Annotated in this window: 54 protein-coding genes and 1 pseudogene (2 of these 55 cut by a window edge); 47 read left to right on the top strand and 8 right to left on the bottom strand. The window is 43.4% G+C overall.

Annotated features, from left to right (window positions below):
* The 13 genes from sigI to CZ379_RS26260 all read left to right on the top strand — a co-directional run.
* Positions 1-613, top strand: the 3' portion of a protein-coding gene (gene sigI / locus CZ379_RS16420) for an RNA polymerase sigma-I factor (protein WP_110932606.1). The gene continues 110 nt to the left of window position 1, outside the view; only the last 613 of its 723 coding nucleotides appear in the window; the start codon falls outside the window, past its left edge; the stop codon is at positions 611-613.
* Between the two features lie 2 nt (positions 614-615).
* On the top strand, positions 616-2,253 hold the full coding sequence (locus CZ379_RS16425; protein ID WP_199925637.1) for an anti-sigma-I factor RsgI family protein: 1,638 nt from the start codon (positions 616-618) through the stop codon (positions 2,251-2,253).
* A gap of 84 nt (positions 2,254-2,337) precedes the next feature.
* A complete protein-coding gene (locus CZ379_RS16430; protein WP_110932608.1) occupies positions 2,338-2,544 on the top strand; it encodes a hypothetical protein in 207 nt (68 codons plus the stop codon).
* 63 nt (positions 2,545-2,607) lie between these two features.
* Positions 2,608-4,002: an S-layer homology domain-containing protein gene (locus CZ379_RS16435; RefSeq protein WP_199925638.1), complete on the top strand. Its 1,395-nt coding sequence runs from the start codon at positions 2,608-2,610 to the stop codon at positions 4,000-4,002.
* Between the two features lie 161 nt (positions 4,003-4,163).
* Positions 4,164-5,156, top strand: a complete 993-nt coding sequence (locus CZ379_RS16440) for an HD-GYP domain-containing protein (protein ID WP_110932610.1) — start codon at positions 4,164-4,166, stop codon at positions 5,154-5,156.
* Positions 5,157-5,244: 88 nt separating this feature from the next.
* A complete protein-coding gene (locus tag CZ379_RS16445) occupies positions 5,245-5,781 on the top strand; it encodes a cupin domain-containing protein (protein WP_110932611.1) in 537 nt (178 codons plus the stop codon).
* A gap of 247 nt (positions 5,782-6,028) precedes the next feature.
* Positions 6,029-7,126, top strand: coding sequence for a GIY-YIG nuclease family protein (locus tag CZ379_RS16450; RefSeq protein ID WP_110932612.1), 1,098 nt, complete (start codon positions 6,029-6,031; stop codon positions 7,124-7,126).
* A 484-nt stretch (positions 7,127-7,610) separates the two neighbouring features.
* Positions 7,611-8,444 (top strand): lytic polysaccharide monooxygenase, encoded by an 834-nt coding sequence (locus CZ379_RS16455; RefSeq protein WP_110932613.1) that lies wholly within the window; start codon positions 7,611-7,613, stop codon positions 8,442-8,444.
* A 308-nt stretch (positions 8,445-8,752) separates the two neighbouring features.
* A complete protein-coding gene (locus tag CZ379_RS16460) occupies positions 8,753-8,956 on the top strand; it encodes a cold-shock protein (protein WP_019639749.1) in 204 nt (67 codons plus the stop codon).
* A 102-nt stretch (positions 8,957-9,058) separates the two neighbouring features.
* On the top strand, positions 9,059-9,373 hold the full coding sequence (locus tag CZ379_RS16465) for a hypothetical protein (protein WP_110932614.1): 315 nt from the start codon (positions 9,059-9,061) through the stop codon (positions 9,371-9,373).
* Between the two features lie 137 nt (positions 9,374-9,510).
* Positions 9,511-9,774, top strand: a complete 264-nt coding sequence (locus CZ379_RS16470; protein WP_110932615.1) for a transcriptional regulator SplA domain-containing protein — start codon at positions 9,511-9,513, stop codon at positions 9,772-9,774.
* Positions 9,771-10,799: a spore photoproduct lyase gene (gene splB, locus CZ379_RS16475; RefSeq protein ID WP_110932616.1), complete on the top strand. Its 1,029-nt coding sequence runs from the start codon at positions 9,771-9,773 to the stop codon at positions 10,797-10,799. The genes CZ379_RS16470 and splB overlap by 4 nt, the downstream gene beginning before the upstream one ends.
* An 84-nt stretch (positions 10,800-10,883) precedes the next feature.
* Positions 10,884-11,060 (top strand): hypothetical protein, encoded by a 177-nt coding sequence (locus CZ379_RS26260; RefSeq protein WP_199925639.1) that lies wholly within the window; start codon positions 10,884-10,886, stop codon positions 11,058-11,060.
* A 41-nt stretch (positions 11,061-11,101) separates the two neighbouring features.
* Here the strand turns inward: CZ379_RS26260 and CZ379_RS16480 are convergent, their stop codons facing one another.
* Positions 11,102-11,974 (bottom strand): AraC family transcriptional regulator, encoded by an 873-nt coding sequence (locus tag CZ379_RS16480; protein ID WP_110932617.1) that lies wholly within the window; start codon positions 11,972-11,974, stop codon positions 11,102-11,104.
* A 237-nt stretch (positions 11,975-12,211) separates the two neighbouring features.
* On the opposite strand from CZ379_RS16480, the gene CZ379_RS16485 reads away from it, so the two are divergent.
* The 13 genes from CZ379_RS16485 (at position 12,212) to CZ379_RS16550 (ending at position 27,958) form a co-directional block, all read left to right on the top strand.
* On the top strand, positions 12,212-13,375 hold the full coding sequence (locus tag CZ379_RS16485) for a nucleotide disphospho-sugar-binding domain-containing protein (RefSeq protein ID WP_110932618.1): 1,164 nt from the start codon (positions 12,212-12,214) through the stop codon (positions 13,373-13,375).
* Between the two features lie 322 nt (positions 13,376-13,697).
* Positions 13,698-15,566 carry an SLOG domain-containing protein gene (locus CZ379_RS16490; RefSeq protein ID WP_110932619.1) on the top strand — a complete coding sequence of 623 codons (1,869 nt, stop codon included), beginning with the start codon at positions 13,698-13,700 and terminating at the stop codon, positions 15,564-15,566.
* 93 nt (positions 15,567-15,659) lie between these two features.
* Positions 15,660-17,075, top strand: coding sequence for a hypothetical protein (locus CZ379_RS16495; RefSeq protein WP_110932620.1), 1,416 nt, complete (start codon positions 15,660-15,662; stop codon positions 17,073-17,075).
* 8 nt (positions 17,076-17,083) lie between these two features.
* Entirely contained in the window at positions 17,084-17,635 is a 552-nt protein-coding gene (locus CZ379_RS16500; RefSeq protein ID WP_110932621.1) for a toll/interleukin-1 receptor domain-containing protein, read from the top strand.
* A gap of 222 nt (positions 17,636-17,857) precedes the next feature.
* Positions 17,858-19,345 carry a protein adenylyltransferase SelO gene (locus CZ379_RS16505; protein ID WP_110932622.1) on the top strand — a complete coding sequence of 496 codons (1,488 nt, stop codon included), beginning with the start codon at positions 17,858-17,860 and terminating at the stop codon, positions 19,343-19,345.
* 818 nt (positions 19,346-20,163) lie between these two features.
* Positions 20,164-20,346 carry a hypothetical protein gene (locus CZ379_RS16515; protein ID WP_110932623.1) on the top strand — a complete coding sequence of 61 codons (183 nt, stop codon included), beginning with the start codon at positions 20,164-20,166 and terminating at the stop codon, positions 20,344-20,346.
* A 326-nt stretch (positions 20,347-20,672) separates the two neighbouring features.
* Positions 20,673-21,800, top strand: coding sequence for a sensor histidine kinase (locus CZ379_RS16520; protein ID WP_110932624.1), 1,128 nt, complete (start codon positions 20,673-20,675; stop codon positions 21,798-21,800).
* 22 nt (positions 21,801-21,822) lie between these two features.
* A complete protein-coding gene (locus tag CZ379_RS16525; RefSeq protein WP_110934419.1) occupies positions 21,823-22,461 on the top strand; it encodes a response regulator in 639 nt (212 codons plus the stop codon).
* A 158-nt stretch (positions 22,462-22,619) separates the two neighbouring features.
* Positions 22,620-23,552 carry an ABC transporter ATP-binding protein gene (locus CZ379_RS16530; protein WP_110932625.1) on the top strand — a complete coding sequence of 311 codons (933 nt, stop codon included), beginning with the start codon at positions 22,620-22,622 and terminating at the stop codon, positions 23,550-23,552.
* Between the two features lie 12 nt (positions 23,553-23,564).
* A complete protein-coding gene (locus CZ379_RS26700; RefSeq protein ID WP_234404931.1) occupies positions 23,565-24,818 on the top strand; it encodes an ABC transporter permease in 1,254 nt (417 codons plus the stop codon).
* A 50-nt stretch (positions 24,819-24,868) separates the two neighbouring features.
* A complete protein-coding gene (locus tag CZ379_RS16540) occupies positions 24,869-25,921 on the top strand; it encodes an ABC transporter permease (protein WP_267890520.1) in 1,053 nt (350 codons plus the stop codon).
* A gap of 185 nt (positions 25,922-26,106) precedes the next feature.
* On the top strand, positions 26,107-26,919 hold the full coding sequence (locus CZ379_RS16545; RefSeq protein WP_110932628.1) for a DUF368 domain-containing protein: 813 nt from the start codon (positions 26,107-26,109) through the stop codon (positions 26,917-26,919).
* Positions 26,920-27,067: 148 nt separating this feature from the next.
* On the top strand, positions 27,068-27,958 hold the full coding sequence (locus CZ379_RS16550) for a GNAT family N-acetyltransferase (RefSeq protein ID WP_110932629.1): 891 nt from the start codon (positions 27,068-27,070) through the stop codon (positions 27,956-27,958).
* 126 nt (positions 27,959-28,084) lie between these two features.
* On the opposite strand, the gene CZ379_RS16555 is transcribed toward CZ379_RS16550, so the two are convergent.
* Positions 28,085-28,378: a hypothetical protein gene (locus CZ379_RS16555; protein ID WP_110932630.1), complete on the bottom strand. Its 294-nt coding sequence runs from the start codon at positions 28,376-28,378 to the stop codon at positions 28,085-28,087.
* A 245-nt stretch (positions 28,379-28,623) separates the two neighbouring features.
* On the opposite strand from CZ379_RS16555, the gene CZ379_RS16560 reads away from it, so the two are divergent.
* Both CZ379_RS16560 and CZ379_RS27065 read left to right on the top strand, forming a co-directional pair.
* Positions 28,624-29,031: a hypothetical protein gene (locus CZ379_RS16560; RefSeq protein WP_110932631.1), complete on the top strand. Its 408-nt coding sequence runs from the start codon at positions 28,624-28,626 to the stop codon at positions 29,029-29,031.
* Between the two features lie 247 nt (positions 29,032-29,278).
* Entirely contained in the window at positions 29,279-29,833 is a 555-nt protein-coding gene (locus tag CZ379_RS27065) for a hypothetical protein (RefSeq protein WP_324616457.1), read from the top strand.
* On the opposite strand, the gene CZ379_RS27070 is transcribed toward CZ379_RS27065, so the two are convergent.
* A complete protein-coding gene (locus tag CZ379_RS27070) occupies positions 29,818-30,132 on the bottom strand; it encodes a hypothetical protein (protein WP_324616458.1) in 315 nt (104 codons plus the stop codon). The genes CZ379_RS27065 and CZ379_RS27070 overlap by 16 nt on opposite strands.
* Positions 30,133-30,651: 519 nt before the next feature.
* Here CZ379_RS27070 and CZ379_RS16570 point away from each other — a divergent pair.
* The 4 genes from CZ379_RS16570 to CZ379_RS16585 all read left to right on the top strand — a co-directional run bounded on the left by CZ379_RS16570 (position 30,652) and on the right by CZ379_RS16585 (position 34,213).
* Entirely contained in the window at positions 30,652-31,176 is a 525-nt protein-coding gene (locus tag CZ379_RS16570; protein ID WP_110932632.1) for a hypothetical protein, read from the top strand.
* 172 nt (positions 31,177-31,348) lie between these two features.
* Entirely contained in the window at positions 31,349-32,353 is a 1,005-nt protein-coding gene (locus tag CZ379_RS16575) for an ABC transporter permease (protein WP_110932633.1), read from the top strand.
* Between the two features lie 17 nt (positions 32,354-32,370).
* Positions 32,371-33,549, top strand: a complete 1,179-nt coding sequence (locus CZ379_RS16580; protein WP_110932634.1) for a hypothetical protein — start codon at positions 32,371-32,373, stop codon at positions 33,547-33,549.
* The gene (locus CZ379_RS16585) at positions 33,542-34,213 is read left to right on the top strand and encodes an ABC transporter ATP-binding protein (protein WP_199925641.1); all 672 of its coding nucleotides are present in this window, start codon (positions 33,542-33,544) and stop codon (positions 34,211-34,213) included. Before CZ379_RS16580 ends, CZ379_RS16585 begins: the two co-directional genes overlap by 8 nt.
* Positions 34,214-34,918: 705 nt before the next feature.
* On the opposite strand, the gene CZ379_RS26265 is transcribed toward CZ379_RS16585, so the two are convergent.
* Positions 34,919-35,095 (bottom strand): hypothetical protein, encoded by a 177-nt coding sequence (locus CZ379_RS26265; protein WP_234404932.1) that lies wholly within the window; start codon positions 35,093-35,095, stop codon positions 34,919-34,921.
* 419 nt (positions 35,096-35,514) lie between these two features.
* On the opposite strand from CZ379_RS26265, the gene CZ379_RS16595 reads away from it, so the two are divergent.
* From CZ379_RS16595 to CZ379_RS16605, 3 genes are read left to right on the top strand one after another with little or no spacing between them, the layout of a single operon-like run.
* Complete coding sequence (locus tag CZ379_RS16595; protein WP_199925643.1) at positions 35,515-37,635, top strand: ATP-binding protein; 2,121 nt, start codon at positions 35,515-35,517, stop codon at positions 37,633-37,635.
* Positions 37,636-37,637: 2 nt separating this feature from the next.
* The gene (locus CZ379_RS16600) at positions 37,638-39,155 is read left to right on the top strand and encodes a hypothetical protein (RefSeq protein ID WP_110932638.1); all 1,518 of its coding nucleotides are present in this window, start codon (positions 37,638-37,640) and stop codon (positions 39,153-39,155) included.
* A 57-nt stretch (positions 39,156-39,212) separates the two neighbouring features.
* Entirely contained in the window at positions 39,213-40,484 is a 1,272-nt protein-coding gene (locus CZ379_RS16605; protein WP_110932639.1) for a DNA cytosine methyltransferase, read from the top strand.
* Positions 40,485-41,343: 859 nt separating this feature from the next.
* Here the strand turns inward: CZ379_RS16605 and CZ379_RS16610 are convergent.
* Positions 41,344-41,553 (bottom strand): helix-turn-helix domain-containing protein, encoded by a 210-nt coding sequence (locus CZ379_RS16610; protein WP_110932640.1) that lies wholly within the window; start codon positions 41,551-41,553, stop codon positions 41,344-41,346.
* Positions 41,554-41,692: 139 nt separating this feature from the next.
* On the opposite strand from CZ379_RS16610, the gene CZ379_RS16615 reads away from it, so the two are divergent.
* The 4 genes from CZ379_RS16615 to CZ379_RS16630 all read left to right on the top strand — a co-directional run bounded on the left by CZ379_RS16615 (position 41,693) and on the right by CZ379_RS16630 (position 45,463).
* The gene (locus tag CZ379_RS16615; RefSeq protein ID WP_110932641.1) at positions 41,693-41,971 is read left to right on the top strand and encodes a DUF6809 family protein; all 279 of its coding nucleotides are present in this window, start codon (positions 41,693-41,695) and stop codon (positions 41,969-41,971) included.
* A 206-nt stretch (positions 41,972-42,177) separates the two neighbouring features.
* Entirely contained in the window at positions 42,178-44,292 is a 2,115-nt protein-coding gene (locus tag CZ379_RS16620) for a TNT domain-containing protein (RefSeq protein ID WP_199925644.1), read from the top strand.
* On the top strand, positions 44,292-44,528 hold the full coding sequence (locus tag CZ379_RS16625; RefSeq protein WP_110932643.1) for a hypothetical protein: 237 nt from the start codon (positions 44,292-44,294) through the stop codon (positions 44,526-44,528). Before CZ379_RS16620 ends, CZ379_RS16625 begins: the two co-directional genes overlap by 1 nt.
* Positions 44,529-44,926: 398 nt before the next feature.
* Positions 44,927-45,463, top strand: coding sequence for a GNAT family N-acetyltransferase (locus CZ379_RS16630; RefSeq protein ID WP_110932644.1), 537 nt, complete (start codon positions 44,927-44,929; stop codon positions 45,461-45,463).
* Between the two features lie 22 nt (positions 45,464-45,485).
* Here CZ379_RS16630 and CZ379_RS16635 read toward each other — a convergent pair.
* From CZ379_RS16635 to CZ379_RS16645, 3 genes and pseudogenes are all read right to left on the bottom strand, one after another.
* Positions 45,486-45,671: pseudogene (locus CZ379_RS16635) on the bottom strand (EamA family transporter); the annotation flags it as partial.
* A gap of 192 nt (positions 45,672-45,863) precedes the next feature.
* Positions 45,864-46,259, bottom strand: a complete 396-nt coding sequence (locus CZ379_RS16640; RefSeq protein ID WP_110932645.1) for a DUF2871 domain-containing protein — start codon at positions 46,257-46,259, stop codon at positions 45,864-45,866.
* Between the two features lie 228 nt (positions 46,260-46,487).
* Positions 46,488-47,063 (bottom strand): beta-class carbonic anhydrase, encoded by a 576-nt coding sequence (locus CZ379_RS16645; protein WP_110932646.1) that lies wholly within the window; start codon positions 47,061-47,063, stop codon positions 46,488-46,490.
* Positions 47,064-47,344: 281 nt separating this feature from the next.
* On the opposite strand from CZ379_RS16645, the gene CZ379_RS16650 reads away from it, so the two are divergent.
* The 8 genes from CZ379_RS16650 to mutS form a co-directional block, all read left to right on the top strand.
* A complete protein-coding gene (locus CZ379_RS16650; protein WP_110932647.1) occupies positions 47,345-48,865 on the top strand; it encodes a carboxypeptidase M32 in 1,521 nt (506 codons plus the stop codon).
* Positions 48,866-49,057: 192 nt separating this feature from the next.
* Positions 49,058-50,071 carry an ABC transporter substrate-binding protein gene (locus CZ379_RS16655; protein WP_110932648.1) on the top strand — a complete coding sequence of 338 codons (1,014 nt, stop codon included), beginning with the start codon at positions 49,058-49,060 and terminating at the stop codon, positions 50,069-50,071.
* Between the two features lie 21 nt (positions 50,072-50,092).
* Positions 50,093-50,875 carry an ABC transporter ATP-binding protein gene (locus CZ379_RS16660; protein WP_110932649.1) on the top strand — a complete coding sequence of 261 codons (783 nt, stop codon included), beginning with the start codon at positions 50,093-50,095 and terminating at the stop codon, positions 50,873-50,875.
* Positions 50,875-51,738, top strand: coding sequence for an ABC transporter permease (locus tag CZ379_RS16665; protein ID WP_110932650.1), 864 nt, complete (start codon positions 50,875-50,877; stop codon positions 51,736-51,738). The genes CZ379_RS16660 and CZ379_RS16665 overlap by 1 nt, the downstream gene beginning before the upstream one ends.
* 226 nt (positions 51,739-51,964) lie before the next feature.
* Entirely contained in the window at positions 51,965-52,921 is a 957-nt protein-coding gene (locus tag CZ379_RS16670) for an aromatic acid exporter family protein (protein WP_110932651.1), read from the top strand.
* Between the two features lie 92 nt (positions 52,922-53,013).
* A complete protein-coding gene (cotE, locus tag CZ379_RS16675; protein ID WP_110932652.1) occupies positions 53,014-53,559 on the top strand; it encodes an outer spore coat protein CotE in 546 nt (181 codons plus the stop codon).
* 142 nt (positions 53,560-53,701) lie between these two features.
* Positions 53,702-55,222 (top strand): putative amidoligase domain-containing protein, encoded by a 1,521-nt coding sequence (locus tag CZ379_RS16680; protein ID WP_234404933.1) that lies wholly within the window; start codon positions 53,702-53,704, stop codon positions 55,220-55,222.
* 261 nt (positions 55,223-55,483) lie between these two features.
* Positions 55,484-57,671, top strand: partial view of a DNA mismatch repair protein MutS gene (gene mutS, locus CZ379_RS16685; RefSeq protein WP_110932654.1) — the 5' portion only. 698 nt of this gene lie beyond the right edge of the window; only the first 2,188 of its 2,886 coding nucleotides appear in the window; it begins with the start codon at positions 55,484-55,486; its stop codon lies beyond the right edge, outside the window.

Raw genomic sequence — 57,671 nt, forward strand, 5'->3', positions numbered from 1 at the left:
TCATGTATGCAAGCGGCAAATCGGATGGGATCATGATGAATCCAGCATAGGATTGATCGCTTTTAACGAAGCCATTGACCGTTATAACGAAACGATGGGGAAATCATTTGACAACTTCGCTTTTATGTTGATTCGAAATCGGTTGGTGGATGAGTTTCGCAGGCAAGGGAGAATACTGCGAGCTGAAAGCGTCGTATATGACGATATTCGCGATGAATTTGAGCAGACCGCAACGGAAGTCGCCAGCTCCATGGAAGCTTATGAACGGGAGCAGACGGCGTTGGAGCTGGCTCAGGAGCTTCTGCTCTATGATGAAACATTGCAGGAATATGGTGTATCCCTAGAGGAATTGGAGAGTATTTCTCCCAAGCATCGGGATACTCGCAAGCAATTCATCCAAATGGCCAAGCATTTTAGCGGGCACAGGAATTGGATTGATATTTTACATAAAACAAAACGTCTGCCGATGAAGGAGATGTTGGATTTATTTAAGGTAAGCCGTAAAACATTAGAAAGAAACCGCAAGTATTTGATTGCGCTCGTTCTGATATATTCTAACGATGAGTTTGGGCGAATTCGCAGTACTGTCTCGTTTGCGGATGTGGGAGAGTGATGATGATGCAGGGCACAGTGATGAAAATAACAGAACGTTGTATCGTTGTCCTCTGTGAGGATGGGACATTCCGTAATTTGCCGCTTCCGTCGGTCATGCCGCGCTTAGGGGACAAAATCTCCATACCTGAGCCGGTACAGAGGCAGAGGTATATGCGGTATTTGAAGAAGCAATGGATGTATGCAGCTTCTATAGTGCTGCTGCTAGGCGTTGTTTTTTTCTATAATTATTTGCAGCAGCCAAAGCAGTCAGCGACCCTGGTGGCGATTGATATTAACCCGGGTATTGAACTGGTCGTGAATCAGCAGGGCATGATCGATCAGGTTAATCTGCTAAATGAGGAGGCCAAGCTGCTATTATCCGGGAAGGAACTGGTCAACCAGCAATTCTATCAAGCCGTGCAGTGGATTATTGACCAAGCGGAAGAGCATGGATACTTAGATGCAGATACGGAGAAAAAATGGGTTTGGTTATCGATCGTGGATCTTGGCAATGGAGCCCAATCTATTGATCCAAAGCAAATTTCCGCTCAAGCCAAGCGCTATAATGTCGAGGTTTTTGCGGCGAATAAGCAGCAGTTGGAGCAAGCGAAGGATGCCGAGCTGACGCTGAATAAATACATCGTACTAGAGCTGGCAGCAGAGAAGGGAATTGAATTAACCCCTGAGCAGCTGCGGAGCCAATCGATTTTGAGCTCGCTTCAACAGGCAGGGGTTGATCCCGAGGCTCTATTTGCCAAGCCGCTTCAACTATCCGGCAAGGTTCAGTCTCCGAACGAATCCTTGAATTCCAGTCCAAGCAGAGCCGAGCCGCAGAACAGTATCCAGGACGTGGATGCCGAGATAGCAGATCATCGAAATGAGGAAGGGGCATTTGCATCAAGTCAAGGTGAGCAGGTGGGAGCAGGCAGCCTAGTCGATAACAGCAGCGTTAATGAATCAAACGGCACGGAATTGCCTACGCTGAAACCGATCGATTCATCCAATGCCGAGGTTCGGGAACAGCTAGAAGCCGATAAAGCGGAGATAATGCCGAAGGCGAATTCAAAGACGGAAATTCAAAAGCTGAATCTGCAGGTGAAGCTGGTGGATGACGGGGAAATCAAGGTCGAATATAAGCAGAAAGATGGCAGGATCGAGGCCAAGGTAGAGAGGAAAACCAAGCAAAAAGAAGACAAGCAGCAGGGTCAGCAGGCTGTCACCTTTGCCGAGAACGTCATTAAGCATTTGAATCTTCAGGATAGAAGCGATAGGAAGGTTGTAGTGAGCCGAATTATATCGTCTTTAAATGTGAAGCAAAATGAGTGGCATGAAATCGAGTTTGAGGTTAAATTCTCGAATGGCAGCGAGCTTGAGTTCGAGGCTGTAAATCCGTTGAAAGCTGAGGAAGAAGCCCAGGCGAAGAAGAAGGAGCAGCAGCAGAAGGAACAAAAGCAGAAGGAACTGAAGAAGAAAGCAGAACAAGAGAAGAAAGATCAAGAGAAAGCAAATAAGAAAGAAAAAGAAATCGAAAAAGAGAAAGAAAACGCGCTGGAGAAAGCCAAGAAGAAGGAAGCAGAACAGAAAAAGGAGCAGGCGAAAAAGGCCGCAAAGAAAAACAATAAAGACGAAAATGATGATGATGACGACGAGGATGATTAGGTTAATTTTTAGCGGCCCCCACAAAAACATTCTATCTTGCGTAATAACAGATGTACGGAAAATGGTTGGATAGGGGGGTTGTGAATGGCGCTGATCAATTGCGATAAATGCGGAGCATTGATGATTTGGAAACCTACCCATTTATGCAGCGAGTGTCTGAGGTTTCAGCTTGAGGAAGTCAACAAGGTGAAAGACTATCTTGCCGAGCACCCTCAGGCCAGCATCATGGAGGTGGAGCGGAATACGAAGGTCTCTCTTAGAACAATTCAAGAGATGGCTTCAAAATCATAGACGCAACACCATATGTAGAATATGGGTGGTTCAATATTGTTGCTTGAAGAGAGGGAGGATATCATGAAGAAATTAAGAGGATTGCTTAGCTTGCTGCTTGCCAGCATTCTCACCATCGGCTTCTCTGTACAAATTATCGCGGCGAAGGATGTGAAGACGAAGGGGGTGGAGAATGGGCGCGCGCAACTTGTATTGGAATTTGACGATATTCAGGAAGCGGAATGGGCAGCGGGGTACATAACAAAAATGCAATCGAAAAAAGTATTGCAGGGCTTTGAGGATGGCACTTTTCGCCCGAATCAGCCAGTGACCCGCGTTGAGGCGATCGTTACTGCGGTTCGCCTGATGGGGCTGGAAAGCGAAGCCAAATCACAATCCATGGATACCCAGCTTCATTTCAAGGATGCGGATCAGTTGGACAAGCGGTTCCCATGGGCGAAAGGATACGTCATCGTAGCGCTGGAACACGGTTTATTCGATGCGGCAGAGGACAAAATCATTCCGGACAAGCCAGCAAGCCGCGTATGGGTGTCGAGCTTGCTAGTTAAGTCCTTGGGGCTTCAAGACGAAGCGCTTCGCCAAATGACGAAGATTCCAGATTTTAATGATGCAAAGGCTATTCCAGCGGGTGCAATTGGTTATGTTAATGTGGCGGTGTCGCAAGGAATCGTCAGCGGTTATCCCGACGGCACCTTCAAACCGAACAAGAATGTGACGCGCGCAGAGATGGCTGCGCTTTTGGATCGCACGAATGATGGCCTGCTTCAAAATCAAGGAGCCGTGTCCATTAGCGGTACCGTAAAGGAGATTCAATTCACCACAGATGCTGCAGACAATTTCAATAACCAAAGCAACGGTCAAATAAAAATTGAAACCTGGAATAAAGAGCTGCTGTCTTACGGTATTTCTTCCAAATTGCCTGTAAAGCACAATAAAAAATTCATTCTGGCCGATCAAATTGCTGTCAATAATCCAATGAGATTGATCGTTAAAGACGGTCAAGTTGTGGAAGCAGAGCTGCTCAGTACTAAAGAAGTGAGCAAGGATGGAACATCTAAGAAGGAGCCGAATCAAGAGAAAAAACCGAATCAGGAGCAAAAGGCCGGCGCAATTGCTGAGTTTGACTTTGAAGTTGAATTAGCTGGCAAGGAGAAAATTAAGCTGGAGTATAAAAACAAGAAGGGAACAGCTCAGGCTCAGGTAGAAAAAGAATCCAAAAAGGATAAGGAAAAGCTGAAGGGCAATCAGGCTGTTCAATATATGGAGGAGCTTATCGCTAAAGCGGGTTTGACCGACAGCATGAGCGGCAACGAAGCCGTAGATAAGCTTATGGCAGCTCTTAACATCGACAAAGGTCAAGTGAAAGAGCTGGAGCTAGAGGTTAAATTTTCTAGCGGGAAGCAAATGAAAATCGAATTCGAAAATGATGATGATCACGACGATGACGATGAGGATTAATTAGATAAGATGCCTGTGAGGCCGGTATTCGTGTTATGCGATGCCGGTCTTTTTTATATTTTTTAAAATAGGACTAAAGAACCCCCATAAAACAAATAGTCATTTCGTATTAGATAGTTAGCGCCATTAGATATATAGATAAGTTGTAGGGAGGCAATATATTGAGGCTAATTAAACTAACAGAGTATGATGATCAGACCATGCAACTGGCAAAGGCGATTTATGATGGGCAGGGCCGAATTCTTCTAGCTGCAAATCATACGATTCATCCAAAAATCGTGGACAGATTGATTCGCATGGGAATTTCTCAGGTTGTCGTAGAGGATGCGGATTCTAAAGGAATTACTTTGGATGAGATGCTTGACCCGCCAACCTGGCTGGATATTATTCATATTGTGAGGGAGGCATATGCCGCCGCTGGGAAGAAGCCCCTGCCCTTACGGCCTATTCTTAAAGGAGTAGATCAGCTGATTGACGAGATTAAGCGTCGTCCCGTCATCGTGCTCATTCCGGCGACAACTATCGCGGAAGAGCTGCATCTGTCTGCCCATTGCGTAAATGTTGCGCTGTTATCTCTGCAGATCGCTAAGCAAATGGGTTATAACGAACTGCAACTAAGAGATTTGGCGGTTGGCTGTTTAATGCATGACATTGGCAAAGCCGTAACGGAAGATAAGCGTAAACACCCGGAGGCGGGATTTAATATTTTGCGTCAAATTCGTGAAATTAGTTTGTTATCCTCGCATGTCGCTTTTCAGCATCATGAGAAATACGATGGAACTGGATATCCTAGAGCGATTTCCGGCAAAGATATTCACGAATATGCACAGATTTGCGCTACGGCCAATACGTATGAAAATGCGCTGTCACAAGAGAGAATGTCTCCCCATGAAGCCGTAGAAGTCATCATGGCTTTGAACGGCACGTCGTTCAAGACGGCAATCGTTGATGCGTTCGTGAAATCCATTGCTCCGTATCCGCCGGGTACGAAGGTCGTTCTAAGTAATGGTAAACAAGCCATTGTAACTAAAATTATCTCGCATATGCAGCGCCCCGTCGTTCGTATTCTCGCTACCGAGCAGGAGGTTTCGCTGGCTGATCACCCTTCGCTGATGATTACGGGAGAGCTCTCTTTAAGCGCGGCTCCGTCTTAATAGACCGTTACAGCTATAATAATGTGTCAAATACATGCCCACAGGAATACCTTAAATAGACGTTTACCTATTTAAGGAGGATATTGACATGATCGATCCAGTCCTGCAATCTCCAGATCTTCGGCTGGCGGCTGATTCCAACCAGGTGCTTAACTATCGCCGCGATCCGCACAATTATATTACTCAAGTATTTGGCGCACAGCTTCCCGCGATAAAAACTGGCTTCTTCAATATTTATTTAACCAAAGGCATTATCGTCCAGCCGCATTGGCATACCAATGTCAACGAGATGGTATATGTTATTAGCGGAGAGGTGATTACTTCCGTTTTTGATCCATTTACTCAAAGGCTGATGACTTATTATTTGAAGCCGGGGCAGATTTCTCTGTTCCCTAAAGGCTGGTTTCACTGGATTATCGCGGAAAGCAAGCATGCGCATCTTCTAACGATTTTTGATCAGCCTACACCCGATATCGTATATGGCTCGGATTTTCTGCGTTCGGTTCCAAAGGAAGTGATGCAGCGGGCATATTGTGTAGATGAAGAGGATTATGCTAGAGCGGTAGCGCCGATCAGGGAGTCTGTCATTTTGGGGCCTCCGGTTTGGTGCGGCTGTGGCAGCTGATTTTGAATACGATGGTTCTTCTTGCGAAGATGAACAAGTGGTATAATTACTTTGATTACATCGGATACGAAACCAATGTTAGAAGGAGTCGAATAATGAGCAGCTATCCGCCAGCCATAGCAATTTTTCATCGAACCCTATTAAAACTGAAAGGCATCGTGGAAACCTTAGAGCCGGCGTTTCAAGTTATTGATAATCTGAATCGCTCGCTAGAGTTAGCCTTGAAGCTCGATCAGATACCCATAAAATGAAGGAAAAGATACAGGAATTACCGTCGTCTCCAGGAGTATACCTAATGAAGGATGCCCAGGGTGGAATCATATATGTGGGAAAATCCAAAAGTCTCAAAAAAAGAGTGCAATCCTATTTTTACAATAATAAGTCTCACTCCCCGAAGATTAAGAAGCTGGTACAGCATGTTAAAGACCTGGAGCATATCGTGACCGACACCGAATTTGAAGCCTTTATGCTGGAATGCAAGCTCATTCAGGACATCAAGCCGATGTATAATCGGAAGATGAAAAATCCGCTAGGCTACACTTATATTGTATTACGACAAAAGGATGGCTTTCGTCGACTTGAAATAACGAGCGCCTTGGAGGAGAACGGTACAGACAAGCCTATCTACTTTGGGCCCTATACAGCAGGCAGGAATACGGTTGAAAATGCGGTGCAGCGCATTCAGGAATGCTGCAGGATAGCATGCAGCATTCCTTTTACAGCCTTAGCCGCGAACACGCCCTGTTTGAACCATTCGCTCGGACTATGTCTGGGAAGGTGCCTCGGCGGAGAAGCGGCCCAGCGATATGACTCGATTATGGATCGATTCATCGGCCTGCTCAAAGGAACTGATCGGAGTCTGTGCGAAGAGATGGAGCGCTCCATGCTGGAGGCAGCAGAGCAATTTGATTTTGAAAGTGCGGCGAAATATAGGGACTGTATCGAAGCGGCAAATCTGCTGCTAAATAAAAAGCAAGTGATTGAGTTCACCGCGGGGAACCATAGCATCGTCGTCTATGAATACTTAGACCGAGATACAATTAAGCTGTTTCTGATTAAGCGAAACGAAGTACTGTATAGCGAAAAATATGGTCTGGCATTAAACTCAGAGATTGAGGCACTGCCCGCGAGAGCTAAAGATTTGATTCTAAGCTATTTTCATAGAGAAAAGAACGGACAAAACGTTGCCGATGTTGCCAGAGATGAAATCGATGCGGCACAAATTATTTACAGCTATCTGCAGAGCAGTGCTTGCCATCATCTGCTTATACCTGAGAAGTGGATGGAAGCGAAAGGACATCATGAGATGGAGGGCGCGCTGCGGGAGTTTTTAAGCTTGGGTTAGGGGGCTCGAATTGTGCAGAGCCCTCTTTCTAATGTTCCGCATTCCCGCATTCAAGAATAGTTGAATCCGAACGCTTCTTTTACGGTTGTCAACAACTCATAAAAGAGGTGTTTTTTGCGCTGATCGTCCAGCATCTCTTATTTTGTCACAAAATTGACAAAAATGGTATTTTAATATAATATATAACAAACCCATAATATTCCATTTATTTCATCGTTTCTATATCCAACAATTATCGCACTAATCATCGATTTCGCTGGTTCTTATCTCTGTCATCAATTCCTGAACTAGTCTTCTAGGAATTCGACTTCTCTCTTCAGGATTTGATAATAACCATGAAGAAAGGAGGAAGGCCGCTTATTGCAGTTGATCGTCGCATTGTTCAACAATAATTTACTAGGAAGAGGTGATTATACAAGCTAGTAGCATCATAGAGTTGCTCGTAAAACAATCTGACCCTATTCAAAATAAGGAGGATGATGGAATGACAGCTCAGGTTATGATGGATCGTAAATATTCGAAAGTAAAAATGTTTTTGGTAACGGCGGGTACTCTACTCGTTATACTGGCTTGTTCGGCGATATTTGCTGACAGCGCTTCCGCGCATGGGCATGTGATCGACAGCCGCGCCGATCTTTGCGCCAGAGGGGAGAATGTCAACTGCGGCAGAGTCATCTATGAGCCGTTTAGTGTAGAGGGACGCGGGGATTTCCCTGAGTTCGGCGTGCCTGACGGACAAATCGCCAGTGCCGGCATATTCACGGAGTTAGACGAGCAGACATCTACTCGGTGGAAAAAAGTAAATTTGACAGGTGGAGAGTATACGTTCCACTGGGAAATTGTCGCTAACCATAGCACGAATACTTGGGATTATTATATTACAAAGAAAGGCTGGGATCCGAATACGCCGCTTAAGCGGGCCGATCTAGAGCTGTTCTGCAGATATATTGATGACGGAGCTATCCCACCGGATGATGTATATCATGATTGTTACATTCCGAATGATCGTGAAGGCTATTATGTAATTGTTGCTGTTTGGGATATCGATGATACGCCTAACGCTTTCTATCAAGTCATTGATGCCAACTTGAGTATTAATCCGTCCGCGCCTACGACTCCGGAGCCTGGCTTCCCCGGTGATCCGAACCGTTTCGGAGAATACTTGATCTGGAATGCCATCCGCATCTACGATACAGGGGATATTGTCATTCATAACGGACAGTTCTGGGAAGCCCTGTGGTGGACGCAAAATCAGGAACCCGGAACGACAGGCCAGTGGGGGCCATGGAAGTTGATCGGCGACGCTCCGCCTCAGTAAGGCTTCTAAACGCAAATCCTGCATAATAACTAGTTTATAGGATGTTCTTAAACAAAGAGGTGTCCAAATGATTGTAATTTGGACACCTTTTTAAATTCGGCCTATATAATCGAACGCATGTCGTGAAATTTTTTATATTATAAAAGCCTTGATTTTCAAAGATCACTGTGCTATTATTAGAAGTGTCGAAATTGAAACGAATTCACATGTTGAAGAGAGTCTCATTTTATGATGGAACTTTGCTCAATGTGTGAATTTTTTTGTTTGTGGGAAAATGATCATATTAAATCATATTTGGAGGTAATGACATGCAAACAGGTACAGTTAAATGGTTTAACGCAGAGAAAGGCTTTGGCTTTATCGAAATCGAGGACGGAAATGACGTATTCGTTCATTTCAGCGCGATCGAGGGCGAAGGCTTCAAAACTTTGGACGAAGGTCAACGCGTTCAGTTCAACGTGACCCAAGGCAACCGCGGCCCTCAAGCCGAGAACGTAACTAAAATTTATTAATTCCAAGACAAGGCTGCCCCTGCATATTTAAAGGGGCAGCTTTTCTTCTTTGAAGCGGAGCAGACCTATCTCTAAAATTCATAAGAAATGGGGAATGCATTAGTGAAAGTTAACTTGATTTTTACGAACAAAGGGCAAGTTGCGATTGATAATTTCGAGAATGACGAGTTGATTGAAATATTTACAAGATACATGAGAACATTAACGAAACAATTTGCCATTGAAACCACTGTGCCAATGGAAGTCAATAAGAACATTATTGATGAAGGCGTTCTGCGAGTATCCTTGGCTAGCGTTAACTGTGACGTAAATATGTTCTTTAAGGAACTCGGGAAAGATATTAAGGTTCCTTTGAGGAAGAGGCTCAATAAAGACGGGAAACTGGACAACGTATTTAAAATAGAAGTGATGGAATAACCGGAAAAAACCACTTATGATGCAAGTGGTTTTTTTTGTGCTCGGGGATTTCCATAAACAGGAAACATACATCTTGGCGCTTTAGGAAATAATTGTGATGAACTAGAGCCATTTATACACACAGAGAAGGTGACCGTATGGAATTACATCACAATAGCAGCACCTATAAGCCTGGAGATATCGTCTACGTTTTTTACCGTAATCCGCATACCCAGGATGTAGCTCATATTCAGCAGGCAGCCGTTGTAAACAACCCGGAAAATCCGCAGGAACTGGCGATGTTCCTTTATGAAACGTATTATCCGCTGTCCCATGAAATGGCGGTGTATACGACCAAGGAAGAGGCCGAACAAGCCTACCAGTATTATTTCGGAACGGCGTTTGACGGGAGCTTCGAATGATTAGCGCATTTACACCGAAGCTGGTCTATTTTGAACCGGGTGCTTTGGAATATCCATTGGGAAAAGAGCTGTACGACAAATTTTCAAAAATGGATCTCGAAATCCGCTACACCACTTCGCATAACCAAGTCAGGAATCTGCCTGGAGACAATGACTTTCAAAGATACCGGGTGGCCAAGTCTACGCTAGTTGTCGGCATACGAAAAACATTGAAATTCGATACGTCCAAACCTTCCGCGGAGTATGCGATTCCCTTTGCGACGGGCTGTATGGGGCACTGCCATTATTGTTATTTGCAGACAACGATGGGGAGCAAGCCCTATATTCGTACGTATGTCAACGTGGAGGAAATATTGGAAGCAGCGGATAAATACATAGAGGAACGGTCGCCCGAGCCGACCCGATTCGAGGCCTCATGTACTTCGGATATTGTGGGGATTGATCATCTTACGCATACGTTAAAAAGAGCCATTGAGCATTTCGGTCAATCCGAATTCGGAAAACTAAGGTTTGTTACGAAATTTCACCACGTGGATCACCTGCTTGACGCTAAGCATAATGGCAAAACGCGATTTCGCTTCAGCGTGAATGCCGACTATGTCATTCGGAATTTTGAACCGGGGACTTCGCCTTTAGCCCAGCGAATCGAGGCGGCTGGCAAGGTGGCAAGAGCCGGATACCCTCTAGGATTTATCGTAGCTCCCATTTATCTGCATGAAGGGTGGGAGGAGGGATATTATCATCTGTTTGAGCGTCTGGATGCTGAACTTCCGGAGGATGTACGGGAGGACATTACGTTTGAATTCATTCAGCATCGGTTTACCAAGCCGGCAAAGCGGGTAATTGAGAAAAATTATCCGATGACCAAGCTGGAATTGGACGAGGAGAAGCGAAGATACAAATGGGGAAAATATGGTATTGGAAAATATATTTATCCTAAAGAAGAGGAAGAGGATTTAAAAAGTCATCTATACGGCTATATGGAAAAATTTTTTCCTAAGGCTAAGCTGGAGTATTTCACCTGATTGAACGGATTATGACTTTTGTGATATTTTCCATAGCATCATGCTTCCTATTTTGTTATTCCTACTATAGGAGGTGGATTACGCATGAAAGTCAGTTATCCCATAAAAGATGCAGCTGAATTAAAAGAAATCAAAGAGTCCCTTAAGCCCTTTGGCGGTCGTTGCGCCAAAATTGTGGAAGGAACCCTGGAGTATCAAATCAAAGACGAGAACGAGAGCGCAGCATATGAGGCCTTGAAGAATAAAGGGTATATCGAGTAAAAGTCAGGAGCGATCCTGACTTTTTCTTATGCTTTATTACATTATTTTTTCAAGACGGGAATCCATATCTCGCTTTTAAAAGTGGGTGAACTGACATCTTTACTCTCATTCCAGAGGATTTCCGGCCCTGCCGTCTGCTCATAGTTGGAGGATGGGAACCATTCAGCGTAAATGCGTCCCCATACATTTTGCAGCGTATCCGGAAACGGCCCAACCGCTTCGAATACCGCCCATGCTTGGGCCGGGACATCAAGCCTTGCCAGATGATCCGGGCAATCTTTAGTAGTAGCTACACCGATATAATGATCCAGCTCTCCTCTTTCCTCCATTCTTCCCTCGGAAAAGTTCGTCGATGCACTAAGCAGTCCTCTTGGTTCTACATTAGAAAGTGACTTAAGTTCCTGGATCGATTCTTCGTTCAAGCTGGCCCACATCGCAGCGATTTCCGGATTAACACCATGGAAAATAATCGGGACACGTTTCATTAGGCCGACAATGCAAAAAGCTTGCTTCTCCTCTATTCGGTAGTTCATTTCGCTTCCTCCTTGAATAGATAATTGGAAGGTCATCCGCGGATACGCTTTAAGGGAATGGCCGTTATGCTTCGCTTCGGACGGCGTGATGCCATGCAGGCATTGAAAAGCGCGGGCAAAAGCATCCGGTGAGCTATAACCATATTTCAAGGCGATATCAATGACTTTGGCAGGGCTGTCTTTAAGTTCGAAAGCTGCGGCCGTAAGCCGTCTGCGGCGGATGTACTCCGATAACGGAACACCTGCAAGGAAAGAGAACATTCTTTTGAAATGATATTCTGAACAAGCAGCCAGCCTTGCAACTTCTTTATAGTCGATAGTGCTTGTAAGATTAACTTCAATATACCCCATTGCTTCATTCATGTTCTTAAGCAAATCCACGCGGGTGACCTCCTTTATCTACACTATAGCAGCAGCAATATGCTCTTTTCCCGACATTTCGTGCACAGCTTTGCAGGATGACTCCGTAGAGAAAACATAATTTAGAACCTGGGATGATGTAAGAAGTTGAAAATGAAAAAACCAATCAAAGGTAATTTTGAAGTAAAAACCCAACCTCTCCCGCATACAATCTGTATATAGAGATAAAAGCTATTTTGGAGAGGAGAAGGATCAGAAATGAAGCTGCTGTTTTTTATGCTACCATATTACGGCCATATTAACCCTACTTTATCCGTTGCAGAGGAGCTTGTTCGCCGCGGCGAGCAAGTCGTGTACTACACGACAGAGGCGTTTGCAGGAAAGATTGACAGCACCGGGGCAGAGATTCGCATCCTCGGTGAGGAATTCGGATTTCGAATGGAGGAAGTTGTGGATGGGCGGCTGACAGTTGCCCTTCGATCAGGTGATTTCTATGTGGAGAATCTGAGGCGCCATGTTGATAAAGCCTCCGAGCTGCTGGAGCGAGTGCGCGAGGAGAAGGCGGACGGTGTCGTATGCGATCCGATGTGCTTATGGGGACGAACGGTTGCCGAACGGCTTGAGCTGCCGCGAGCCCTATTCTTCTCAGGGATTGCCGTAACCGCGGACTCTCCCGTGTTCGACTACTTCTCCAAGTTGTTTGATGGAGATATTCCCCAAATCGTGACGGATATGTTCCTAAAGTCAGAGCCGCTCATGCTCGCCCCGATCCCGCGGGAGTTTCAGCCGGATTCGGAGCTCTTGGCGGATACCTTTGAATTTATCGGCCCAACGATCGTGGACAGGGGGAGTGAGACGGATTTCCCGTTCGGGGAAATTGACGGCCATCCCACGATACTGATTTCACTTGGCAGCGTTCTTCATAATCCTCAGTTTTATGACCTTTGCGTCGAAGCCTTCGCGGATACGCGCTGGAAGGTCGTGATGGTCTCTAAAACGTCTCCAGAGAAGGTTCCAGCCAACTTCCTCATTTATCCCTTTGTTCCGCAATTGAACATTTTGCAGCATGCGAAGCTCTTCATATCGCATGGCGGGGTGAATTCAGTGATGGAGTCGCTTTGGTACGGCGTTCCTCTCCTGATGGTGCCCCAAAGCTCCGATCAGCCGCTTGTCGCCGCCCGTGCCGAGGCGCTGAATTTGGGAAGGAAGCTGGAGCTTGCTACGCTTACATCAAGCCAGCTGTTGGAAAGCGCCAAGGAGGTTCTCGCCAACCCCGCGATACTAGAGGGCGTACAGCAGATGCAATCGATTCTGCATAATGGCGGCGGAAGCAAGCGGGGCGCGGATGTGATTCAGCAGTATTTTGAAGAAACTAATCTTGTGAGAAAGGTTATTAGTACTCCTCCCCTATATGAAAATTAGTGTGTTGGTTATGTTTTCTAAGTCAGGAATAATCCTGACTTTTTCTTTTTTCAATAATCTATAGTGATTTTATGAATACTCGCTCATGCAGAAACTCCTAATGATCAATCAATCTCCAAAGCCGCTGCCATATTATTCTGTATATAGTCTGCTCTAAAATATTGAGGAAAGATGTATATTTTAAAAACTATTTAATTAAGAACAGGAATCGACAGCATGCGACAAAGTTGATGGGGTATACTTTTGTGTAATTTGACCTAGTCCATAAGGATTAATTTCGGTTATAGTACTTTGATTTAATGTGAAAATTGGAGGGAATAGGATGAGTGTGACCATAATTAATCCAATGCTAACCATCGGTGAAGATCAAGTGGCTGAAGCATTTTATGATACATTTCGTGTTGAATTAGAAGAATACACTGATGTAAGATGTCTCAAATCGGCAATGCATCTTCACACAGTTTCATTACAATCTGATGATATGATAGTTATCTTCAACAATGACAACGAGGAATACTCCGAGAATGTTTTAGCGCTTTTGCGTCAGGCATTGGAATTAAAGTGTGTTGTAGTTCCGGTGTCGCTTTATAATGAAACACGTACTCCGGCCAAACTCATTTCTCATCTTCAAAGTTTTGAAGTAGTTGATCAATTACGCCAAAGAAGATTAACAAATAGGAATATAGATACAATTGCTTTTGTATTGATTAGGTTTATCATGTCAAAACTTCAACCAACGATGGCTGTTGACCGGATGGATCTCTTCATAAGTCATCGACGGGCAGATGGCGAAGAACTAGCTGCAGAATTTTATAACGAATTTAGAAGACGAGCTGATGAAGTTGAAGCTTTTAGAGACTTGATCAGTATAAAAGTAGGACAAGATGCTCAGGATGAAATAGAAAAAAATCTATATAAAAGTGACGCAGTAGTATTTATAGACACCCCTTTAAGTGGTGAATCTAAGTGGGTCAAGAAAGAGTTGCAAATTGCTTTAGGATTAAATCTGCCTATAGTTTGGGTAAAGATTGGCTCTGATTCTGAAAGAGTAAGCCTTGATGTCTTGCCGGGTGAAGAACCTCATTTTAAATTTGAAACGCTATATGCAGATGATCTAAAAAAATCGCCTGAAATCATCGATGACATAATTGATAAAGTATTTCAGATTAGTAGGAACAATGCTATGACCGTAATAGATCATTTAAGTAGACTGCAAAAGCTTGCTAGTTCTAATAGTATTGATCTCATCCCTCTTAATAAGAGAAATATGGTGTATCAAGTCAAGATACCGAGAAGAAATAAAGAATTTCACTATTACCAGCGCCCATTAACGCACGTATTACAATTATTCGGTAGAAATCCCAAGAATGCCGACAGAGCAAGCTTTGAACCGATGATTTCTGAACTTGGTTATCAAGCTCATCCTAATTTGGGCTACCATTTTGATTCAGGTTTATTGCTTGGTCCAAATGTATCGATGAAGACTAGGATGGCGAATGAACCAATTTGTACTGATTCTATAGATGAATATGTAACATCTCTTCAGAAATACTTAGCATTAGATCAAAAACATCACCCGAAGAAGGGCGTTATTATATCTGGCTCTTTTCCAGACTACGAACCTGATTATCAGCAACAGCTGACAAATGCCGTATTCTCTTTTTCTAAAGCTATATTAGACAAGGGCGGAACCGTCATTTTTGGAAGCCATCCTACGTTTCAACCTTTGATTTTAGATCTGGCTAGAAGACAACGTGCAGATGATTATATTAACGCGGTCCATATGTATATTTCGAAATATTTTGTGACTCAAGCTGCAGTCAGCGAGCTAGCAAATCAAGCGACAGTATTTTCAACAGATAATATTAACAATAATCGTGCAGATAGCTTAACTCTTATGCGTCAGGCTATGATTGCAGATATGGACGCGGCAGGTATTATTTTACTTGGCGGGAAGCAGCATGGGCTATCCAAGCCAGGGATTGATGAGGAATTTGAACTTGCTCAACAGAGAGGGCTGCCTGCTTTTATTATAGGATCTGTAGGAGGGCGTTCTTCGGAATTAGCCCAAGAAATGAGCGAGCAATCCATTGCTATTAATTCATTAACGAAAGAACAAAATGAGAAGTTATTAACAAGTTTGGATTATAGCGCGTTAGCAGATGAAATTTTGCATTCCCTAGGGTTTTGATGGGGGTTCAATTATGGTTAGACAACAGGAGATGGAAGTCATGAAGAAAAAGTCTATTTTACAGAATAAGTTTAAAGAGAGAGGGAGAGTGGGATGAAGAAACCACAGTATGATATTACTAGATATTTATGTGCAGCAGCTGAAATAAGTCCAAAATTTAGAATTAAAGTCTTTGAACAAATTATCGATAATACAACTCGATTTGTAGCACCCTCATATGGCGTTGATGTTCCTCTTGTTGTTAGACATTGTTTGCGCGGTCAGATGAGGGATTTTATTGTGGAAGCTATCATGTCTCTTGTTATTTTGTGGGCTTTTATTTCTTCCTTTGCATCTCATGGTGTTCTGCTGGGGATTCCCCACTTTGTGGTAACCCTTGTTACATATCCTTTATTTATTTCGTTTCTACTAAGATGGTGTAATTTATACATAGGTTATCGAATTGTTGCTAAAGATTTGAAGTATATGGAGGGGAAGGACGACAAAAGATCATTCATAGAAGCGCAATTTAAACCTCGTATTAAAGAATTAGAAAAGCTGCAAGTCGGCAATGTTGTCTATTATAGTGGATACAATCCATTTGTAGGTTCGGGAGATTATATGGATGGATGGTCATTCGTTTGTAGTACAGCTAAAACAGAAGGACTCGGATCAGAGCAGGCTGATATCTCATTACATGCTTTATATAATTATATTAATAAGAAGATGAATTCCTTACAGATTCGAAATTTAACTGTTCAGGATATGGTTTATGTGAGCGGAAGAGACATTCGAGAGGATCATCGGTTTCTTTCGAATCCTTTTCAAGCACCAAATCCATATATTTCCGATACTCTGGTTGACGAAATTAAGGAAAGTCAGCAAGAAAATGTTCGCTATTATCAATCGGTACAAGTAGTAGGCTGGCAAGGGAATTTCGTACTATCCTCATTTTTTAGGATACATAAAAATGATAAACATCTATTTATAGAGGCTAATTACTATGTTCTACCTCCCTTAGAGTCAGAATTTTATGAAATTGATCAGCTTAATTCATCCATTCCTCTTGGACGCATTGTTAAAATGGGGATTTCTTCGGTACTTCCCGCTATTTTTTATCTGCCATTTTCGCCAATTCGTGCTATTCGGAATGGAACAGCCTTTTTGGCTAGTTGGAAGGGCAAGAAAGATGACGTTAAGCAAGTTAGTGAAAATCAAAGATTCGATTATGGAGCATATGAAAGTATAAGGGAAATGGCTGCTACCGATAAGATGCAGAATTTCTTTCAAAAATCCGATTTGGCTATGTACAAGAAACAAATTGAGCGTTGCTTTACAGACAGTATAATAGAGTTTCTAGATAGCCAAGGTGTGGATGTTTCGGAATTTGTTCAACGGAAAGAATCGATTATTAATCAGGGAATTATGATCAATGGCGGTTCGTTCTCCGCTGATAACGTATCTGTTGGCAATCAAACCAACACGATTATAAATCAAGTAAAGAGCGCTTTTCAAAATAGTGCGGTCTAGGAGGCTTTATGCACAACAATAATAATAAGGGAATTATCGTTAATGGCGGGCAGTTTCATGCAAATGTAGTCTCGGTAGGGAATATAAATATGAATAATCATTCTGATGAACCACAACTGCCCATTCAGGGGAGTTGTTCAGGATATAAATATGATGTTGCATTTTCTTTTGCCGGAGAAGACCGCAGTTATGTAGAGATTATTGCAAAGGAATTAAAGACTAAAGGGATTAAAGTGTTTTACGATGAGTTTGAAGAATTATCTTTATGGGGAAAAGACTTATTTGTGTATTTGGATCAGTTATATCAAAATAGCGCAACTTATTGTGTAATGTTTATTTCCGAAATTTATACGAAGAAAGCTTGGTGTGATCTTGAACGTAATAGCGCTATGTACAGACAATACCTGAACGGTGAATACATCCTGCCTGTCCGTTTGGATGGAACAGAAATCCACGGAATTACGGATAGACATGGATATTTGGAGGCGAAGAATTATAGCCCAGTTCAATTAGCAGAAGCTATAATTACGAAATTAAGTAAAACAAGGGGAATCAAGTAATCGTATTATTGAGCTTATCGTGTACGAATGAAATTCACCAATGATTTGTAACATAAAAGTAGGTTAACACGGTGATCGTTAATCCTCTAACGGACTGAGTTTTTCATTCATTTTAGGGTATGTTAAACTCATGAATAACAGAAAATACCTCAATGCATGGATTTGACGAGACTATGCCAAGGTCTAAATTTCAAAAAAGACTGAAGAAATGTGGAGAATACGATGACCGACAATAAAACAACTGTAGAAGCAGGATGGAACTTTGATAACAGCTATGCTCGGCTGCCGGACATATTTTATACTTTGCAAAATCCGACGCCTGTACGCGAGCCGAAGCTGGTCGTGTTCAATGAATCGCTTGCAGAATCCCTCGGGCTGAATGCCCAAGCGCTGCAAGACGGTGAGGGCACAGCTGTGCTCGCTGGCAATGAAATACCCGAAGGCGCTCTGCCCCTAGCCCAAGCGTATGCGGGTCATCAGTTCGGCCATTTCACGATGCTGGGCGATGGACGGGCCGTATTGCTTGGAGAACAGGTAACATCGCAAGGCGAACGGGTCGATATCCAGTTTAAAGGCTCTGGCCGAACGCCTTATTCTCGTGGCGGCGATGGCCGCGCGGTGCTTGGGCCAATGCTGCGCGAGTATATTATCAGCGAAGCGATGCACGCGCTTGGCATTCCGACGACACGCAGCCTTGCGGTGGTGACGACGGGTCAGCCGGTCATGCGCGAGTCGGAGCAGATCGGCGCAATATTGACTCGTGTGGCAGCTAGTCATATCCGTGTCGGCACCTTTCAGTATGCCGCAGGTCGAGGGGAGCGCGAAGAGCTTCGTGCCTTGGCGGATTATACGCTGCAAAGACATTATCCCGAAGCGGTGGCCAATGCGGAGAATGGCGACAATCGTTATTTAACTTTGCTGCATGAAGTGATTAGCCGCCAAGCCAAGCTGATCGCGAAATGGCAGCTGGTCGGCTTTATCCACGGCGTGATGAATACCGATAACATGACGCTGAGTGGAGAGACGATCGACTATGGGCCTTGCGCGTTTATGGACGCTTATGATCCGGCAACCGTGTTCAGCTCCATTGATCGTGAGGGGCGCTATGCCTACGGCAATCAACCCTATATCGGGGCATGGAACCTCGCTAGATTAGCGGAGTCCTTGCTCCCGCTGCTGCATGACGATGAGGAACAGGCATTGAAGCTTGCGGAAGAAGCCATTGGCGGCTTTACCGAGCAGTTTCATAATCACTGGCTGACCGGAATGAGAGCGAAGCTGGGGCTCTTTAACGTGGAACCGGACGATGAAGCCCTCGTTAAAGAACTCCTGAAGCTGATGCACAAGCACCGTGCAGACTACACAAATACATTCAGAGCTTTAACCTTCGGCAGCTGGCGGGATGCGGCACTGTTTGAGGATACGGAGTTCGAGCCGTGGCTGCAGCGTTGGCAATCGAGATTAGACAGGCAGGCGGAGAGCAAGGAAGCTTCGCAGCAACGGATGCGAGACAGCAACCCTGCGGTCATCCCCCGCAATCATCGGGTGGAAGAAGCTCTCGAGGCAGCGGAAAAGAATGGGGATTACAGCGTGCTGGAGCGCCTGCTCAGCGTTCTCGCCAACCCTTATGCGCATACAGCGGAACAGGAGGAATATTGTAAACTTCCTGAGCCATCCCAGCGTCCATACCGAACTTATTGCGGGACATGATTGAAACGGTTCCAACATAGAATTTCCAGAGTACAAAGGGCTTGAGTCTCAAGCCCTTTTTTTTGCTGCGTGTGCCCAGAAGCACGCATTCTCTAACCGATGAAAGTCCGGTCACGGGAGGAGCCAAGTCCCCGCGTAGCTAGGATACTTGCGGATGGCGAAATCTGTACGTAAAAGCATATCGACGAAAGTACCTGTCAGAGACAGGGCGAGCAATATACCAGGCCGCAACATGAAGTGAATCCTGCCGCATCGTCAAAAAGGCCTCGCAAGAGGGAAAAGAGGAAGCCGAATCTCGGCAACTTGGATGAAGGCTACGGAAGCTGCTTGGAACCTGGAGCGGCAGCGAAGAATCCTCCGGCGTAAGGGGAGCGGCATGATATAGGCTAGACATCCTGTGGGAAGCATGGCCGAGAGTGCGAGCGAATAATGGCTCGTCTGGAGTTGACGGGGAGACGTTAGCAGACATTAGAAAATGGGGAGAAATATTCTTCGTGCAGGAATGTCATCGACTTCTTAAAGAAGGTAACTATCACCCGCAACCCGTAAAGCGCCACTATATTCCGAAGAAGGATGGCAAACAGCGCCGCTGGGGATTCCCACGGTTAGAGACCGCGTCATTCAGATGGCAACCAACTGGTTATGGAACCCATCTTTGAGGCGGATTTTCAAGTGCATTAGAAGTTAGGTGTGAACTAATGAAATTATTTTCTTATGATAAATTATTCGGACTTGACAATTTCACAAGTCATATAGAGGATTAATTATGGACAGCTTTTTGTATCTACTCTTATATAATAAAGAAAGGGGATTAGATGATGTCTAAGTATTTTATGCTGCAGTATCTTATTTTTTTATTAATAAATATAATAATTGGGTTTGTTGCAAGTAATATGGCTGCTAAAAGAGGGCTCTTAAAAATACCTGCTTATTTTGTAGGCTTTTTTGGTTCTTTTTTAGCCTTGCTAATTATCGCAATGTTTCCCAAAAGAATGGAGTAATTTGTTTGCGAACGACAGCGTGCATCACCTTTATCGAAGTTTAGGCTCGCCCCCCTAGAGCGAGTTTCGTTTGGAGAACAACACATTAAGATAATTAAGAAGAAGTTCCAGTAGTACATCCATCCGGTGTACCTTGTAGACGAGGCCCGAAACGAGCTGTAATCTGCATGCACATGAATGACGAACATCGGAAAGTCGTATGAGGGAAAACCTCACGTACGGTTTGATGAGGAGGGGCAGAGTGTTCTGCCCCTTACTCTAGTTCTTTTTTTGATTTGCGGTGTGCTACACTTGAGTTATATCATTCGTGAGATTAGGAGCATCCTATGCGAATCTATTGGATTTGGCTGTTATTATTAAGCGCAATCTGGATTTTTGCACTTCTGCATGTATCCTCGGATGCGGCCACGATGGCTCCCAGACTGATGGGCAGCGCATTGTTCTTTGCCGCTTATTTTATCTCCCCGCTTCTAAGGACAAGGCCGCTGCTGCTGGCCATCAATCTGAGCCTAGCTTCAATCGCGGCCAGCATGGTGTTATGGCCTGATCCACTCGGAACGGCTAATCCTTATACGATCCTCGTGCTTTCTTTGCTTGCCGGGAAGGCTGTTTTTAGGCTGCCGCCGGTTCATGCCAGTATCGTTGGTGTCGTTCTAGTCCTTAGTGCAGCGGCGCCGCTTACCACCAATTATCCTTCGCTGCCTCCCGTTTATATCGCTTTGCATGCTTCGTTACTAGCCATGGGGCTTATCGCATTTCACAAGAATTGGCAGCAGGGCGAGGCGGCAGAGGCACGGAATGAAGCATTATTAAGCGAATACCGAAGAATGAAGAGGCGTCTGGCTTCGGGTGAAGAGATGGCTCGTCAAGAAGAACGTGCGCAGATTGGCCGGGAGATTCATGATTCGGTCGGGCATAAGCTGACGGCTCTTATGATGCAGCTGGAAGTATTTCGCATGCAAGCCGAGGGCGAGGCGAAGGCACAGGCTCGGAACCTAAGGGAGCTGGCACGGGAGAGCCTGGAGGAGACGAGAAGCGCGGTCAAAGCTTTGAAGAGCAATGAGCCTGGCGGACTGCCGGCGATTATGCGGCTGATCCGCAAGCTGGAGGCGGAAAGCTTGATCAAGATTCATTTTACGGTGAAGCATGGAGCGATGTCGGCGCCGTTAACGAATGAACAGTCGATTGCGGTGTACCGCGTCGTACAGGAGGCTTTGACGAACATTATGAAGCACAGTAAGTCCCGGGAGGCCGAGGTTACATTCGAAGCGCCGGGAGGCAGCGTATTCCGGTTTGAAATTTCCAATCCTGGAGCCAATGCAGACCAATTCCGCGAAGGCTTCGGCCTGCAATCGATGCGGGAGCGAATCGAAAGCCATCAAGGCCGTTTCGAGGTCATTCATCACCATGACCGATTTATCGTGAGCGGCGTATTTCCGCTAAAATACATATAAGCCAAGGGGAGACGACCTGATGATGATCAGAATTTTGCTTGCGGAAGATCAGGCCATGGTGCGCCAAGGCTTAAAAATGATGATAGAAACAGATGAAGGGCTTCGCGTTACGGGTGAAGCTGTGAACGGGCGGGAAGCGGTCGCACTCAATGAACGGCATTTATTCGATTTGGTAATCCTGGACATCCAGATGCCGATCATGAACGGACTTGAAGCGGCACGGATCATTCGCGGCAGGTGGCCGGAGCGAAAGGTGCTGATGCTGACGACGTTCAATGATGACGAGTATGCACTAGAGGCGTTGAAAAGCGGCGCAAGCGGGTATTTGCTCAAGGACGCCGAGCCCGAGGCATTGATTCGTTCTATTCGGAGCTGCATGTCCGGCGGGCTATCTTTGCAGGATGACGTTGCCGCCAAGGTGATTCCGCGGCTGCTCCGCCGAAGCGAGGAGGAAGAGTTAACCATCGATCCGTCTATCACGCCGCGTGAACTGGATATTCTCAAGCTCGTTGGCGAGGGGCGCAGCAATAGGGAAATTTCCGAGGAACTTGGCTTGTCCGTAGGAACCGTGAAAAATCATATGAGCCAGCTCATGGATAAGCTGGAGCTGCGCGACCGTACCCAGCTAGCGATTTATGCGATTCGCCATAATGTCGTGTAGCAAACATTGGAGAAGGTGCAGGTTTTTAAATAATGCATGACTAGAGTCATGGGTACAGCGTGAATGAATGACGAAGGACAGTGTGAGCACTGTCTTTTTGTATGTATACTAACGAATAAATAAGCCATTGACGCCCGGATTTAAAGGAGGCAGAGAATATGATTGAAGCACTGGAATTAAGAAAAATATTCAAAGGGAAAGTTGCGGTTGACGATGTCAGCTTCTATTTGGACAAAGGGGAATCTGTCGGTTTGCTAGGGCCAAACGGGGCAGGGAAATCAACGACGATTTCAATGATTTCTTCGCTATTAAAGCCGAATTCGGGGGATGTGAGACTGAATGGGGCCAGCGTCATAAGTAAACCGCAGCTGATCCGGCAGGTACTCGGCGTGGTACCGCAGGAAATAGCCTTGTACCAGGAGCTGAGCGCCTATGAGAATTTGAAGTTCTTCGGCCGTATCTACCGTTTGAAGGGCAAAGAGCTGGAAATCAAAATTCAAGAGCTGCTGGAAATGGTCGGATTGCGCGAGCGGCAGAAGGAAATCATTAAGACGTACTCGGGCGGTATGAAAAGAAGAATCAACATCGCCGCAGCTCTGCTGCACGATCCCGAGTTCGTCATTATGGATGAGCCGACGGTCGGCATTGATCCGCAATCACGCAATCATATTCTGGAAACCGTCAGACTGCTGAACCGGGAGAGGGGAACCACCGTTTTGTATACAAGCCATTACATTGAAGAAGTCGAGCAGCTATGCAGCCGAATATACATTATGGATCATGGCCGGATTATCGCTTCGGGGACAAAGGAGGAGCTGCGCCGGATTTTATCTGGAGAGGACACGCTGCTTCTGCAGCTGGATAAGCCGAGTAAAGAACTGGTGCAAGAGCTTCGGACGTTCGCGCCGATCCGTCAGGTTGAAGAAACCGAACAGGGGTTGAAGCTGATTGCCGCCAAGCAAAGCAATTTATTATCCCAAGTTGTGCAAGCGGCAGAACGGCATCATGTGCAAATGACCAGCATACATGTACATACGCCGAGCTTGGAGGATGTCTTCCTGCATCTGACCGGGCGGACATTGAGAGATTAGGGGGGGATGCATTTGATCCCGTTTTTTAAGAAGGATTTCCTGGTTTATTGGAGAGATCGGAAGGAGCTTCTAATTTCGTTCATTACGCCTCTGGTTCTCATTACCGTACTTGGATTTGCATTGCCCGGCTGGATCGAGAATCCGACAAAGTCATTGGAGATGAAGGTCGCTATTGTGAATCTGGATAATGAAAAGCATGCCATCGAGCAATTCCAGGAATCGCTTGTCTCCCGTTTAACGCTGGATGAAGGGGCAAAGGCTATGGAGTCGCGATTGGGATCCTTATCCTTGAGCAAGTCACTTATGGAGTTGTTTCAATCGGAAGAGGTTAAGAGCATTGTCCACTTGCAGGAGCTAAGCAGCGAAGAGGCACACCAGCAGCTGGAGGCGGAACAGATCGAGGCCATCATTACCATCCCGGATGGTTTTACGCTTGCGGCACTGAACAAAATAGCGCTAAACGATGGGAATGGAGCAGCCCTCCAGCTAACGGCGGGAAAAGCGTCGCTGCAAGTTGATGTGCTGCGGGATATGGTGGACGGATATTTGAAGACGCTAAATTTTCAGTCGGCATTGCATCACGTAGGGGACATGGACATGGCCAATGTCGAGAATATAGGCGGACGTGAAATATTGCCTGGCGTAAAAACGGTCACCTCCTTCCAGTATTATGCCTTGGCGATCAGCATTGTGTTCGCTCTGCTCGTGTCTTCCACGACGGCAACCAAAGCCATGACCGAGAAGCGGGAGCATACGCTGCAGCGCATCCTGCTGACAGGCTCACCTCCCGTGCAATATTTATCGGGCAAAATGAGCTCTACGTTCTGTTTAACCATGCTTCAGCTTACAACGATCCTGCTTGTATCGCATTTTGCCTTTGGCATATTCCCAGATCGTTCGCCGCAATTCTGGCTAGGGATGTTCCTCGTGCTGGTTCTTCTCGCGCTTTGCTTGGGAGCGCTAGCTGCGCTGTTCACAGCTCTGGTGTTCCGTTTGGAGGACTCCGTTGCGAGCGGTCTTACTTTTCTATTTATATTAATTGCCGGGACGATTGGCGGCAGCTTTGCCCCGATCTTTGTACTGCCGGGCTGGCTGAAAAGCGCTGGCGAATGGACGCCAAACGGGCTAACGCTGGCGGTGCTGCTGGAATGGCTGCAAACGGAGACGGCTTCAAGTCTGACCGTACCGCTTGTGAAGCTGGGCGTATTCGCCGTTGGAACGGCCTGCATAGCGGTTTGGCTATTTCCGAGAAGGGAGCGTATTTGATGAACCCCATATTTTTAGCACAATGGATGAAGGAAAAGCGTTCCCCGATTATGGTGCTCGCCTTCTGCGGGCTAAGCATCCTCGCTACGCTGCTGTTCGGAATGGGCATGGACAACAAGATCAAAATCGGCGTGTTCCCATCGCAAGGCGTGGAGGTCTCTACAACCCAGCAATGGGTTCAGCTATTAAACGAGAGCGATGCGATTGAATTTTTCCTGCAGGACGAACGAGCAGCACGCTCGGAAGTACGCGGGGGGCGCGCCGACGCGGCGCTGCAAGTGATGGAGAACGACTACGGATTTATTGCTTCCATCGACAATCCAAACGTACAAATCGTGGAGCGGCATGTGCGCGCCGTCTTCATGGAGGAACTTCATTTGCGAGCGGCAGCGAAGCAGGCAGAGGATGCGAACGCTTTCCGGCACAAGGTGGAACGTTATCTGGAGCAGCCGCCGATCACTGTAGAATTGCTGGCTGCGGATGGAAGCGAATTGACTCGATATGACATGAGCCTCCAACTGTTGTTTACCTTCACCTTATTTCTCGCTGCCTTTACGGTCGGCTTCAAGGTCAATGCGATTACGATGGAGAAGTCCTCGGGCATATGGAGCCGGATGATTCTGTCGCCGATGCGCAAATCGGAGATGTACCTGGGCCATTTGCTATACAGCGTGCTGATCGGCTTTGTACAAATCGTCGCCGTATTCTTGTTATTCCGCTACGTAATAGGGTTCAATATGGGGAACCAATTCGGCATGCTGACTCTGATTGCTGCGCTGTACACTTTGACGATCGTTGCTTTCTGTATGCTGATCGCGGGAATGGTTCGAACGCCGGAACAGTTTAACATGGTCTTTCCGTCCTTGCTTCCAATTATGCCGCTCTTAAGCGGCGGATATATGCCACCGGGGACGATTACGAACCCGTTCCTTTTGGGAATTTCTGAAATATTCCCCTTGAAGCATGCTCTGGATGCACTGACAGGGGTTGCGATCTATGAGCAGGGAATGGCGGAGCTGTTCCCGTCGATTGCCAAGCTATGCATTATCGCTGTGGTTTGTATGGGCATTGGCATTAACTTGATGGAGCGGCGGAGAGGTTAGGAAGGTAACGGAGAGTCTTTAGCTCAGCTTTTAAAAAATTTTAATAAATGCGACAACGGACAGAACATCCTATCTAACTACCCTAAAAAATTGCAAGTCATCTATAACCATTGTAAAATGGTCGAGACATGCTTTTTTTGGTATGCAAACACATATGCATATCTATAAAGAAAGGGAGAGAATCTATGTTTGAATGGAGCAATATATGGCGGGGAATGATGATCGGAACCGCGGATCTGATTCCTGGTGTTAGTGGGGGTACCATTGCAGTAATCTTAGGATTCTATGATCGATTAATTCAATCCATCAGCGGTTTTTTCAGCAAGGAATGGAAGAAGCATCTCGGGTTTCTTATTCCGCTTGGCATCGGTGTTGTATCGGCTCTACTCATTCTAAGCCGGGTGATGAAATGGCTGCTTGCTAATCATGAACAGTCGACATATTTCTTTTTTATCGGACTTATCTTAGGGATTATTCCTTATCTCTATAAGAGTGCAGATGTTAAGCAGAACTTTAAAGCGATCCATTACATTTTGTTTATTATTGCAGCAATTGCAATTGCGTTAACAGGCTTACTAGTGCCAGCGGATGCACACAGCCATGTAACCATCGAACTTACTTTCATGTATGGGGTAGGCTTATTTGGAGCAGGTGCGCTTGCCAGCATGGCAATGCTACTTCCAGGGATAAGCGGTTCCTTTGTACTCCTACTAATCGGTGTGTACCCAATAGCAATAGAAGCTCTATCAACATTCAATCTGCCACTCATCGCAATTATCGGAAGCGGAGTTATCTTTGGATTCATTCTAAGCAGCAAGCTCATTAAATATTTACTAGCCACTCATCCTAGTATCATGTACGCTATTATTATTGGTACGGTCATAGGTTCCTTATATATCATCTTTCCAGGAACCCCAACCGAGATCGCTACACTTGTAATCAGCTTGTTAGCCATGGTGCTTGGTTTATTCTGCTCTCTTAAGTTAGGAAACAAATAGTAGTAGAAAGTGTCCTTTTTACGCTACATTTCGTGACAACTTTCTTTAATGCACTAGGTATGCGATAGAATTGGCTGTCGCGGGTTGCCGAATCTATTTTAAAATCGTTAAAAAGCAGATAGCCATTCTAAAATGAGAGGGAATTAAGATGCGAGAATACCAGCTAATCAGTGACTATAGGAAAGTGGAAGCATTAAGAAAGAGCTTTTATGATCTTGCAAAGCAAACATATGGCCTGGATTTCAAGGAGTGGTATGATAGAGGGTTCTGGAACGATAGTTATATATGTTATTCATTCGTGGATGGTGAACATATTATTGCAAATGCTTCAATTAATAAGATGGCTCTGACGTCAAATGGAAAAGAATACGCAGCTATCCAAATAGGCACGGTAATGACTCATCCCGATTATCGCAATCAAGGGCTGGCAGCTAAGCTGATGAACCATATCATTGAAAAATATGAAAAAGAATATGATTTTTTTTATTTGTTTGCAAATAAAACAGCGTTGGATTTTTATCCGAAGTTTGGTTTTCAAAAGGTTCTGGAGAGCGGCTACAGTCTGGCAGTATCTGATTTGAAAAAGCAAGTGGCGCCAAAATCAGCTCTACGTAAGCTAGATGTCGATAATCAGGCGGATTTTGAGCTAATGAAAGAGTTTGCAGCTGAAAGAATTCCCGTATCGTCAACTCTTGGTGTAAAGGATAATAAGGATTTGTTAATGTTCTACTTTATTCTTGTTTTTCGAGACACCATTTACTATGATCCGAATGAGGATGTGATACTTCTATTTGAACAAGAAGATCATGTACTGCATGTTTTTGATATCGTAAGCAAAAAGAAAATCAATATAGAGAAAGTGGTTAGTCATATGATTTCCGAAAAGACGGAGCTCATTCATTTTCATTTTGTGCCTGACAGTGACAATGAGAACATCCAGTCAACTTTGGTTACAGAGACGGATGAAACGTTGTTTGTTCGTCCATTATTTGCGGTTAAAGGAAAGTCTATTAAATTCCCGCTTACCTCTCAAGCGTAGTTATTAGGCTGGGCGGTATTATATGGTACATTCGATCCATCAATAAAGGATTTTTGATCCCAAGCAGGCTTGCTCAACAGACGCTTAGCCGACTGACCGATTCCAGCCTTCATTCGCTGTCCATCTTCATGTAATCGATTCTCCGGAACGAATACATTCCCAACGAACTTGCCAAGGAGCCCGATGATTATAGAAGGGGAGTTGGCTTACATCTTGAGGAATGCCGTGTTTTATCGTGTATTGTCCGGTGTTTTCTTCCGCCATAAAAGCTGTAAGATCTAAAGCATCCCGTTTTTCCAAAAATAATAAATGATCGACGGTTTGGTACCCATATTCGCTATAGAGCTGGATTGCGCGTTGATTTACACGGAAAGCTTCCAGGCTTGCCATGTCAACCCCTTCCTTTTTATACAAATCCAATGGGGCCTTTCCTGCATAGTAAGCTCCTTTCGGCGGTTAGGTTGGAACTTCGAGCCAAATTGGCCCGATGTGTTGAAGGTCATCTTTTAATTTCTAATGCCCTAAAAATATTCATTACTCCGTCTGTTGGCTGTCTATCTCATTGTTTTAGTGTTGGGTAGTTGCTTCCCTATGTGCCTGTCCATTTGCTCAGTGATATAATATGTACGACACAACGTATCTTGGAAAAGGGAGATTGGCGGAAGGTGAAACGACAGACGGAGATGGGAATACGCATTTTAAAAGCAATAATCGTAATTTGTCTTATGATGATATCCGCTTTATTAGGCTCGAATAGCAGGCAAGCTCAAAATGTAATTACCCCGTATCTTTCGCAAGAAGAGAATGTATTCTCGGTGCTGATTTTGGCGGAGGAGAACGACTACATCAAGCAAACCTACGAGCTTAACGGGATCGTTGGAGAGCATCTGGCTTATCTGACTAAGGCTGGGGTGCTGAGCAAGGATTCCAAAGAAGGAAAGAAGGTCAGAAAAGAACTGGGTATTCGCCGTTTTCCGGCCTATATTTTGCTGGATCATAAAAAAGCTATTCTAATTCAGGACGATGTTCAGAAATTCAAATCCGAATCTAGGGAACGGATGATACAGAGATAATTTAATATATGAACCGTAATAAGACACGATCAGCTTAGTCAAATGCTAAGTAATCGTGTTTTTTCCTAAAAAACCGTACTTTTTTCTAAAAAACAACATTCAAATGATCTGCGGCGTATGAAAAAATAATATTGCATAGGGTTTCGTACTCATAGCTGTATGATTCATCACTTGGTTTATCAATAACGATAATGAGAGAGTGGGATTACAACGATGCTGCAGGCAAACGACCAACTTTGGCTAGAAAATGTCATGGATAAAATTTACCGCAAAAATGGATTGGGTCAGCGAGAAGTCCAGGAACAAAATTCCGTATACGACGATTAACGGTACGCATGACGACCGAACTGTAGATAACCCTACAGGTACCGTGGCAGACGGAATCAGTTGGTGGACGAACGGCTTCTGGGGCGGCATGATGTGGCTGATGTACCATGAAACCGGACAAGAGAAATACAAAGAGATTGCGAACATCTCGGAGGAGAAGCTGGACGAAGGCTTTCGCGAATATTACGGGCTGCAGCACGATGTAGTCTTCATGTGGCTGCCCACAAGCGTCGCCAACTATAAGGTAACGAAGAACCCGGAATCCAGAAAAAGAGCTATGCATGCCGCCAATCTGCTTGCAGGACGCTTTAACCTGGCGGGCGGCTTCATTCGCGCTTGGAATGATCTGCCGGAGGGAGATACCCGGGGCTGGGCGATCATCGATTGCATGTTCAGCATCCGCTCCTGTATTGGGCTACGGAGGAAGGCTCCTCCTGGACAAGAGGGCAGACGTGGGCCCTATACAGCTTCATGATGAGCTATATCCATACTGGAAAAGAAGAATACTTGAATACCGCCAAGCGGATCGCACATTACTTCATTTCCAATATTCCTGACAACGGAATCATTCCCATCGATTTCAGACAGCTGAAGGAGCCAGCGTACGAGGATTCTACAGCGTGCAGCCATCGCGGCCTGCGGTCTGATCGAAATCGCCAAGGCGGTCGGGCAGCATGAGAAGGATCTATACCTGAACGCCGCATTAAAGCTGCTGAAAACGCTGGATGAATCCCGCAGCGACTGGACAACAGATTCCGATTGCATCTTGATCAACGGCTCTGCGGCCTACCACAACCCGGATCGCCATACAGCGATCATTTACGGCGACTATTACTTCATGGAGGCTGTGTTCAAGTTGAAGGGCAACGATTTATATTTGTGGTAATTATGTTGTTTTTTAGCGAGGCTGTTCTTAAGGAACGGCCTCTTTTTTTTGTCTTAGAAACCCCAATTCAACTAGGGGGGGCTTATACAACAATAACAGCCGGTTCGAAATGACCCTGCTGTCAGTTTGTGTGCTTTTTAAGAGAAAATGGGGCGTGCACGCACATCCCCAAGTGAAGTCGCTTGTAAAATTATATAACCATAGTAGGGAGAGTTGACATCCCAGGTAAAACCATTAATATATAATTATATCCAATATTTACTATAAAATAGTATATAAGGAAAGGAGCTGTTTATTATAGGAAATTAAATCTCCTTAATCATCTTGATCAAGTGGATTGTTTCATATGAGAATAGCCTACCTTTTGTTATCCCTTTAGCCCAAAAAATCATATGGGAGGAATTATAATGAATATTAAGAAATCATTCATAGCTAATATTATTGCTTGTATGGTGCTGATCCTATCTATTCCGGCATTTGCTTCTGCTAACGAGAATACTAATGAGAGCACTCGAACTATAAATCTATCATATGGCGAAAATTATGAAAATAAAGAAACTGGTGAGTATTTTAGATGGGTAGATGTGCAAACAGCAAGAGGGACGGTTGCAAAGCATTTTGAATTCAAGATTCGGTTTTCAGTTCAATCCACTAGCTTTACAATTGATAGTTCTTCTGTAACAGTAGATGCTAGTGCTTACATTGAAGATGAATTTGGTAATTCGGTAAGTGGTTATTCTGGACATAAATACACAATTCAACTACTTAGAGGATTAACAACTAAAAGTTTGCAATTTGATTTAGGTGGAACAGAATCCGGAACAATTTCTGGACTTACTAGTGGCGGAAGTTATACATTAAAGGTTATAAATAATGATTATTTATCATTAGGTGACTATTTAACTGGCTCGGGTACTATAACTAATAATTAATATGATCTTATTTAGTTCATAGATTTCAAACAAAAAGTATTATGGAGACGCAGTCCATAATGCTTTTTGTTTTGCAGACTGGGTAGAATTAAGATTCGTAATGGATTATTATATATCTAGCTTGAATATATTGGCAAATTAAATGAATAAGTAGAGTCTAGTGAGGGTTTTAATGAGGCGAATTAGAACATTTTTAGAAATTTTATATAGACAATTTATTAGTGACAGGAAAGTTAACTTAGTGATTCTTTGTATCTTAACTTTAGCCTTTTCATTTTTGTTCTTGATTTCAAAGGAAGTTATTCAAAGATTTGCTGAATACGGTGAATTGAATGAAAGTGTAAGGACTTATGAAATAAGATTTTCAGGAATTAATTCTGTAAAGTCATTTGATTTTATCCTGAAAGAGTTTAGCAGCAATAACATCGAAAAGATCAAACATATTAATTTATCAATTAGAAACAATGAAATATCTCATTTGGATTTAATTTTTACTAGCAATTATAGAGATTTATATCCGCAGTCCATGGGAAATAGAATTATTCAAGGTAGAAATTTTACCGAAAATGAGATAGACACTGGTGAAGACGTAATAATACTTAGTCAGAGTGATTATTCTGAATTTTATTCAAATTATAATTTAGGCGATGTCATCGACTTTTCTGGTTACGATTTTGAATTAATTGGAATTAGCAGGGATGATAATAAAACGAGCTCAGTAATCCCTTACAGTACGATCTTAAAAATATCACAATATAACAATAATCCATTTCGCATGAACGAGGCATTCATTACATTAGAAGAACGGTTAAGTAAAAAAGAAATTCGTAAGATGATTAAGGCAGCGAAAAATAACGATTTAAACGATGCTGAAATTCGGATTATAACTTCATCTTCGTGGATGATCGTAAGTAAATTAGAAAATATTTCTGGAGGTGTAATGGCATCTTTAATAGTTATTTTCTTCTCTGTTCTTAACGTATTTAAGATGATAAAAATATTACACTTGCGAAACAAGAATATTATGATGATATATCGAAACCTAGGTTATGAAGATGTATATATTATTTTAAATTTTGTTGTCGAAATATTTATTTTAATCATGATCTCTATCATTGTAGGTAACTATATCTCCATTCACTTAGGCCCTATTATTAAGAGTATGAGCTTTATTTAGTGCAGAAGAGGACAATTATGAAAAAAAAATATGAATTTATAAAGCTTTTTATCAAAAACAGTGAAAAAAAATATTTATTTCTTGGCTTTGAGTTAGTAGTATTCTGCTTTCTTTTTCATATCGTTTTTTATAACGTGAATGAGATTAAACATCTTAAGCAAACTTTGGAGAGTATAGGCTCATCTGAGCTTTACCGAGCTGATTATAATTTAGAAAATGTAAATAATGTAAATGATAAGTTGAACAAATTAGAGGAAATGTTACCCCAAGGAATACAGGTCATTGCTCCATCCAAAGGCGTCGCGTTTACTGATCAATACTATGATCATAGGCAAGTTACTGCGAGTTTTTTATCTCAAAATGAAGTGCAGCAATATAGATATAACATTTCAAAAGGTGAATATTTTGACAAACAGCGGGTTCAAGAGGGGATATATCCTGCAATAATACCAGAAGGACTAAGTGGCCATTATAAACTTGGTGAAGTATATAACATAGATATAGTCAAAAAATTTGAGACGATAAAATCGATTAAAATAGAAGTAATTGGTAGCCGTAAAAATAATTATATTTTAGACACCGCTTATGTAAGCACCAATATATTTAACAGAGATGCTACGATTTTAGTTTTCGATAAGTATAATGAAATCTCTCCACTTTTTTATATAGAATACAATGGAGCAGTTTCTGTTACGTTAAAAAATAGGGGTGCCTATTCAGAAAATTTGTTTGTTTCTATACTAGAGGATTACGGATTAAGGAATGTAGAAAGCATTGAAGATCGTGTTTTGAAAATAAACAGACTGACTTACAAGGATATGTACATTTATGTAATGTTATTAATCGTTATTGTGCCACTCGTTATAGTTTCCTTTGCTAGTTTTCATTATTTGGAATTTCAGAACAGAAAAAGAGAGTACTTCATTTATGTAAGTACTGGGTTAGCTCCAGGTTTCTTTTTTCAATCCCTATTGTTACTAAATATTGTTGTTTTTATTTTTCCAATCCTATTGCAAGAGTTGATCTGGTTTTTGATTTGCCGGATCAAAGACCTTCCATACTATTGGGTGCACAGCTTGATGATTTTACTCATAGGTATATTAGCTGCTACAATCACTTCTTTATTTAACACTTATTTTATAAATAAAATAAAATATGAAGATAAAATGCTGCATAAGGAGATTTCTTGTGAATAACGACATTGTAGTTTTAGAGGGGATAGCCAAACAATATAGTGCACATGGGTTAGCTATAGACAACATAAATTTATCTGTGAAATCTGGTGAGATGGTCGCAATTATTGGTGATTCAGGTTCTGGAAAAACTACTTTATTGAACATCATCGGAGGAAATATCAAGGAATATTCGGGACATTACAGGTTTCAGGGGAAGGATTTTAACTCCTTTTCCAAAAGAGAAATAGCAGAGAAGAAAAACAAATGTATCGGTTATATTATACAAGATTACGGACTAATTGATGATCTATCGGTATACAACAATGTAAAGCTGCCCTTATTGTTTAATCAAGACATTAATATAAATCAGATTCAAGGGTTAGTTATGAGTGTACTAGAAAAAGTAAACCTGTCAAAATTTACGGATAGAAAAGTAAAGCAGTTATCTGGAGGAGAAAAACAGAGAGTTGCTATTGCCAGAGCAATAATAAATCGTCCAGAGTTAGTTATTGCAGATGAGCCAACAGCGGCGCTAGATACTTCAAACACGTTTAAAGTCATGGAATTATTAAAGAAAATCAATGTTGAGGATGGAGTTACATTCATTATTGCCACTCACAATAAGAAGGTAGCAGAAATGTGTAATAGAACAATCATGTTGCAGGACGGTAAAATTTTGAATTAAGGTTGTATAACTGAATTCTTGTTGGAAAATTCAAATTCTCCTATAATCGTATAGTCGTAATAATGATACTAACTGTTCAATAAGTTCGCGTTAGTCCACCAGAACCAAAGCTTGGCGGTCTTAAATGAAACTTGCAGCTGGGTCGATATGACCCGGCTGCAAGTATGTTTACTTTCTTTTTAAGAAAAAAGTACGGTCGATCTCTTGGATCTCTTCTGTCGATAGCCGGACATCAACAAGTTCTTAAGTTGTTTAAGACTTGGTACGGCAAGCTCGCCCGAAATCCTGGAACTTGTCATCTTTTTGAATACTTGCCTGCCAATAAACCGGAAGCGAGCGGGAAATAAGGAATAAACGAAATGTTATTCTTCATCTGGAGACATTCGTGGCGAAGACGTTGTTTCCATAGAGAATAAGAGAAGCAATGTGTAACCCCGCCTAAAATTCCTCGTAGTCCGTGGCAACTACTGCTGTTTAATTGCCTCAAGATGGTGAAGAAACATAATGCTTGATCCCTAAATGCATAATCTGTCGCTTTCGGTAAAGATAAATGCGAATGCATATTTAGCTGCGTAGAGGGTTCAAGATTGGCTAAAATGACCTTTCCAAGAGCGTTCTGATGCGCGGGTAAAGGGCTGCCGATTTTGATAAATCATTTCCTTCGTCTGTGCCATGATAAACTTGATGAACGATGACATTGGTTCCCTACAACATCCCGATATAGAGGTTCTTCTCCACCTTCATCCCCAATTCATAAAGAATCTGCATTTTACTCCATTCAACGAGGAAGGCATTGTCACGCTGTGGAGCGAATATCCCCGGATGAAGCCGATAATACTTATCTAACTTCAGGACGTATTCCATTTCCTCTAACGTGTACAAAGGCGAAATACCGTCGTTTTGTTCAATTTCAGCTCTTCAAATTAAGCTTAGAATAACTCTATTTGGATTCAAAAATCACTCTATTGTTTCGCTATGTGGAATTATATAACAGGAGTGGGGAGGAAGGGAAATAAGAAAAGGTATGTTTGCTGGAGCTTATTAATGCTAAGTAATTCGTCCTTAAAATAGTGACAGATGGTTGATTAGAATAAGTAATATTAATACTATTAGTTTCTGAGTTTTTATATAAATAGAAAAATATAGAAGTTGAAATACAAATTTTATGGTACAATATACCTAAGAATCTAATATGATTTTATGTGTGCAGTGTAGTATTATCGCATATTAATGTTCCGCTATAAGACTGAATAATTGCTTCTGAAGAATTATTAACAATTTATTTAAGGATGGTGCATAAGTTGACCAATGAAGCAGTTTTTAGACCTAGAGCACGTCTAATGTCGCAGTTGGGTGAGCAGTTAATTAAAGATGAGACAATCGCAGTTTTGGAACTCATTAAAAATGCTTACGATGCTGATGCAAAAAATGTTGATGTCTTAATGGAGAATGTTGATGATTCTGAATCTGCTAGGATAATTATCGAAGATGATGGAGATGGAATGACATTTGATATTGTTAAAAATAATTGGATGGAACCGGGAACTGATCATAAAGAGAAAAAATTAAAGAAAATGATAGAAGAAAATAGCAAAAGCAAGTTGAATAGGTTACCAATGGGTGAAAAAGGTATTGGACGGTTTGGAGTTCATAAATTAGGGCATAAAGTGACATTAATAACTCGTTCCGAACATGAACAAGAGATTTTTCTAAGTATTGACTGGTCGATATTTGATTCTAATGAATATTTATCTGATGTATCAATAAGTATAATTGAGCGGTCTCCAACCCAATTATTTTCTAATAACAGTCCTACAGGAACTCGTATTATAATAGAAAATTTAAAAACTCCATGGACAAGAGGAAAGGTTAGAGACTTACAACGCGCTATTACATCATTAAACTCTCCATTTGAAGCCTTAGACTCTTTTAAAGTTAACCTGAAAGTAAGTAATCCAGAGTGGCTTAAAGGTCTCATATGTTATGAAGATATAAAAGATTACGCTTTATTTAAAGTAAATATGACTTTAAAGAATGATAAGATTCTTAATTATGATTATAAATTTATGCCATGGAACACTTTAGATAAATTGGATCCAAGAAATAATGTAATTGATGCAATACAAATGAAAAAATTAGTTATAACGAGAGATGAAAATAAGAAAACACAAAAATCTTTTGTACCTATTGATTTGTCAGAATTTAAAATTGGCACAGTTGAAATTGAATTATTAGGTTTTGATTTAGATTCGAGTTTACTAAAATTTGGTGAAGTGTCTGATACCTCAGGTTTAAGAAAGTATTTGAAAGCGAATGGCGGTATTTTTGTTTATAGAGATAAAATCAGAGTATATTCATCTGAAGAAAGTGATTGGTTAAATCTTAATGCCAAAAGAGTCAATAGTCCTGCTGATAAAATTAGTACGAACTTAGTTCTCGGTAGTGTGAAAATTCAACGTAGTGAGAGTTTAGGATTGCAGGAAAAAACGAATCGTGAAGGTTTTATTGAGGATACTGCTTATGAAAGATTTAAAGATGCAGTACTGTTCGCAGTGGAGAAATTTGAGCACGATCGTTCCCAAGATAAATATTTGATAAGAAAGTACTATGGTGCTACATCAAGATCTGAACCAGTCATAGCTGAAGTTGCTTCGCTTAGGGAGAAAATTCAGTCAAAAGTTTCTGATAAGACATTAAAAAATGAAATATTTGGATGTCTTGATAATATTGAACGTGACTATCAACATATTACGGGGGTTTATCAAAAGAGCTCAAGTATAGGTTTAAGTATGAGTGTTGTATTACATGAAATAGAAAAAGTTATTGCTGAATTAGAGCGTGTAATAGATGAAGATGAGGCTTCTTTACACGTTAGAAAACTAGTCAAAAGATTAGGAAGTTTAACTGATGGGTATGCTTCTGTTGTTAAATCCGGAAGATTAAGGAACTTTAACTTTAAAGATGTAATCAAACAAGCACTATTCTTAGTGGACTTTAGATTATCCGCGCATAAGGTTCATGTTGAGGGGAATTATGTAAATAAGACAGATGATTTTATCGTAAAAGGAAATGAAAATCTAATCACAAGTAACATTATCAATATCATAGATAATGCTATATGGTGGTTGAGTTATGTAGATGTACCAAATAAAAAGATTTTTTTTGACATAACAAGAGAAATACCCGGTTATCTTAGTATTATCATCGCCGACAATGGAAAGGGATTTACTATACCGACAGATATGATTACTAAACCGTTTATTACTGACAAAATGGGGGGGATGGGACTAGGACTTCATTTAGCCAGTGAGATCATGAAGCAACATAATGGTGATGTAATATTTCCAGATTTTTATGATTTAGAATTACCACTGGAATATAAACATGGTGCAATTATTGCCTTGGCTTTTAAGGAGGAATAACGTTGGTACTAAGTTCAATTAATAAAGTTCTTATTATTGATGACCAGATTGAGGAAGCACTCCCAATAATGAAGGCATTATCAACTAAGGGAGTTTATTCATTGTTTTGGGATGGAAAAGTTAAAAATAAACCAGAGGTTCCTTTGAATGATGTTCGTCTTGTCATTTTGGATATGAGGTTTTCGACTGTAACTGATTCTCATACAATTAATAGCACATTATTTGGTTATTTAATCAGCGCAATTAGCTCAGATAATGGGCCATATATTTTATGCATGTGGAGTAAGCACAATAATGAATATCTATCACTATTTAAAGAGGAAATCAAAAAACAATCAAGAGTTCCACAACCTTATCTAATAACTAGTCTAGAAAAAAAAGATTTTATAAATTTGGTCGATGATATCTATAAAACTACTCGTAACCAATTAGCAGCTACAGTATCAAATATCAGTAATCCGTCAATTGAAGAGGAAATAATGGAAATATTTGAAACGCTCCCATTATATAGTGAACATGGGGAAGTTTCCATTGATAAATTATTAATGGAACTAGATAATAGGTTGAGTGAAATGAATGCTTTATCTACATTGTTATTATGGGAAAAAACGGTTTCTCAGGCTTCAAATATATTGGTTAATAATGTTGCTGTCTTATCTGATACAGGATATAACTGGAATAAAAATATACTAAATATTATTCAGCGTTTGGCAATTGCTAATGCAGGAAAATCGCTAGGGAGCAGTATAACTACTGCTGGGTATGTAACAAACGCATTTGCCTCATTAAATCAAATGCTACCAGATGAACTTTGGAATCAGATGCAAGTATTAGAGATTGATGAACAACAGTTTCAATATATGAGTGATCCTAGTATTACACACTCAATTGATGAAGATGAATATTCAATTTCTAAAATAAATAAATTTATAGTTAAAAAAAATGGGAGAGACCATATATCATTTTCTAAAATTGAGGATGTAATACAACATAATGATAAGGAAATTATCGAGAGCTTACATAATAAATATTTACATACACTAGGTTTTACGAATTCCAAGCTACTATGCCAAAAAATAATGCAAGATGATAATAAGAAGCCAGGTAAACTATACTTAGTTGAAGATCAACAGACTATGGTTGATATAGTTTTTAATGTATTTGGAAACACTAATCTTAATATGGAGTCTATTAGGTTAGTCAAATTAGACATATCGTCTTCATGTGACTATGCCCAAAATAAACTTAAGAGGCAACGTATTTTATTTGGGATTAAGGTACCAATAGCTCAATTTATAAAGCTTAATAAAAAATTTCCGGAGTCTTTATACTCCACCCCTGAATTATTAATTGAGAATGAACTTTATGGTATAATATTTAGTTTTCATCACATAAGCAATGATCCAATCGGAGAATCAACAGGAACTCCTGTTTTAGAATTTAGAGAACTATTTTTAACTGATATTAAGCACTATTTATCGGCCTTTATTTCAAGAGTAGGTATTATGAGATTAGAATAATAGAAATTTTGTCTTATTTTACTTTGCATAGGTTATTGATAATTAAGGAGCGTTATTATGAATTTTTTAGATATTTTTTCAGGGGCTGGAGGACTTTCCGAGGGGTTTTTAAGAGCGGGTTTTGAACCAATAGCACATATTGAGAGAGATCTATACGCTTGTAAAACATTGGAGACAAGATCTATTTATTACTATCTAAAGAAGAACAATGAGTTAGATTTTTATAAACAATACCAACAAAGCTTTTATGCTTCTAGTTCAGAGAATAAAAGAAGAAGACTCGAACTTCTAGAAATGGTTCCAGAGAATGAGTTAGAACCAATTATGAATCTTGAAATATCAGAGGCTACTTTACCGTTAATATTTCAAAAAATTGATGAAAGACTAGCGCACAAAGGGTGGAAACAAGTTGATTTAATTATTGGTGGGCCTCCATGCCAAGCTTATTCTTTAGTAGGTAGAGCCAGAGACGAAAACAATATGGAAGAAGACCCAAGAAATTATCTATACAAGTTGTATGTTAGATTTTTAACAAGATATCAACCTAAAGCGTTTGTTTTTGAGAATGTACCAGGTATTTTAACTGCATTTAAAGGGAAGTTATTTAAGAATCTTCAAGCTTATATGAGAAGAGTCGGATATAATATTGAAGCACGAAAATTAAATGCTAAAGATTTTGGAGTGCTCCAAGATAGGAAAAGGATCATTATTGTTGGTTGGAGGAAGGACATTGATTATCAATTTCCCTTGATCGAACCTCAAATTGAAGAAAATTATGTCGTCAATGATTTATTAAACGACCTTCCTAAGCTCTCTTCTGGTCAATCGGTTTCAAGTGGTAGTTATAGAATACCGAATCATAAGTTATTAAAGAAATCAAGAATTAGAGAGGATGAAGACATAGTTACACACCATGAGGCTAGACCACATATACAAAGAGATTTAGATATTTATAAACTTGTAGTTGAACAGTGGAATAATAAAGGACTTCGTTTAAAATATACGGATTTACCAGAACATTTAATTACACATAAGAATTTGACATCTTTTCTTGATAGATACAAGGTAATAGTTGGAACTACTACTTTTTCACACACTATAGTTGCACATATTTCTAAGGACGGACATCATTATATACACCCAGACATTACACAGAATCGCTCTATAACTGTTAGAGAAGCAGCAAGGATTCAGTCATTCCCAGATAACTATTTTTTTGAAGGCCCAAGAACATCCAATTATGTTCAGATAGGTAATGCAGTACCTCCATTAATGGCTGAAAAATTAGCTGAATGGTTTAAAAATAGGTTGGAGATTCTTGAGTCATAACAAGGCTGCTTATGATATGCTCCCCTTACGGGCAGACAGGTTAAAAAGTAATACCTGCTGCTGTGAGGGGAGTATTTTTATGTTACAAGAATATTTCAGTGCAAAGAGAAACTTGTTATTCCAAGAGGTTGAATGCAGCAAGATAGAAGTTAAGGATGCGACCAGAAAATATAGGATTACATAATCATTCTTGGCGAAATGGAGACGCAGTTACGAGTTGTACGGAAGTGAAGGGCTAGAGGTTAGAACGCACAATAGGAGTTTATTCCGCAGGGTTAAAGCTCCAGCGGTAAAAAAGATTTTCTAGATGGAGGGTTATCTCAAAATCAAATTATCGATAAATACAAAATAGTCATAGCAGATTAAAACCTATTCAGGGGGAAATCTCAAACCAACAAGTATATCAGTTGGTGCAGAAATATGAAGGTTTCTTGCTAATGTGTTTAAGGTGTTCAACTAAAAAGTCTCGTATTTCAGACTATGAAAATCGCTCAGATGCAGCACGAGGATGCACGCCCATATTGCACAGTGACCGAAGGTTTCAGTACACCTCTACCAAAAGTTCAAAACGTTATTTGTAGCAAATTAATTCAGAGCATGTCACATGTAGGCAGATGCATTGAAAATGGCCCGTTAGAATCGTTTTGGGGGATCCCTGTAAAGTGATTTAGATGACTACGTTCAATTTTACAATTATGAGCGACTATAAGCGAAATTAAACGGCCTCAGTCCAGTGGAATTCAGGACGAAGGCCGATTAACAGACTTTTATTATTTGTTTTGTCTACTTGACAGGGTGTAGTTCACATAGTGAACTGCCTTTTTTGTTTCTTATTTTCCAAAGCTGTTAAGCTTTTTGACTATGTTCGCTTAGGATTATCAGTTTGACCCAATATGTAGTCGATACTTACGTTGTAATAATTAGATAACTTTATCAGTACTAGGCTGGGAACATCTAAATTTCCACTTTCATACCGCGAATATGTTGCCTGTGTAATATTTAAATAGTCAGCCAATTGCCTTTGAGTTAAATCTTTATCTTCTCGTAAACTTCTTATTCTTTTATACATGATTATCACCCAAGCCAAGTTTAACTTATGCAATAACCGCATATTGACTTTTATGCAGTTTTCGTATAATTTGGCTGTAAGGCAATACGTACTCAGTGGTCACAAGCCAAACTACACTTGACTAAGAAGGGATGGAACAATGGAAAGCATGATAGAAAAAATATATAACGGATCACTTCAGCCAGACGCGTACATAAATCCACAAGATCCCGAATACCGCAAGCTTACTAAGAAAACTTCTGACCTCATGGAAGAATGTCAGAAGAGATTTTCGGAGAGTGACTTTAGTTTTATTGAAGAGATCATCGATTTGTATGGGAAGACTTACTCCATGCACTCCACTGCATCATTTGTCCATGGCTTTAAAATCGGTGCTCTAATGATGATTGAGGTGCTGAGTGGAAAGGAACAAACATAGGGGAAGCCTAGTATCCCAAGGTCATTAGTCACTCTAAAATGCTACTTTATGCTTATTCACGCGTGCATTGCTAGTCCCTCTGAATCATGATAAATTTTCCCAAAACTGATATTCTTTTAGTAGAATTTTGGGAAGAATTGTAGTGTGTAAAGCAGGTGAGGGAGATAAGTAGTAAGCAAAGTGTAAATACGGACAGGCTGCTCCAGTTGTCTAAAGATATGAAGCGCCTTGACCAGATCATTGAAGAGCGAATAGTGAGATTGCAGGCGGATATTCAAAATGTAGCTCATTCGACTAGAATAAGATACCCAGAATCGATGGATGTACGATCCTCAGCTAATCGTGCGGAAGAAATGCTGTATAACATACGTAGGCAAGCCCAGAATATTCATGACCAATTACATAACAAAAGTAATCTGTTGAAATCGATAGCTGGACAATATGCTGAAGATGAGGCCAAAATCAAGGCTTTAGTAAAACAGAGTCCGGTGAAATTCTCAATTCAGCCCAAATTCCGAAAAGAAATGGCCGCAAAGTATCCAACCCGCTTTTCGGTTGATGTTATGAAACGATTCAGTCTAATTGACCTGATCAAATATGCCATTCAACAGACAAAGCAAATCACGTTAGAAGCCAGACTAAGTAAGTTTCGGGAAGACGAGCAAATCAATGCCTATTTTGAAATGCTGCACCATGGGAACGATGAGGAGCGTTTATTTGCCGAACAGCAGCTCACGATAATTAAATATGCATTTGATCAACTAGCACAATATCAAACGGAATATTCGATTTATAGCAAGTTTGGCAGCCAGAAGTATATGGACGAAGCTCATCAATTGGCAGTGAAAGCACGGGCACAGTTGCAAGAGCTTGGTGTATCAGAGAAATGGTATGCGGCCGATGTTAATTTGAAAGCTCATTATCTAGGCTCACCTCTGAGTGCGCTTAGGTATGACCCATACAAAACAGATGGTTCGGTCATGCCTACCCTGAGTGAACAACGACTGGCCATCGCACTCGGAATGGTGGATCTGAAATATCAGAACTGGGCAAGAGAACGCTATGATTTAATTGAGGCTGGAGCGATCGCAGCAGATGTAAAGCGGAGAGAAATTCCATTAAAGGTGGAGGAATATAACCAGACCATCTCGAAACAGAATATTGAGTATGTACAGCAATATCTAGCAGAAATAAATCTATATCGTGGCGAAACAACGGGAAAATATAGCCCTGAGCTGCTTTGTGCCGTTGAAAGATTCCAAGATAACTTTAACTCTAGTGAATTATCTGCGGAGCTCCAGTATAAGTTCGTGGTCAATGGTAAAATAGATCATAGAGTATTAAACCTGATTTATATGAAAAAAGGTCTAGTCGAAAAAGCGCCTCATAAACTGGATATGTGCCTCATACCGGGGAGCTTAGAGGATACAAGAAGTATATTCGAAAAGACGAGAGATTACTTCAATAAATCAATAAACAGCTTCAAGGAAATCGGCTCCGATATTATGGTTGCCGCAGATGAGCGGTGGAATAAGGTGCTGGATTCACCGGGCGATTTTCTGAATTATATTAGCTTCGGCATTCCCAAAGGAATTTACGATGGCTATGCTTATCGAGCCGAGAACAGGAATGAATCTGCTTATACTTATATTGATTGGCTATCCTCCGGAGTATTGTCCGGGGTGTATGAACCGTTAGTAGGTGCCTTTAACCCGGACGATCCATATTCCAAAGAGCATTGGCTAGATAGTGCTGGGCTGGCGGCTATGTTTGTTGGTCTAGGTGCTGCAAGAATGCAGCTTAAATCGAACTCGAAAGGCCTTAACACTAACGTAGAATTAAATAAGACAGAGAAACTAGAGGTTAATAAGACGCAGAGAGTAGTAAGTGAAGCAGACAGGACCAAATTAAGTAAGTGGACTTATAAACCGGATGATGATTTATATTTAAAATATAAGGATGTATATGATAACCCTAAGTACTATAATCAGGAAACAGGTGAAATAAATTGGCCTATAAATGATGGGTTCTTAAGCACACCAGTAAAAGAAACTTTACAACCTGGATTTAAAATAGATAGATATGGTTATGATACAGGTACATTTGTTTCTCCAGAAGGTATTCCTTATGAAATGAGAGCTGTGGCACCAGGTACTGATTCTAGACCTTATAGTGTATTTGAAGTCGTTACCCCTCTTGAAGTTAAGGGAGGAGAAATAGCACCATGGTTTGATGCAGTTGGAGGCGGCATACAGTATGTATTGCCAGATACAGTAGAAAATTTATTAGAAGACGGCATAATAAGGAGGATAACACCGTAATGAAAATTAAAGAACTAGAGCAAAAATTAATAGAAATTAATGTACCCGAAGATGTTTATTCGATATTAAAAGGAGGCCATCCAAACGAACAGTATTGTATAAATAGAGATGGGGATAACTGGGAAGTTTATTATAGCGAAAGAGGAAATAAAACAGGATTAAAAATGTTTAATGACGAGGATGCAGCTTGTGAATACTTCTATAAAAAAGTAGCAAAATACGCAAAAATAAATTAACTTATTTTTAAATGATATTGGTTATTAAAGATATAGTAATTCGGGTCTGAATCCCCATCAATATAAGTAGACACAGATCACTTTACGTTAGAAAGATGAAACTTTAAAGTAAAACATAACCCATTTAATACTCGTATAAAGAGTTTTACGTCCACCAATAATGCCTAATTTTTTACCCTTAATAACGTTTTCTTACATTGAACAGGTCAATTATGGTCAGATACCATCATAATTGACCTGTTTTTTGGTTATCTTGCTCCTCTCAATTCGCTTCGGTATGATCCCTACATGCTGATCAAGTATTTCAAGAGGATGCTGAAGATTGAATTATCACAATAAAAAGGGTACCTTATAAATGGTTTAAGGTTGGACACGTTGCAAAATAAGGAGTGGTCGTTATGTTGTTTGAATCATCAAGAATCAGATTAAGAAAAATGACGCACGAAGATACAGAGCTGTATCACACATGGAGAAATGATATGGATGTGATGCAAACCACCAATCCGTTTTTAGACGTTTATTCCCTGGAGGAAACGAAAGAATTTGTTGATCAGGTCATCCTGGGGGCGCATTCCGCTAAAAGCTACATCATGGTTGATAAAACCAATGAAACACCCATTGGCGTTGTATCCTTAATCCTTATTGATTATAAAAACCGAAATGCGGAGTGCATTATTGATATCGGAGAAAAGGAATATTGGGGAAAAGGTTACGGTTCAGAAGGACTGAAGCTGCTGCTGGACTATGCTTTTTATGAAATGAATCTGCACAGGGTATCTCTTAAGGTATTTTCGTTTAATGACAGGGCCATTCATCTGTATAAAAAAATCGGCTTTCAACAGGAAGGAATGATCCGGGAATGCCTGTTTAGAAAAGGAAAATGGTATGACATCATGCAAATGGGTATTCTTCAGGATGAGTATTTTAACCAGTAAAAATGAAAGGCTGTCTCTGATGGCTTTTATTCACCCGTTTGAAATGTCTTTTGTAAAGTGCTAAACCTACCAGAAATAGTACAATAAACAAAAGTCTTAGTGATGTTAAGAGAGCTGAAGAGAAGTGCTGAACTAAAATTTTTCCAAATACAAAATTGCTCCCCCATACGACTACGCAAAAAGTCAGCCAAGTATAAGCTTTTAACATGATAAACCCCTTTTGTATATAAAATATTGATGGTATGAGCAGCCAAGAATTTCTCAACTCATGGCTCAAGGTTATTAAAGTATATTACCATATTCGTCCCATTTTAAAATATTCTGTCGAAATAAACACTGTGATGACCAAGAATAGCGAAAAAAAGCGGCTGCTGATTTCAGCAACCGCTTATTCCTTGTTTTATTGAATTCTCTTGCGCAGCAGCACGAGCAGCCAGATGATGCCTGCACCGAGGATGGCATGGCCGAGCCCGGCAATGTGAGGCAGGAAGCTGATGTCGGTGCCGTTAATTTGCAGCATGCCGCGAACCGCCATGGCGGCGATGGAAATGAGGAGGCCCAGGTTATATACGATATACCAAGCCCCAAAGGACTTCGCCTCATGCACCTGGAACAGCTTGGCAAGAATTAGGGCCACGGTGAAGAAGAGGAAGCCCAGCACCAAAATATGCGTATGAAGGGCAACGAGAACGGTATGCCCGCTGAAGTCGCTGTGCTTGGTGATCTCACGATAGGCAATGCCGGAGATCAGGCCGAGAATGGCGTAGAAGAAGGACGTATAATACAATTTTTTCATGATTTGTCTCCCCTTTAAGAATTGTTCTTTATGATTTACGGTCAGTATAGCACGGCTAAATGAACGCAATATGAACACATTATGAAAGAATTTTAACAAAGTGAAACGTTTCACGTTATGATTGGTAAATAATAAAGCAGCTGCCGACCGAAGGTCAACAACTGCTTAAAGATAAGACATTTAGCATATTTATACACCTGTAATATAGTAATAGACTATATTATAAAATTAAGAATTGCTGCTTTGCTCCCTGCCGTCAACGATGAGCTCCAGTTCACCGGTTGTGGAGTCAATCAACATGCCGTGAACGGGAATATGCGCTGGGAGAAGCGGATGGTTCTTAACGATGCCAACAGTATGGATAATGCCTTCTTGTTCGTTCGTGAAGCCGCGCAGCCATTTTCTCAGCCGAATCCCCGAGTTCTCCAGCGTGCCCAGCACGTCATCTGATATTCCTCGCTCCCTCATTTCGTTAATCATATGCTCGGAATTCAAGGACGCCATGCCACAGCCGGTATGACCGACGATAAATACTTCCTCGGCTTGAAGCTCGTAAATGGCCACCAGCAGACTCCGCATAACGGATCCGAAGGGCTGGGAGATGACAGCACCCGCATTTTTGATAATTTTAGCGTCGCCATTGCGCAGATTCATAGCTTTAGGCAAGAGCTCGACCAGTCTTGTATCCATACAAGTTACGATGGCAATCTTCTTATCCGGAAATTTGTCCGTAATATATGCTTCATATTCTTTGTCGGTTACAAATTTCTTGTTATGCTCCAGAATGGTTTCAATTTGGCTCAAGGTGTTACCTCCTTTTTATACTCCTGATTGACTACTAAACTAAACTTCAGACCTCCATCTTGACACGGATGGACAAGATGCATACTAGATTTGTACAGCTATGAAATGCCATCTAAACGAAATGTTTTAGCTAGACTCATCTCCCTAAAGGAACAACAATCGAGTTGATCAATCACATTCGAATCATCACCGAATACATGGCTTCAAAATTTGATTATACGTGGTGTAAAAAGTATCATCAAGAGGAAGGTATAAATTTCTGGATAGAGGTGGGAAATAATATGAATCAGACAACCGCTTCAACTTGGGCACAATTTCAAGATTTGTTACGCAAAATTAAGAGCTACCATGAAGCTGTGGCGCTGATGCATTGGGATCTTCGCACCGGCGCGCCGAAGAAAGGGGCACAGGGACGCTCCGAGACGATCGGCATGCTGATGACGGAAGCGTTCAAGCTTCAGACGTCGGAAGACATGGGGAAATTGCTCACTTATTTAAATTCACCAGCTGTATTTGCCGAGCTTGATGAAGTCCAACAAAGAATAATAACTGTCACCCAGGAGGAATACGATCGCAGCGTGAAGATTCCGCCTCAGAAGTACCAGGAATATACGGAGCTTACGGCGCTCGCGGAAACGCTGTGGGAGGACTTTAAGGAACAAGGCGATTATGCCGGGTTTGAGCCTTACTTGGCGCAAATCGTAGAGAAGACCAATGAATTTATCGATTATTGGGGGCCGAAGGCCACCCGGTATGATACGTTGCTTCATATGTATGAGCCGGATTTGACGGTAGAGAAGCTCGATGAAGTGTTCGGGCAGCTTCGAGATCGGCTCGTGCCTCTAGTCGAGGAGATTAAAGATGCTTCCAAAGAGCCGCAGGCCTCCTTCATGAATCAACTATTTGATAAAGACCAGCAGGAGAAATTCGGAGTGTTCATGCTGGAGCAAATAGGATATGATTTCGAAGCCGGGCGCGTCGATGAAAGTGTTCATCCTTTTGAAATCACATTGAATCAAGGGGACGTCCGTATTACAACACATTACCTGCAAGACGATGTAACCTTCGCTTTGTTCAGTTCCCTGCATGAGGGAGGCCATGCCCTGTACGAGCAAAATGTAAATCCCGAGCTGGCGGGGACACCGCTGGGCGAAGGGGCGTCGATGGGAATTCATGAATCCCAGTCCCGTCTGTGGGAGAACTTCATCGGACGCAGCCATGAATTCTGGACGCGGTATTACGACGAGCTGCAGCAGCATTTCCCGGAACAGCTGAAAAATGTCACCGTGGACGAATTTTATAAGGCGGTGAATCGGGTGGAAAATTCCTTGATCCGCATTCAAGCCGATGAGTTGACGTACAATTTGCATATCATTATCCGCTATGAGATTGAGAAGCAGCTGTTTAACGAAGGGCTATCGGTTAGCGATCTGCCTAAGGTGTGGAATGAGAAGTACAAGTCCTACCTCGGTTTGACGCCGCCGAATGACAGCTTGGGCGTACTTCAGGATGTACACTGGTCCGGCGGCAGCTTCGGCTATTTCCCTTCTTATGCGCTCGGCAACATGTATGCGGCTCAAATCGTGAACACGATGCGCAAGCAATTGCCGAATTTAGACGATCTGATTGCGGAAGGGAACTTCGCACCAATCAAGGAATGGCTCACGGAGCAGATTTATAAATACGGCAAGAGCCAAAAACCAGCGGAAATCATTAAGCGGGTTACGGGGGAGGAGCTCAATCCCAGTTATTTGGCTGATTATTTGGAGCAGAAATATAAAGCAATCTACGGGCTGAATTAGTAGTTGAACTATCGATAACGATAATAGAATATTGGAATGAAATAAGTAATCGGGCTAATTGGATTACACAGGAGGCCGTCGCCAGCGACTATAACAGATCGTGGGCGGCGGTCTCTTTGTGCATGTCATAACCAAATGCAGGGCTGCCGCATATCCTTAACTAAAGCTTCTATTAAGAAAGAGGTGACCGAAATGTGGAATAAACGTCATGCCCTATCCTGGATTGCGCTAATTTTATTCCTTCCTGCATTCCTCGGCGGATGCGGAGGTGACGGTCAGTCGCATAAAGTTAAAGTCGGGGAAGTGACCCGTTCCGTCTTTTATGCACCGCAGTATGTCGCATTGGAGAAGGGTTTTTTTGAAGAGGAAGGATTGGACGTAGAATTGCAGACGACTGCCGGAGGGGATAAGACGATGACGGCTCTATTATCCGGCGCAATCGATGTGGCGCTGGTCGGAGCCGAAACCTCGATCTATGTCTATCAGCAGGGGGCGGAAGATCCGGTCATAAACTTTGCGCAGCTTACGCAGACAGATGGCACTTTTCTCGTATCAAGGGAGCAGATTGATGATTTTGATTGGGCGCAGCTTCGCGGGGCAGTATTTCTCGGGCAGCGCAAGGGAGGGATGCCGCAGATGGCAGGGGAATTTACGCTGCATAAGTATGGCATTGATCCAGAATATGACCTAGAGCTCATCCAGAATATCGACTTTGCCAATATAGCCGCGGCATACGCCTCGGGGACAGGACAGTTTGTACAGCTCTTTGAACCGCAGGCCTCGATCTTTGAACGTGAAGGCAAGGGACATGTTATTGCTTCCTTTGGCACGGAGAGCGGAAGATTGCCCTACACGGTATTTATGACGAAGCAAAGTTATATGAACAAGAACGACGAGGTCGTGCAGAAGTTTACCAATGCGATTCACAAAGCGCAAAGCTGGGTGCAAGAGCATTCTCCGGCTGATACGGCGAGCGTGATCTCTCCTTATTTCAAGGATACGGATTTGGACATTCTCGAGAGCTCAGTGAAGCGTTACTTGGAGCAAGGTTCCTATGCCGAATCTCCGGAAATTGCGGAGGAAGCCTGGAATAACCTGCTGGATGTCATGGAAGGGGCAGGAGAGCTGAAGGAGCGGGTATCCGTGGATAAATTGGCCGACAACAAATATGCGAAGTCCGCAATCAAGTCAGCCCCATCGCCGTGAGGAGAGGAAGGTGTAAGGTGCATGGTGCCTGTCATTCAACTAAAGCATGTTGATTTAGCTTATGTAACCGACCGTGAAGCAACGCTTGCTCTCGAAGATATGAATCTGTCCGTCCAAAGCGGTGAGTTTATCAGCTTGGTCGGCCCGAGCGGCTGTGGAAAAACGACGCTGCTGTCGCTGATGTCCGGATTAATTCCTCCTTCCAGAGGCCTCGTATTGCTTCATGGCAAGCCCGTAAACGGGCCTACCCCGGAGGTGGGCTACATGCTGCAGCAAGATTATTTATTTCCATGGCGGAGCATTCTGGACAATGTGCTGCTTGGGTTGGAACTAACGAATCGGCTTAGCAAGCAAGGCGAGGAATTGGCTAAGGATCTTCTTGAAGGCATGGGGCTTGCCGGAACGGCTCATATGTATCCGCATCAGCTGTCAGGCGGAATGAGACAGCGGGTAGCGCTGGCCAGGACGTTAGCTACGAATCCGGACTTGCTGCTGCTCGACGAGCCCTTCTCCGCACTCGATTACCAGACGAAGCTTCAGCTTGAAGATCTTGTCGTCGATACGCTCAAGCAGCGAAGAAAGACAGGGATTCTCGTGACGCATGATCTGTCGGAGGCGATCGCCGTCAGTGACCGGGTCATCGTTCTCGGCGCAAGACCCGGCAAAATTCGCAATACGTTCGAGGTACCGGACAATATTCGCCGAGCCCAGCCCTTTTATGCGCGGGAGGAGCCGGAGTTCAATGTCCTGTTCCATGAAATTTGGGGCGAACTCGAAGCATCCGAGAGAAGGGGGAGAGCTTGATGAAGGAGGATCGTTCGGAGGTTAATGTGAACTCAGATCAACAAGACTTAAGCAGTTTGGATTCCCCGGTATGGTTATCCCATAAATGGCGGCAGCATCTGCAGGCCAAACGGCGATTAAAGCGAGGGGTCTTTGCTGTTCAGTCCCTCATCTTGCTACTTGCTATCCTTCTATGGGAGATTGCCGGACGATTAAAATGGGTGGATGTGCTGATCTTCAGCTACCCGTCCAAAGTCGGGCAGCAAATCGTGAAGGACGTTGTCAGCGGGGAGCTCTGGCCGCATCTAGCCATGACGGTATCCGAGACTGTGGTCGGTTTTTTGTTGGGCACTTTAATCGGTACGCTGCTCGCCGTCGTCATCTGGTGGTCGCCGTTTCTATCCAAGGTGCTTGATCCCTATATGGTCGTCTTCAATAGCATGCCTAAGGTCGCGTTAGGCCCGATTTTTATCGTGCTGTTTGGCGCGGGATTTACGGCGATCGTCATTACTACGTTATCCATTACCGTCATTGTTACGACCTTGGTCGTGTACACCAGCTTCAATGAGGTCGATGCGAACTATACGAAGGTCATTCGCACCTTTGGCGGAACCCGTAAGGATGTGTTTCAGAAAGCGATATTGCCCGCCTCTTTTCCAACCATTGTCTCTACGCTTAAAGTCAATGTGGGCATGGCCTGGGTCGGTGTCATCGTCGGAGAATTTCTTGTCGCCAAGATCGGTCTTGGCTACCTCATCGTCTATGGCTTTCAAGTGTTTAATTTTACTTTGGTCTTGTCGAGCCTCGTTATCATTGCGCTTGTGGCTACTGCCATGTATCAGCTCGTCGTTTATATTGAACGCAAGCTCGTACGCGAAAAGTAGGCATAGTTAATAAGATCGCTAACCCTCGTTTCGAATATTCGAGTGAACCCGAATGGTTCATCGAGGGGAAGTGCGATCTTTTTTTGATTTGGGGCATAGTTTTATGCACGGGGGATATGGATAAAATATTTGTCATTGTACGGCAGCTCATAAACGTAGTACGATCTTCAAAGGGATTTTCTTAAAGCTTCAAAGTACAGTAAGCAAGTCTTATAAGGGGGATTTCATGGGGTTTCGTGTCATCAAAACAGCAATAGCCACATTAATAGCTATCATTATTGCAGATGCGTTTGGCATAGAAGGGGCTTTATCAGCTGGGCTGCTGGCTATTCTAGGGGTGGATGTAACGAGGAAGCGGAGCCTGCTGACCGTATCTTCGCGTTTTTTCGCCTCAGTGATGGGCCTGCTGCTGGCCTTTGGGCTGTTCTACATACTTGGCTTCCATATTTGGGGGCTTGTCCTCTATATATTAATCGCTTTCCCGCTTATGGCGCGGGCGCAATTCAAGGAAGGCATCGTTACGAGCTCCGTCGTTGTGTTTCGAGTATTTGGCGGCGAGGAGCTCAGCCTGCACGTTTTGCTGACGCAGGTTGAGCTGCTGTTGGTCGGGCTTGGCTCCGCCATGCTCGTGAATTTAATCTACATGCCGAAGGAAGAGAATAAATTAAGCGATATTCGGCAAAAAATCGACGAGCTCTTCGCGGACATATTTAGCCAAATTGCCCTTACTCTCCATCATCCGCAGCATGTGTGGGACGGGAAGGAATTGATTGAGGCTGGCGCCCTGATCGATGAAGGGCTATCTACCGCCAAGCGTGCCCTTGAAAATCAGCTTGTCTCGCCAGATGATTCATGGAGTGTCTATTTCTACATGCGGAAGCAGCAGCTGGAGCGAATCGAGTCGATGCTCGAACTGATCGCGCAGGTATTTCAGCGGATGCCGCAGACGGACATCGCTGCCATGTTATTCGAACGTTTGAGCTTGGACGTTACGAAGGCGGAATATACGGGGAGAACGGAAGCAATGCTGGCCGAATGGGAGCAGGAATTCAAGAAAATGGAGCTTCCGTCCACGAGAGAGGAATTTGAAATCCGCTCGGCCGTTCTCCAAATCTGCCGGGAGCTTGCGATGTATTTGGAAATTGCGAAAAAAGATAAAGTTCCCACGATTTCGAAGCCATAGACCGTTTTTCTTAATATTTTGCTTCGTCCAATCAACATTCGCCTATGTCCTGCATACAATTGTAGTGAATGATGTATGGAGGAGGTTCGAACATGTCATCGAAATATCAAAGTAGAGAGATTATAACGAAAGCGATCTGCGGCAAAGGTCGTAAGTTCTCTACCGTAACCCATACCGTGACTCCGCCTCATAAGCCGACGAGCATACTTGGAGCGTGGATTATAAACCACCAGTATGAAGCGGTCTCCGCAGGCGACGGAATTGAAGTTATTGGTACTTACGATGTGAACATCTGGTATTCCTTCAGTAAAAACTCTCAGACTGAAGTAGCCAAAGAGACGATTTCTTATGTAGAGAACGTTCCGCTGAACTATTTGGATTCCAGACACCGCTCTTCAACGGTGGAAGTCTCTGCGGAGGCCACGCAGGAGCCGAGCACCGTTGAAGCAGGTGTAACTGGAGATGGCCGAGTAACCATCCGTGTAGAGCGGGAATTCGCCGTCGAGCTCATCGCTGAAACGAAGATCAATGTCCTTGTTGTGCCGGGCGGCGACTTTGAAGACAAGGAGTTCGATTTCGGCTCCGATCCGGGAGAGTATGAAGACCTGGATCCAGATCTCCTCGACGACGAACTGTAGCTTCGGGAGAAACATGCGCTAGGTGAAGATAATCCAATATATGCGGCAGGGGCGGCGTCGTCGAGGGCGGCTGCCCTCTTTTTGTATAAAAAAATAAATTAAAAATATGCGGACAGTTTCGTCATACGAGGGGGAAGAGGGGATGGAGCAAGTATGTCACACCGGACTGCGCATTCAGGTCGAGCCTGGAGCATCTGCTGGCAAGCTGCTGGAAGCTCTGAAAGCATTGGCCCGCAGCGGAGGGCACCGCATCGAATGCAGCAAAGCGGTGGGGTACATCGCGGAAAGTGCACTGTCGGCTTCTCAGGAATGGATAGAAATCAGGTATATGATGGCGTACGAGAGGGGGGAAGAGCGGGAGAGTAAGCAAGGCTTGGGGCAGTTCTCCCAGAGGCTGTATATTATGAATGAAAAGCTGCAGGAGTTTCTCGGCAGCTCGATCCCGAAGCGACAAAACCGCTTGACGATCAGTGGTCTAAATGCCTCCCTCACTGCCGCTGGGAACGCACCGCATCAACCGCATTTACTTCGCAATCGCAGCTTTATGCGCCGTTATATCGTTCAGGTGTTTCATTTGCAGGCTACCTTTATTGCGGCTCTCAATACCGGTGGCACTTGTAGGCCTGAGCTTAGAAAAGAAGAAGAGGGGAGTCGTTCGCTGCTTGAACACCGTCTTGAGAAAGTCGCTGTCCGCGCACTCTACGCCTTGAATCTGCAAATGGGAGAAGTAACGATCCGCGCTGGAGAAGAGGGCAAATTTACGGTGGAGCATGTGTCGGCCATGCCGGATTTTCGCGGGGAAGCCAAGGCGGAGCTGGCAGCAGAGGCCATGATCAATCTGTTGACGGAGCTTCATCAGACCTCAGACACGGCGAATGAGCCGCGAATGCTTCTGGGTATGGATCCTGAGTTTCTGCTCTTTAACCGTGCCACAGGCAAAGTGATCCCGGCTTCACGTTATTTGGAGATTGGCGGCGAGGCAGGCTGTGATTCTCTAAGATATCGGGGGGAACGGCGATTTCCATTGGTTGAGCTGCGCCCGGAGCCCGGCGGGGAGCCGAGGGAAGTGCTTATTCATTTGCTGCGCGCATTTCGGCTAGCCTATCAAGCGATTGATGATAAGGCACTGCAGTGGCAGGCGGGGGGAATGCCCCAGCCGGGCTTTCCTCTAGGAGGCCACATTCATTTCAGCGGGATTCCGCTGACCTTTGAGCTGCTGCAGGTGCTGGACAATTATCTGGCATTGCCGATCGCTGTCCTAGAGGATCGTCGGGGCTTGAAGAGGCGGCCTAGATATGGTTATTTAGGCGACTTCCGGCTGCAGAAACATGGAGGATTCGAATATCGTACCCTGCCCAGCTTTTTAATTTCTCCTCTTGTAACCAAGGGAGTTGTTGCGATTGCCGCGCTAATTGCGGGGCACTCAGGGCAGTTGAGACGAAGACCGCTTCAAAATGAGCGGATCTACACGGCGTTCTACCATGGGGATCAGATGCAACTGCGCGAGGTATTGGCCGAACTGTATGTCGATCTGGCTTCACTAGCAGCTTATTCGAAATACGAGAGCTATATTGCCCCGTTGATGGAAGCAGCCTGGACGGGACGTACCTGGGACGAGACGAAGGACATTCGCAGGCTTTGGAAATTGGAAAAGCATTCGTAAGCTGAGGGCGCTTTTGCTATACTTTTGCTATAATAGTGATGGATCAAAATGTTAGACTTTCAGTACCAGGAAGGTAGAATGAAGCCAGGTACAAGGAGCTCGGCAGCACGTTTTCGGAGAAACCGACGATGGAAGCATACGCTATTCCCGGGCAAATTCAAGGTTCGAAGTATAAAGGGCTTCCTGGCTTGCTTTGTGCTCAAAAATTGGCTTTTGTACAGCCTCTAATTGAAGTCTATGAAATGGGTATGGAGGATGATCATGGCAACTTATACGCCGATGATTCAACAATATTTAAGCGTGAAAGCCCAGGCACAGGATGCATTTCTTTTTTTCCGGCTGGGCGATTTTTATGAAATGTTTTTTGATGATGCGATACTTGCCTCGAAGGAACTGGAAATTACGTTAACGGCGAGAGGGGGAGGCCCCGAGGAGAAAATTCCGATGTGCGGCGTTCCCTACCATTCTGCCGAGAACTATATCCACAGGCTGATCGAGAAAGGTTACAAGGTAGCGATTTGCGAGCAAACCGAAGATCCCGCGCAGGCTAAAGGCGTCGTACGGCGGGAAATCGTCAGGGTGGTTACGCCGGGGACGGTCATGGAAGGAAAGACCATTGGCGACAAGGCCAACAATTACATTCTATGTGTTACGGAGCGGCAGGGCATGATGGCGATCGCCTCCTGCGACCTGTCCACAGGTGAATTGTATGTGAGTTCTTCGCCTTCCAGCAGGGAGTGGCTAAGAGATCAGGTAGGGCTCTACGATCCTTCCGAGATGATCGGAGACGATGCGTTGTTGGAATGGATGCGCGAGTCCAGCAGTCCTGTAGGCAAACCGATCGTCTATACACCGTGGGACAAGGGAAAGGACGAGCTGGGACGCAAGCAGTTTGGAGAGGCTGTCTGGGCAAGACTGGAGACGGAGCGCCGCGACTGCGTGGCCCTGCTGGTCGGTTATTTGAGCGAGACGCAGAAGCGGTCGCTGGGGCAGCTTACGAAAATATCCGCCTACGAGCCGGAGCATTTTATGATTCTCGATCCATTTACGCGCCGCAATCTCGAACTGGTGGAGACGGTTCGCGAACGCTCGAAACGGGGCTCTCTGCTGTGGCTGCTGGATCGGACGGAGACGTCCATGGGCGCAAGAATGCTGCGGCGCTGGATCGACAAGCCGCTGTTGCATCGCAGCCAGGTCGAGGAGCGTCTGGAGGCTGTCAGCAATTTGCATGTAGATTTTATGCTGCGGGAAGATTTGAAGGAAGCGCTGAAACAGATTTACGATCTGGAACGGCTTGTAGGCCGAATTGCCTTCGGCAATGCCAACGGGCGAGATTTAATCGCTCTGAAGCTCTCCTTACGACAAGTGCCGGCAATCAAGGGGCTATGCCAGTCATCGGCATCGAAGACGCTTGTCCGGATCGCCGGGGAGATGGATGAATGCGCGGACTTAGCGGATCAGATCGAGGCTGCTATAGCGGACGAGCCCCCGGTATCTGTCAGAGACGGCGGCATCATTAAAAACGGTTATCACGAGCGCCTTGACGAGCTGCGGGAAGCCGGTACGAACGGCAAACGCTGGATCGCCGAGCTGGAAGCCGCTGAGCGTCAGGCTACGGGAATTAAGTCGCTGAAAATCGGCTATAACAAAGTGTTTGGTTATTATATCGAGGTTACTAAAGCGAATCTGTCCTTGCTGCCTGAAGGCAGATATGAACGGAAGCAGACGCTGGCGAATGCGGAACGCTTCGTAACACCGGAGCTGAAAGAGAAGGAAACGCTGATTCTGGAAGCGGAAGAGAAAATGGTCGATCTCGAATATGCTTTGTTCACCGAGCTGCGCGAGCGGATCAGCCGGGAAATCACTCGTCTGCAGCAGCTTGCCGAGCATATCGCCGAGGTCGATGTGTACCGCTCGCTTGCAGCCGTAGCGGCGGACAGCGGTTTTGTGAAGCCGACGCTAATCGACGGCTATAACATGGTCATCGAGCAGGGCCGCCATCCCGTCGTTGAATCGGTTATGAGCGATTCCGCCTTCATTGCGAACGGGACGACGCTGAAGCAGGATGAGGCCAGCATTTTACTTATTACCGGGCCGAATATGGCGGGGAAGAGCACTTATATGCGTCAAGTAGCTCTTATTTCGATCATGGCGCAAATCGGCAGCTTTGTACCGGCTGCATCGGCTGAAATTCCAATGGTTGACCGGATCTTTACCCGCATCGGCGCAGCCGATGATTTAATTGGCGGACAGAGCACGTTCATGGTTGAAATGGCGGATATCCAGGTCATGACCGAGAAAGCTACTTCCCGTAGTCTGATCATTATCGACGAATTGGGCCGGGGGACATCGACGAGCGAAGGCATGGCGATTGCCCAGGCGGTCATTGAATATGTGCATGATCACATTGGCTGTAAAGCGCTCGTGTCCACGCATTTTCATGAGCTGG

Origin of the sequence: Paenibacillus bouchesdurhonensis (assembly GCF_900155685.1) — a bacterium.
Lineage (GTDB): Bacteria > Bacillota > Bacilli > Paenibacillales > Paenibacillaceae > Fontibacillus > Fontibacillus bouchesdurhonensis.

Bases quoted from the DNA above. Each gene is read 5' to 3' on its own strand.
- CZ379_RS16680 (WP_234404933.1), top strand. From the start codon at position 53,702: ATGGAGCAAGTATGTCACACCGGACTGCGCATTCAGGTCGAGCCTGGA.
- CZ379_RS16665 (WP_110932650.1), top strand. From the start codon at position 50,875: ATGAAGGAGGATCGTTCGGAGGTTAATGTGAACTCAGATCAACAAGAC.
- CZ379_RS16425 (WP_199925637.1), top strand. From the start codon at position 616: ATGATGCAGGGCACAGTGATGAAAATAACAGAACGTTGTATCGTTGTC.
- CZ379_RS16470 (WP_110932615.1), top strand. From the start codon at position 9,511: ATGGAATTACATCACAATAGCAGCACCTATAAGCCTGGAGATATCGTC.
- CZ379_RS16455 (WP_110932613.1), top strand. From the start codon at position 7,611: ATGACAGCTCAGGTTATGATGGATCGTAAATATTCGAAAGTAAAAATG.
- CZ379_RS16640 (WP_110932645.1), bottom strand. From the start codon at position 46,259: ATGAAAAAATTGTATTATACGTCCTTCTTCTACGCCATTCTCGGCCTG.
- CZ379_RS26260 (WP_199925639.1), top strand. From the start codon at position 10,884: ATGAAAGTCAGTTATCCCATAAAAGATGCAGCTGAATTAAAAGAAATC.
- CZ379_RS16430 (WP_110932608.1), top strand. From the start codon at position 2,338: ATGGCGCTGATCAATTGCGATAAATGCGGAGCATTGATGATTTGGAAA.
- CZ379_RS16570 (WP_110932632.1), top strand. From the start codon at position 30,652: ATGAATATTAAGAAATCATTCATAGCTAATATTATTGCTTGTATGGTG.
- CZ379_RS16655 (WP_110932648.1), top strand. From the start codon at position 49,058: ATGTGGAATAAACGTCATGCCCTATCCTGGATTGCGCTAATTTTATTC.
- CZ379_RS16625 (WP_110932643.1), top strand. From the start codon at position 44,292: ATGAAAATTAAAGAACTAGAGCAAAAATTAATAGAAATTAATGTACCC.
- CZ379_RS16575 (WP_110932633.1), top strand. From the start codon at position 31,349: ATGAGGCGAATTAGAACATTTTTAGAAATTTTATATAGACAATTTATT.
- CZ379_RS27065 (WP_324616457.1), top strand. From the start codon at position 29,279: ATGTCATGGATAAAATTTACCGCAAAAATGGATTGGGTCAGCGAGAAG.
- splB (WP_110932616.1), top strand. From the start codon at position 9,771: ATGATTAGCGCATTTACACCGAAGCTGGTCTATTTTGAACCGGGTGCT.
- CZ379_RS16495 (WP_110932620.1), top strand. From the start codon at position 15,660: ATGAAGAAACCACAGTATGATATTACTAGATATTTATGTGCAGCAGCT.
- CZ379_RS16605 (WP_110932639.1), top strand. From the start codon at position 39,213: ATGAATTTTTTAGATATTTTTTCAGGGGCTGGAGGACTTTCCGAGGGG.
- CZ379_RS16460 (WP_019639749.1), top strand. From the start codon at position 8,753: ATGCAAACAGGTACAGTTAAATGGTTTAACGCAGAGAAAGGCTTTGGC.
- CZ379_RS16520 (WP_110932624.1), top strand. From the start codon at position 20,673: ATGCGAATCTATTGGATTTGGCTGTTATTATTAAGCGCAATCTGGATT.
- CZ379_RS16500 (WP_110932621.1), top strand. From the start codon at position 17,084: ATGCACAACAATAATAATAAGGGAATTATCGTTAATGGCGGGCAGTTT.
- CZ379_RS16445 (WP_110932611.1), top strand. From the start codon at position 5,245: ATGATCGATCCAGTCCTGCAATCTCCAGATCTTCGGCTGGCGGCTGAT.
- CZ379_RS16615 (WP_110932641.1), top strand. From the start codon at position 41,693: ATGGAAAGCATGATAGAAAAAATATATAACGGATCACTTCAGCCAGAC.
- CZ379_RS16505 (WP_110932622.1), top strand. From the start codon at position 17,858: ATGACCGACAATAAAACAACTGTAGAAGCAGGATGGAACTTTGATAAC.
- CZ379_RS16580 (WP_110932634.1), top strand. From the start codon at position 32,371: ATGAAAAAAAAATATGAATTTATAAAGCTTTTTATCAAAAACAGTGAA.
- CZ379_RS16450 (WP_110932612.1), top strand. From the start codon at position 6,029: ATGAAGGAAAAGATACAGGAATTACCGTCGTCTCCAGGAGTATACCTA.
- cotE (WP_110932652.1), top strand. From the start codon at position 53,014: ATGTCATCGAAATATCAAAGTAGAGAGATTATAACGAAAGCGATCTGC.
- CZ379_RS16530 (WP_110932625.1), top strand. From the start codon at position 22,620: ATGATTGAAGCACTGGAATTAAGAAAAATATTCAAAGGGAAAGTTGCG.
- CZ379_RS16540 (WP_267890520.1), top strand. From the start codon at position 24,869: ATGGTGCTCGCCTTCTGCGGGCTAAGCATCCTCGCTACGCTGCTGTTC.
- CZ379_RS16670 (WP_110932651.1), top strand. From the start codon at position 51,965: ATGGGGTTTCGTGTCATCAAAACAGCAATAGCCACATTAATAGCTATC.
- CZ379_RS16630 (WP_110932644.1), top strand. From the start codon at position 44,927: ATGTTGTTTGAATCATCAAGAATCAGATTAAGAAAAATGACGCACGAA.
- CZ379_RS16610 (WP_110932640.1), bottom strand. From the start codon at position 41,553: ATGTATAAAAGAATAAGAAGTTTACGAGAAGATAAAGATTTAACTCAA.
- CZ379_RS16650 (WP_110932647.1), top strand. From the start codon at position 47,345: ATGAATCAGACAACCGCTTCAACTTGGGCACAATTTCAAGATTTGTTA.
- CZ379_RS16515 (WP_110932623.1), top strand. From the start codon at position 20,164: ATGTCTAAGTATTTTATGCTGCAGTATCTTATTTTTTTATTAATAAAT.
- CZ379_RS16660 (WP_110932649.1), top strand. From the start codon at position 50,093: ATGGTGCCTGTCATTCAACTAAAGCATGTTGATTTAGCTTATGTAACC.
- CZ379_RS16490 (WP_110932619.1), top strand. From the start codon at position 13,698: ATGAGTGTGACCATAATTAATCCAATGCTAACCATCGGTGAAGATCAA.
- CZ379_RS16545 (WP_110932628.1), top strand. From the start codon at position 26,107: ATGTTTGAATGGAGCAATATATGGCGGGGAATGATGATCGGAACCGCG.
- CZ379_RS16435 (WP_199925638.1), top strand. From the start codon at position 2,608: ATGAAGAAATTAAGAGGATTGCTTAGCTTGCTGCTTGCCAGCATTCTC.
- CZ379_RS16550 (WP_110932629.1), top strand. From the start codon at position 27,068: ATGCGAGAATACCAGCTAATCAGTGACTATAGGAAAGTGGAAGCATTA.
- CZ379_RS16485 (WP_110932618.1), top strand. From the start codon at position 12,212: ATGAAGCTGCTGTTTTTTATGCTACCATATTACGGCCATATTAACCCT.
- CZ379_RS16525 (WP_110934419.1), top strand. From the start codon at position 21,823: ATGATCAGAATTTTGCTTGCGGAAGATCAGGCCATGGTGCGCCAAGGC.